Below are 57,027 nucleotides of genomic sequence, written 5' to 3'. Positions count from 1 at the left end.
TATTGGTTGGCGTGCCAGATAATACGCCAGTACTGCTATCAAAATTCAGCCAAGACGGCAGCGTTGGCGCAGATAAGATTAAAGCATCGGGGGCATCGTCATCACTTGCCGAAAATGTATAAGCATAAGCGGTATCTTCAGTCGCACTAGTGATTTCAGTTGAAGTAATGACTGGCGAATCATTAACGTTAAATACTGTTACAGTGAAACTTTGATCTACACTCAAAGCGCCATCCGATACAGATAAAACAACGGAATGGTCTCCAACTTCATTGTTAGTAGGGGTTCCTGAAAGAGTCGTACTTCCCGAATCAAAACTTAACCAGCTAGGTAAAGTTGATGCTGAATAAGTTAAACTATCACCATTCGAATCTGTCGCCGCGATAGTGTAAGAATAGCTTAAATCTTCAAATGCAGTGGTTTCTTCTAAAGTCGTTATAACAGGGTAAACATTAACTTCTATTGTAAAGCTTTGAGAAACATCATCCGTACCATCACTCACTTGTAAAGTAACACTATGACTACCGGCATGAGAAAAATCTGGCGTTCCAGACAAAACCCTTGTTGCACTGTCAAAACTCAACCAGATCGGTAATATAGGAGCAGAAAGCGTTAAGCTGTCAGCGACATCTATATCTGTTGCAGTAAAAGTATAAGAATATTCAACGCCTTCTGATGCAGTGGTTTCTTCTATACTCGTTATTTCTGGCTCTGTATTTTGAAAATCCACCACCAACTGGTTTATAACAGGTGTATATCGAGCACTTCTACTACTAAGCTTAGCTCGCCACTGTAAATCACCATCAATGCCATTAGGGAAATCAAATGCAACCCCACTTGTTACTGGATACCAATTCACCCCAGCATCGTTCGACAGTAAATATTCAACACCCGTATGATCCGATAAAGTTTCAGACGCCGTTAATATTGCTCTAGGTATATCTGTAATGCTTGAATTTAATGTAATAGATGAAATTTGAGATGATGCGGGAGAAAAACGATTAATTGTATTAATTCGATTCGTTTGAGCTGCGTTCAAAGTGACTAATTCTAAATAGCCATCTAAATTAACATCAGCAAATTCAATCGCCCAAGTATCATAAATCTCGCTAGATAAGTCACTACCAGTATCAAAGTTACCTTGACCGTCATTTAAGTGTAGTTTATTGGTTTGACCTACATTAGAAAAAACAATATCCAAATCACCATCTTTGTCTATGTCGAGTAAATCTAGATCACGAGTTTGGTCTAGATGAGCGCCTAAAGCTGTGCCTGAAGATGGAAAATTCCCAGTTCCATCATTTAAATATAAACGATTGGTTAAATCGCCAGAAAATCCATAGCCTATCACCATATCTGGATAGGTATCATTATTTAAATCAGCAAAACTAACGCTAGCAGCTGAGCTGTTTGATGCACCTATCACACTGCTTGACTGAAAACTGCCGTCACCATTGCCTAAGTATAAATAGGTTTGCGAGCCTGTAATTAATATATCTAATTTACCATCTTGGTTAACATCTACAATTGCAACGCCATCACCAAAAGTATCACTACTAATGTCTGTACCCGATACTGGATAACTGCCGTCACCATTATTTAAATATATTTTATTGGTCGAGCCCGAACCTGTCGAAACCACTATATCTAGATATCCGTCTTGGTTGAAATCAGCTAATCCTATTCCCCAAGTCACTTCTATTTCAGAGCCAATATCAACCGCAGTAAAACTCCCTGTTCCATCATTTAAATACATCTTGTTAACTTGATTATAATTGGCTGTGACTATATCCATGTCACCATCTAGGTCGAGATCACCAATTCGCATTTCTTGTGGTTTTTCAGTGCTAGCACCAATATCAACGCCTGTAGCAGATAAATTACCAAAACCATCATTAAAATAGATCAGCATGGCCTGTTCATCATTTGCAACAACTAAGTCCAACCAACCATCTCGATCAAAATCAGCGAATTGAGCATCCAAAGAATTATTAGTCGCTGAACTAATTTCAGCACTTTCTGATGAATAACCACCAATTGAGTTATTAAAATAGAGTTTGGAAATTGAAGATGAATTTGCCGCAATAATGTCAATACTGCCTGATAAATCAAAATCAGCATAAGCTAGCGCTGCAGTGTCGCTTGAATCTGTATCTAAACTAACTGAATCACTAAAAGTGGCATCGCCTTGATTGTAATAAATTAAGTTGCCTGTTGATTTAGCAACTATTACATCTAAATCACCGTCTGCGTCAAAATCAACTAATTTGATGTCTTCAGAAGTGTCGGCTTCACTCCCTAAACTGCCACCATTTGTTGAAAAATTACCAGAACCATCATTAAGGTAATACAAATCAGCGGCACTATCATTAGCGATCACTAAATCAAGATCGCCATCATTATCTATATCACCATAATCAACCGCGCGACCATTATATGCATCATTACTAAGCTGTGTGCCTGTCGAAGCAAAAACACCCTGTCCTGAATTAAAGTAAATTTTATCCAAGCCATTATTGATAACAACCAAATCTAACTCGCCATCCGAATCTACGTCGAATAAAATCGCCGCTTGGCTGTCATCGGCATCCGTTGAAAAGCTTTCACCTGTACTAGAGAAAACAGCGCCTCCGCTATTCCAATATATTTTTGTTGTATCGTTTGACTCAATGCTGATTACATCGACTAAGCCGTCAGCATTCAAATCCTTAACTAAGACAGCTTGGGTTGCGTCAGTTTCACTACCTATGTCTGTCCCTGTCGCTGAAAAATTACCAGTACCATCATTTAAATAATATTTGTTCGTCATAAGATTATTCGCAACAACCAAGTCATCAAAACCATCATGATTGACATCTGCAATAACAACATCTTGAGTGTCATCCGTTTCACTACCAATACTAGTGCCACTAGAAGAAAAACCACCTAAACCATCATTAAAATAAACTAAATTTGCTGTGCCTGACTTACCAATAATTAAATCAGGAATAAAATCACCATCGATATCCGCCACGGCAACAGAGGTACTGGTATTAGATTCGGTTCCAACATCTGTACCTGCTTTAACCCAACCACCCGCTGAATGGTTTCGATATAATCTATTACCATCACCGCTTGTATTAGCCGCAATAAAATCTAAATCACCATCTTTATCTATATCGACAGCAACCAATTCATGAGTCGCTAAACTTTCACTACCTAATTGCACCGCAGCTGAAAAGTTGCCTGTACCATCATTTAAGAAATATTGATTAGTCGCATTAGAGTTGCCAATGATTAAATCTAGATCACCATCCATATCTAGATCATGCAAACTTATAGATTGACTATAAACGGCATCTGAAGAAACAGATCCCAACAAAGTAAAATTAGCTGAGCCGTCATTTAAATAAATTTGATTTTCACCTATCGAAGCGCTTATTAGATCTAAATCACCATCAGCGTCAATATCGCCAACAGCAAAATCATAGGTATCTGTATCTGAACTGGATAAATTTATTGCAGATGAAAAAGTCGCATCTCCATTATTGAGATATATTCGATCGGCTGGCGCTGGCCAGTAATTGGCGACTGCCAGATCTAAATGCCCGTCGTTATCAAAATCTGCAGCTACTATACTCGATGAATTATCACTCTCTGAATCTATATCTGTATTGCTAGGAAAACTACCAGTACCATCGTTAAAAAAGATACGATTTACGGTACCATAATTGCCTGTAATACCATTATTTGCAGTTAATATATCTATGTAGCCATCTTTATTAACATCGGCTGCAATAATTTTTTCCGTTGGATTATCGCCCCAAATCCAACTGCCATTATGCTCACCAATCAGAGTTCCAGTCGCATCAAAATTGCCCGTGCCATCGTTGTAATAAAGCTTATTGGTTTCATCATAATTGCCTATAACCAAATCTAAATCTGTATCATTGTCCACATCAACCAAGACAGCTGAAGTACTACTAACACTATCGGTTGCAATAGATGTAGCACTAGTTGTAAAGGTATTCGAGCCGTCATTTAAATACAAATTGTTAGCTTGGCCACTATTAACAAAAATCAGATCAATATCACCATCTTTGTCAACATCCCCCCAAGCGACACCAGGGGTCCAATTTGTTTCAGTACCTATTGTCTCTGCAACTTCTGTCGGTAGGGTAATATTCGGTAGTATGGGATAACCTTGCGGCAATTGGCCAACGCCTGAAGCAGTTAGCCAGTCCGCCGATGAATTGCTAATATCTAACAAATTTTGATCTGAAAAATCTTCTGTGAAAGGCAAACCCGCATTCGCAGCGCCCAAAGTAAACGAGAAAAAGCTCAATAAAATAAGGGGATTAGCAAATAGTTTTAATGTTTTCTGCATGCTTTTCTCGTTATAACCGTTTTAGAATGGAGACTTGGTTCGGGGGATATCCTTGAACATCGGCATTTACAATATAGTTGACTGTGACGGGTATTGCTGGAAATTTTTGTTGAATAATTGTCTTAATTAATTCAGCTCGATTAGCGGTTAACTCAACAGAGCCTAAAAATGGAGTTTGATTTCCGCGTGTGGAAATTAAATGAATTCTCGGCTGAGAATGATTTGATGCATGTTTAGAGATTGCCTCTAGAATTAATTTTTTTGTACTAGAAGATAACCAATCAGAATAGGCTTTAAATGTCACAGTCTCTATGTTTACAGTTTTATTGCTCGCCTGCTGCAACTCAAGGCTAAATCCAGCTAACTCTTTATAATCAAAAGAAATATTCTCAATAAGAAGTCCTTGACGGATAAAATACTGAGTTAATTCATGGACTCGCCATTGTCGAGCTCTTTGCTGCAAAGATGATTTATCTAACGGAGAGATCCCTGCACGAATCAAAATATGAGCTTGTTCTTTATCTCTTATGTAGTGAGTCAGTCTTGCCAATGGTTCAAGATGATATTTCTGTAATTTATAAGTATCAGCTTTAAAATCTAAGTTCAATTTTCCTGTCTGTCTGAAGTCAAGATTAGTTTTATATTGAACTGTACTTTCAGCTTCAGATATATCCTGAACGAAAACTAAGTTTTCTTGATTCGATTTATTAAGACTCTTCTCTTTATCTATTTTCTGTGCTGATTTATCAGTGATGGTTTGATCAACTAAATTAATATTATCATCCAGATCATTTAGTTTAGTCGTTTCAATGTCGCTAAGCACAGGCTTAGTACCTAAGCTATCATTTTTCGCAAGGCTAACTTGACGAAGAGTTGGCTGTTCAGTATGAGTCGTCTGGTTGGGTGGATTAATCGCCTGAGTACTGGTTTTAGCTAACTTTATATCGGATGACGCATGATTAGCCCAAGTCGGCATACCAAAAAAGTAACGAATGCCTAACGCTGAATTCATTACCTTGTGGCGTTTCATATTTACTTGTTCAATGCGCGAATATAGCTGCAACCTATCTGTGAATTGATACTTAAGCTCTGCCCCATAAGACAAACTCCTGCCAGACTGCTCAACCTGTAAACTTTGGCCAACTTGATTGTTTAATGAGAATTTATTTTGCCAATTAAATACACCAATCATAGCTGTAGCTTTTAAATTAGAATAAACAGGCACAGTTAGGAGTAAATTTGTTGTTACCCCCTTACCAGTATCAACATAGGCGGGCGATACTTGCTGATGAAACGTATTTAAATCGGTTGTTAAACCTGAATAACTTATTTCTCTTTTACCAAGATCCAAATAACCAAGCTCAAACGAAAATATGTGATTAAGACCGTACCCAACTGAAACTTGATAAAAAGTAGATTGCTTAGATATATCTAAATAAGTTAAAGAAATATTTTGATAAGCCGTATCCAACTCTGCATGACTTATATCAGTTTGGCTTAGACCTGAATGTATTCCAAGGTACCAATTATTTTGATAAGTCGGCTCTGCTGATAAGGTTGTAGGTAATAATATAAGCGCAATAAAAAGTGTAAAAATACACTTATATTGTCTGCCGTCGCAAGCTAATGCCACTATGCACAATTCCAATTAGATAGTTCTCTGCAGGTTATATCGGCAAATATGAAAATAACTATAAGATTAAACAGAGTGGAATACTAATAAATATATTAACTTGGGTGGAAAACAGGTTTCTATTCAATAATAGATAAATGGTGCCGACTGCCGGAATCGAACTGGCGACCTACTGATTACAAGTCAGTTGCTCTACCAACTGAGCTAAGTCGGCACATAAAAAGTGCTCGCTATATTAGCGACTTTTGAGTTTGGTAAGTTCAAAAGTTAGGAATGATATAAGAAATAAAACAAAGGTTGTTTTAGCATTCTTGATTTTATAAAAATGGTGCCCAGAGGCGGAATCGAACCACCGACACGGGGATTTTCAATCCCCTGCTCTACCGACTGAGCTATCTGGGCATACCTATTTATAATTCAAAAACTATAAATCATTCAATTTTAAAAATGGTGCCGACTGCCGGAATCGAACTGGCGACCTACTGATTACAAGTCAGTTGCTCTACCAACTGAGCTAAGTCGGCACATTCTTAAAACACCTGAAATGGTGCCCAGAGGCGGAATCGAACCACCGACACGGGGATTTTCAATCCCCTGCTCTACCGACTGAGCTATCTGGGCATAAACAGGTAACAGCAAAGTGCATCTGCTGCGGGCGTGTATTAAACGGATTTTGAGGGTCTAAGTCAACCAGTTTATTATCTTTTTTTACGCTTTTTTATTTTTTTATTAAATCGTTTAAATTTAGAGCTATGTTTGATGGTTTTTTAAGTTGATTTACCAGTTAACACCAAAAGTTACCCCGTATTGTCTAGGGGCGCCTGGAGTGTTAACCAATACTAAGCTTCCTATCCCTGTTGGAGAAGCGTATTTATGAATAAAATATTTTTGATTAAATGCGTTCTCAACCCAAATTTTCATAAAGTAGTTAGTATCGCGACTCGACAGCTTGAAATTAAAATGAGTTAAATGATAGCTAGGAATGATTGATGACTCTAAATTTTCTGGATCTTGGTAGGTTTTTCCTTTATAGCTGTAAATAGTATCAAAGCTTAGTTGACCAAAACTAAGTCTTTCGTACCAAGCCATACGTATTGAATAGCTAGTTTTAGGCGCATTTCTTAGTTTATTTCCCTGATACCTTGGATCATCTGCATAGTTTTCATATTCAGTGTCCAAATAGGCGTAATTGCCACTTAATTCAAGCTTGGGTTGCATACTAGGTCTAAATGTCCAATCAAGCTCTGCTCCCTTTATATTTGCTTTGGCTGCATTTTCTACCACTAAGTACCCTAAAGCACCGACATCGACTTGTTTCTGAACCTGCAAATCTTGATACTGAGTGGTAAAAATAGATAAATTAGTGCGAAGTTGATTGCTAAACCAATCTAATTTCAATCCCATTTCATAATTAGTTGAGTATTCTGGGAGATAACCAGTCTCAGCCGCTAATTTAGTCGATGCCATCCCTTGAAAGCCGCCACTTTTAAAGCCTTCACTATATCGGAGATAACTGAATATGTTCTGTCGCCATTGGCTCGAAAAACTCACCTCATGCGTCCATTCTGAAAAACTATTACGCACAAATGTGTCGTATTGTTCAAATATAGTGAATTGGTCAACTTGGTTTGTGGCTAAATCTACTTTTTTAGCATCATAACTATAGCGGCTACCTAAATGTAACTTGTGTACGTCGTCCAAATTCCAACCGCCTGCAGCATATATAGCCGAACTGCGATTATCTGAATACTGAACTGAGTCTGCAGGTAAACTCAAAACTTGTTGAGTTGGATTTTGCGGAAAGGACGTCCCTAAATAAGTTATCAAGGACTCGACCCTGTTCGTCGTTGCATCCTGCATACTGGCTCCCAACATCCATTCAAAATGATTAAACGCTCCAGAAAGCCTAGCTTCAATACTCGTTTGTTCATGTTGCTCTTCGATAAAATTTGTCACATCAAGGAAGTTGTTCACCTGAATAGAGGAACCCGCAATAACTTCTGCAATTGAGACATCAGCCTTATTATGAGAAGCAATGACAATTAAATCAGCATTGTTAATTTTAGTTTGGTAATCCAGTTTAAAACCAGATGCTTCTCTTTCTTCATGACCTGAATGAGTTGCGAAGTTTTTATAAAAATGATTAAAAGCGGTCGGGTTTACTAGTCTATGGATATGACCAATCGCCCCACCATCGGCAATATGACCAGGGCTAGATGTAGAGTCATGAACATAAAAGGCTGCTAAGCCAAGGCGCTGGTCTGAATCAATTTCAGCTAAGTATTGTAACCTAGCATGCATATTATCCACTTGGTTAAAATTTAATTCAGGTTGAATAGCGCTTGTGACGTAACCGTCTCTAACTTTACGACTTAAACTAAGTCGTACGGCTTGATCATTGGTAACTAACTTATTTACCATTAAGTTGGCGGTACGAAAGTTTAAATTGCCTAAGCCTAATTGAAATTTAGCTGTGTTGTTGAATTCAGGCCTGTTATTAATTATATGAATGGCCCCACCTGCACCATTTTTGCCATACAAAGCACCCTGTGGACCTTTAAGCACCTCAATCCTTTGAATATCAAATGTATCAATTGCAATGCTAGACAATTTATTCATATATACATCATCCATGTATATAGCAATAGACGGATCGCCAGCCGCACCATCATCATTAGAGCCAATGCCTCGAATAAAAATTTGCGGTTGCGCAATATTAAATAAGCCAATAGACAAACCAGGAACTAGATGATCAATTCCATTTAAGCCATTAACTTGAGCATTTTCTAGCAAGGTATTTGATAAGGCGGATACAGAAACAGGTGCTACCTGTAAATTTTGAGTTTTTCTTAAAGCTGAAACTTCAATAACTTCTAATTCTTCAGCAACTAACGGGGACGCTAGCAACAATAAAGATAAAGAAAATTTACTTGTGGTCTTGGTAAGTAATTTCAGCATAGAGTTTACTTGAGTAAAAAGATACTTTTGAGTGTAATCTAAGGTTCTGAAATTTCCATCATTAGTAAAACAAAGCTAGCATAATATTTTGCGTATTATGCTAGCTCCTAGATTCTGGACTATTTTACTGCTTCACCAGCCGCTTGCTTGTCGGCATGGTAACTAGAGCGAACCATAGGGCCACATGCAGCATGCTCAAAGCCAAGTTCATTGGCGATATCATTCAACTCATCAAACTCTTTAGGGTGAACATAACGTTTCACAGGGAGATGATGACGCGATGGCTGAAGATATTGACCCAAAGTCAACATTTCAACATTGTGCTCACGTAAGTCTTTCAAAACCTCAACAATTTCTTCGTTGGTCTCACCCATTCCCATCATTAAACCAGATTTAGTTGGTACATTCGGGTTTGCAGCTTTGAATTTTTTCAACAAATCAAGAGACCACTGATAATTAGCGCCTGGTCTAGCCATTTTATATAGTCTAGGTGCCGTTTCTAGATTATGGTTGAAAACATCTGGAGGGCTTGTATTAAGGATCTCTAATGCAACATCCATGCGCCCTCTAAAATCAGGTACTAACACTTCAATTTTAATCTCAGGGCTATATTTTCTAATTGAATCAATACAATCAACAAAATGCTGTGCCCCACCATCTCTAAGGTCGTCTCGGTCAACCGAGGTAATAACAACATAGCTTAATCCCATTTCAGCAATGGTTTTACCTAGTTTTTCAGCTTCATCAGGGTCTGGTGCTAATGGGCGGCCATGCGCTACATCACAAAATGGGCAGCGACGAGTACAAATATCACCCAGAATCATAAAGGTCGCAGTGCCATGATTAAAACATTCAGATAAATTAGGGCATGACGCTTCTTCACAAACTGAATGCAATTTATTTTTGCGCATTGTTTGCTTAATATGGTCGATTTTTTCTGTGCTTGGAGGAAGTTTAATTTTAATCCATTCAGGCTTACGTAACATTTCAGATTTTTCTGACGGTATTACTTGCACTGGGATTAAACGCATTTTGTCTTCATCACGCATTTTAACGCCCGCTTGAGGACGCATAGGCTTATTCATAATCGAACCCTACTTTACTAATAGCCTGGACATAACCAAGCCTGGTAATTAATTCTGAAGTTAATAACTCGGCCGCTAATTCAGTATTATCTGGGCCACCTAAATCTTTACTTTGAACCATTTTAAGCCCTTGATATCCACACGGGTTAATTCTTAAAAATGGTGATAAATCCATATTAATATTCAGCGCTAAACCATGAAAAGAACAGCCCCTTCGAATTCGAAGTCCTAATGAAGCTATTTTGTGTTCGTTCACATAAACGCCTGGCGCATCTGCTTTTGGGTAAGCATCTACACCGTATTTTTGTAGAATTGAAACAATACTTTCTTCAAGAATGGTAACTAAGGCTCTAACCCCTATCCCTAAACGTTTAATATTGATTAGAGTGTAACCGACAATTTGACCGGGTCCGTGATAGGTTACTTGACCACCTCGATCAACTTTAACCACAGGGATATCGCCCGGTACTAAAACATGCTCAGCTTTACCTGCTTGCCCCTGAGTAAACACTGGGTCGTGTTCGACCCACCAGATTTCATCTAAGGCGTCTTGTTCTCGAGTTTGAGTAAAATCTTGCATCGCTTGCCATATAGGTAGGTATTCTCTCTGACCTAAATGGCGGATAATGACTTGTTGTTGATTGTCCAAAGGCAAAGTCGTCTTCTATAAAACCATTCTAACTGTGTCGATTTCTGCTAGCTCTTTGTAAAGCGTTTCTAATTGCTCTTTACTTGTAGCAGTAATGTCGATTGAAACAGACTGATAATTACCTTTACCACTCGGCTTAACCGTCGGGCTATAGTCTCCTGGTGCATGTTGTTGGACAACGGCAACCACTTTTTCAACTATCTGGGAATCAGTTTGAGCCAATACTTTAAATGGAAATTTACAAGGAAATTCCAAATATTCATCAAATTTAGTTTTCATTACTCGTTACTTCTAAGGATATTTTATTCAAATTTCATTTTAATAAAATCAACAGCTTTCGACATCAAACCACCTTCATCGACGCTTTCTAACGCAACTAATGGATAATTTGCAATATCTTCACCATCTAATTGTAAAAATAAGGTACCGACTTTAGTGCCTTTTTTCAGCGGGGCTTGTAGAACATTGTCTAGCTCAACATGCGTTTTTATCGCTTTGCGCTTACCACGCGGAATAGTGATTTTAGTATCTTGAACTATGCCTAAACGCACTTTTTCTTTATCACCCATCCAAATTTGTTGTTCTACAAATTTAGTACCTGCCTCGTAAGGTGTATAAGTTTCGAAAAAACGGAAGCCATAATTAAGTAGTTTTTTATTTTCGTCTTTACGCGCACGTTCTGAGTCGGTTCCCATCACGACCGAAATAAGACGCATATTATCTTTAGTTGCTGAAGTCACTAAACTATAACCAGCTTCTTCTGTATGGCCGGTTTTAATACCATCAACATTAAGACTTTTATCCCAGAGCAAGCTGTTTCTGTTGTATTGCTTTATGCCATTATAGGTAAAGGACTTTTCTTTGTAGATTGCATATTCATCAGGCACATCACGAATAATTGCTTTAGCCAAAGTTGCCATATCTCTTGGTGAAGTAAAATGGTTGGCAGAACTTAAACCATGGCTATTCTCAAAAAAAGAAGCTGACATACCTAGTTTTTCAGCATGTGCATTCATCAAAGAAGCGAATGCGCCTTCTGTACCAGCAATATGTTCGGCCATTGCGACACAAGCGTCATTACCCGACTGTACAATAATACCGCGATTTAAATCAGATACAGAGACTTGCTTGCCGACTTCAATGAACATTTTAGACGACTCAGGAAAATTCTTTGCCCAAGCCTTTTCGCTAATTGTAACCATATCGTCAGGGCCGATATTGCCACTCTTAATTTCTAAACCTATCACATAGCTAGTCATCATCTTAGTTAAAGACGCTGGCGCTAATTGCATATCAGCATTTTCAGAAGAGATAACATAGCCTGTATCATAATCTAATAAAATATGGCCCTTGGCATTTACTTGTGGTGCTTTAGGCGTAATTGCAGCTACGGAAAAGTGGAAAAAAGCTAGACCACATGAGATGAAAGCAAACGATTTTTTTAACAATGTCATAATCTTTTTTGTTCTTAGTTGCAAGGTTAGAAGAATATCTCAGCAATTATACCAAGTTAAATACTTAATCACAGGTATATCACTAAATTACTTAAATAAGCCAAATCAATGGCCTTAAACGAACTCGTTATTTTTCAGAAACAGGCATAATTTGATTATAAAAAAGCGCTTTAGTTCCTAGCTGAATTGATTATTTTGGCATTCTGATAGCCAGAATTGTGAAGGGTGGAAACTAATTTTTCTGCCTCGTCATGATTTGCGATTGGACCTGCTATCAATTGATAGTTCACATCCGCTTTTTTGACTTTAGTTGGCAATTGATAAAGCGCAGCAATCGCAGGTGATTTAGCATTTAATACTGCGGCATCTTGATGACTTTCTACTGCGATATAAATTCCAGCAGAAGAATGTAACGCCTCAATTTTGACATTAGCTGTGCCGCTAGCCGTTACGCCTAACTTATAGGCCGCGGCATAGCTTAAATCAATGATACGTCCAGGATGAAAAGGACCTCTGTCATTTACCCTAACTACAGCTTGTTTGCCGTTATCAAGATTAGTAACTTTAACATAAGTTGGTAACGGTAAATTTTTATGCGCTGCGCTCATGTCAAACATATTATAGGTTTCACCATTTGAGGTGAGATGGCCATGGAATTTTTTCCCATACCAAGACGCTATACCATGCTCAACAAAGCCTTCTATTGATTTTAATACTTTATAATCTTTACCCAAAACTCGATAATCTCGATTCCCCCCCCGACTAGGTGGTTCATATATAGGCGTTGGATCTATCATCTCTTGAGCAAGAGGCAATCGGTCAGGTGCTAAATCTTGTGCGATTTGATAGCGCCCTTCATTGCCTGTTTTAGTGCCAGCACAAGCAGTCAATAAACTGGCTAGAAATAAGATTATGATTTGCGCTTTATACCCGAACAAGCTAGTTATCCCTTAAGAAACGTCTATGAGTACTAATTGACATTAATATACCAAAACCTGCCATCAAGGTAACCATAGAAGTTCCCCCATAGCTAACTAAAGGAAGTGGTACGCCAACGACGGGTAAAATACCAGAGACCATACCTATATTAACGAAAACGTATACAAAAAATGTTAAAGTCAAACTGCCGGCTAGTAACTTAGTAAAAGCGTCTTGAGCCTGTATCGCTATCATCAATCCACGCGCAACAATAAACAAATATATAGCGAGTAAAATCAACACACCGGTAAAACCAAATTCTTCAGCAAATACTGAGAAAATAAAATCAGTGTGACGCTCAGGTAAAAATTCGAGCTGTGATTGTGTTCCCTTCAACCAACCTTTTCCTTCCATACCACCAGAGCCAATTGCAATCTTAGATTGAATAATATGGTATCCAGAACCCAAAGGATCTTTTTCAGGATCTAAAAAAGTGAGCACTCTTTGTTTCTGGTAATCTCGCATATAGAAAATCCAAATTACCGGAGCAGAAGCAGAAACAATGGCAATGAAGGCTGTGATTAAACGCCAGCTCAACCCAGCCATAAAAATGACAAACAAACCAGAACTAGCAATTAGCAAGGATGTCCCTAAATCAGGTTGTTTAGCAATTAGCATTGTTGGGATACCAATTAACAGCAGTCCCAGCAAAGAATAGCCAATAGTGGGCGCAAGTGGCTTTCTGGCAATAAACCATGCCAGCATGATAGGCACAGCTAACTTCATCATCTCCGATGGTTGGATTCGGGTAATGCCAACATCCAGCCAGCGTTGTGCACCTTTACTACTGACACCAAAGAGCAAAACGGCAACTAACAAGCCACAGCCTATGATAAATAAAGGTGCAGCCCAACGTAAATAAAAACTAGGTGGTACTTGTGCAACCAAAACCATAACGACAAGTGCAACCCCTAAACGTGTGACTTGTCGTGTAATTAACGCCATGTCTTGACCTGAAGCACTATAAATAACAAATAGGCCGACTGACATTAAAGTCAATAATCCCATCAGCAATGGTCTATCAATATGAACTTTACGCCAAAAATCGACTTTATTACCAACTGAATCTGTCATTGCTTTGTTTCATCTTTTAGTTGATAGTTTTGAAAGTAATAATCCATCATTTGTCTTGCAACTGGCGCAGCATTTTTGCCGCCACCACCAACGTTTTCCATTACAACCACGACTACGATTTCTGGCTTATCTAACGGAGCATAGCCGACATATAAAGCATTATCCCTGTGTTCTTTCGCCAAATTTTCTGCTTCATACTCTTCATCTTGAGCGATGCCAATCAACTGAGATGTACCCGTTTTACCGGCCGCTTTATATTCAGCGTCTAAAAATGCTTTATAGCCAGAACCAGTAGGTTTAGCGACTACGCCTCGCATTGCTTGTTTAATAGTTTTTAAATTTTCTGGATTTTTAAATTGAACGCTTGGCTTATCAATAACAGGCAATTCAATCTCTTCATTTTTGGTACGCGTCGCTTTAACTAATTTAGGTTCAAAAAACTCACCATTATTTGCCAAAATACTGGTTGCCACCGCGAGTTGCAATGGCGTAGTTTCCCAATAGCCTTGGCCAATACCAACATTAACTGTATCACCGGCGTACCAAGGTTGCCTAAATCTAGCCCGCTTCCATCCGCGAGAAGGTAAGACGGCACTTTTTTCTTCGTGGATATCAATCCCTGTTAATTCACCAAAACCAAACTGATGCATAAATTCGGATATTTTATCCATGCCTAAGCGAACGGCTAAATCGTAATAATAAACATCACAAGATTCTTCAATAGCTTTAAAGATATCAACCCAGCCATGGCCCCATTTTTTCCAATCTCTGAATTTATGTTCGAGATCCCTAATTTGATAGTAACCGGGATCCCAAATGCGGGTTTTAGTTGTGATTAAATTTTCCTCTAGACCGAGTAAACCAACATGAGGTTTGACTGTTGAAGCAGGGCGGTATAGCCCTGTGGTCGCTCGATTCACCAATGGACGGCGGCGATTAAGTAGGGCATTGTATTTTTTATGGCTAATGCCATGAACAAAGTCATTTGGATCATAACTTGGGTTACTGTACATAGTCATCACACCATTGGTTTTACCATCGAGTACAATAACGGCTCCCTTATTTTCACCTAATGCCTGTTGTGCGACTTTCTGCATTTCAATGTCAAGGTTTAGGATTAAATCTTGACCTGGTTCTGGAGGTAGCTCAGATAGAGTTCGGATTGGACGCCCACGACTATTTACCTCAACCTCTTGGTGTCCTACAATCCCATGTAATTGGCTTTCATAAAATTTCTCTAGGCCTAATTTACCTATATCAAAGGTGCCTTGATAATTAGCACTGTTCCCTTCTGCTTCGATCCTGTCGGCATCCCTTTGATTCATCTTTTGCACGTAACCAATCGCATGAGTTGCTAAATCTTTATAAGGATAAGAACGCTTCAATCTCGCTTCAACGTAAGCGCCAACTAATTTATGTTGGTTAACAGATAAAATAGCAGCTTGCTCTTCTGTCAGACGAGAGATTAAAGTCACGGCTTTAAATTTACGCCTTTGCTGACGAATTTGTTTACTAAATTCTTCAACTTGCTCGTCATCAATTTCGATTAAACTTTTTAACCGTGTTAAGAGTTTATCAAGATCGGTTACTTCTTCTGGAATGATTTCAAGACTAAATACTGAGACATTTTCAGCTAAAATTCGCCCATGACGGTCGTAAATTAACCCTCTATTAGGTGATACAGGTAAAATTTTAATTCGATTACCATCTGCGCGGGTTTGATAATCTTTAAATTTATTAACTTGGATACTATATAAGTTACTCAGTAAAATAAAACTGAGGATTAAAACAATCACAAGAGCAACAACGACTCGTCGAGCAAAAAGGTTGGCTTCTGCTAAATGATCCCGAATAGCAACTCGGCGACGCCAGTTAAGCATGCCTACTCTCTGTGATAAGGATGGTTGTTATTGATGCTCCAGCCTCGATAAAGGCTTTCGGCAACAATCACTCTAACAAGTGGGTGCGGAAGTGTCAGTGCAGATAAAGACCATTTTTGTTCTGAAGCTGCAATACAGGCAGGCGCTAGACCTTCTGGCCCACCAACAAGTAAACTCACATCCCTGCCATCATCTTGCCACTTCAACATATTTTTCGCGAGCTGGGGAGTTGTCCATGGCTTGCCAGTAACTTCAAGCGTAACAATGCGGCTACCTTTAGTCACAGCAGCTAACATGAGCTCGCCTTCTTTATCTAAAATACGCTTAATATCAGCATTTTTACCGCGTTTTCCAGCGGGTATTTCAGTTAGTTCCAGCGCATAATCACGAGGAAATCGCCTTTGATATTCAGCAAAACCTTGCTCAACCCAAGCGGGCATTTTTTGCCCTACAGCGATTAAACGAATTTTCATTACTGCCAGAGTTTCTCAATTTGATAGTGATCTCTTTGCTCGTCTGTCATCACATGTAAAATAACATCGCCAAAATCAACTAGTACCCACTCGCCAGTATCTTCGCCTTCAATGCCAACCATCTCAAGTTCAGAGCGCTTAGCTTCTAATGCCACGTGTTTTGCAATAGAACGAACGTGTTGCTTAGAATTACCCGAACAAATTAACATACACTGTGTGAAACTAGATTTCTGAGAAACGTCTAATTCTAGTACGTCTCTTGCTTTTAATTCGTCAATTTTTTCATTAATAAATGATTTTATTTCTTCAACTTGCAATGAAGTCTACTCCTATTAAATTTGGTTAAACTCTTAATTTTGGTAGAGTTGGTTTGTCATTATATATTTATTTACCGATTCTGGCAGTAAACATCGGTTATTTAGTGCTAACTTGTAACGACTTCTGATAAAGCTAGACGATATTTGTAACGCACTAGATTGGGAAAGATAAATAAGTCCAGATTTTTTTTGCTTCAAATTCATGATATTAGTAGCAAGTTTATCTTCAATCCAAGCAGATATATGAGGCTTCAGGTCAATTGGACAGCCGCCTCGCTGCAGTACAATTAAATGCGCGTATTGAGTTAATTCAGTCCAATCTAACCAAGTATCTATGGTATTTAAAGAGTCCATACCGATAACAAATACTAATGAAGCTTCAGGCTTTTCAGCCCTCAATGCTTTCAGGGTGTTAATCGTGTATTCGGGCTCTTTTGCGTTAAGCTCTCTATCATCTACCGCTAAACGAGGATCAACTTGAGTTGCTAACTGACACATATTATATCTGTCTTTATCTGCAACATCAGGCTTAGCTCTATGAGGCGGATGGCCATTAGGCAAAAGGTAAATTTTTTCGGCTGCTAAGGGTTCCGCTATCTCTAACAGAGGCTGAAGATGGCCAAAATGTATCGGGCTAAAGGTGCCACCAAAATACAATTCTAAAGCCAAGTTTTTATTCTGTTCAATCAAGGTAGTCACTCACTAACATAGCTTGATTAAAACTAAACAAACTTGGATCACCCGAAAAAAGCGCACAAATATGAGCTAATCGAGTATAGGCAAATGTCAGCCCTGTGGTTTTGTATTCCCGATCAAATAGCTCAATAGCTTGTAAAATACTATTAATTTGTTCAATGCTAAGCCGATTTAGTGCAGCATTATAACCTGCTTTTCTGTTATCCCAGATTCTCAGTTTTTTGCATTCAGCATCAAATTGTCGATTTTGTTGTGCTACTTTTAATTGAGCCAGATTTTCCGCTTCTCTATGCAAGAGCCAACTGACAATAACAGGTTCCAACTCTTCACCTGCTAGACGTTGTAGTATTTGAACTATCTTGTTTCTATTGTTATTTAATAACAAATCTTCGCCTAGTTGAAATACGGTAAATCTTGAATTATCAGAAACTGCTTCTCGAATTTTTTCAATATCAATTTGACTGTGAGGGTAAACCAGAGATAGTCGGCTAATTTCTTGCGCAGCCCCTAGCAGATTGCCTTCAAATAAATCACATAACAAAGCTTGTGCATCTGGGGTTAATTGCAATTGATGTGTTTGAACTTGCTGACTTACCCACTCAGGCATTTGTTGTCGGCTAATTTCATAGATAGGAAAAAACCAACTATCAGCATCTAACGACTTAAACCATTTAGTTTTGGTTTGAGCCGCCTCCAATTTACCGCCCCAGAGCAATAAGATATTTTCATTATCAGTTAGCTCCAGCCAAGTTTTAAAAAAAGCGGCACCTTCTTTACCTGGTTTTGCATTGGGCATTTCAACTTCAATGAGCTTCCTAGTCGCAAATAACGACAAAGCTTGTGCTTCATCTAACACTAGCTGCCAGTTAAATTTGTCATCTGCAGTAAAACGCACTCTCTCGTCAAACCCAGTTTCTAAACAGTGAGCTCTTAATTGATCTAAAATTTGCTGTTGCTGAAAAGGCTCTTCACCAAACACCATTAAAATTTTAGGCAGAGGTTGCTTCAATTGCCGTTGTAGTTGATTTGCATAAACTCGCATTAACGGTTTTCCAATGACGCTAGCTGAAGTAAAATTTGTTCCGCTGCATGCCGTCTTAACTCAGCTTGAAGTAATTTATTTTCTTTAGATTTTGCCAATACAGCTTCTGGATTGTCTTGGTAATCTCGTGAAGCTTCAGCATTGAATGTTCTCGGCTCTTGATTTGGAAAAGTAACGGTATAACTCACTTTATAAATCAATTCATATTCCGCAACTTGAGCATTTGGGAACAGGGATAAAACAGGTCGCTCAATTTTATCTCGGTTTAACACCAAGCTAACACAACTCGCTTTATCCTTGATTATTTTGACCTTACTACGCAATAGTCTTTTAGTTAATTCTTTTCCCAAAGCCGGACTAGCCGATTGTTCTAAGCAAATAAATTGCATACTTGCAGGTACAGCATAACTACCACGCAATTTAAAACCGCAGGCAGTTAATCCCAGTGTAACGAATAATAAAACCATCGTTTTCACTGGGCTAAGACCACTAATAAGAGGCGTCATTTTAGCCATTAATTAGCGACTATATTAAGTAATTTACCTGGTACAAAAATCACTTTTCGCACCGTTTTACCTTCGGTGAACTTAGTCACTTGAGGATCTTCGAAGGCTAACGCTTCAACATCGGCTTGAACCGCTGTTGCACTGACAGATAATTTAGCTCTCAACTTACCATTTACTTGAACAATAATCAGTTTTTCATCTTCAACTAAAGCGGACTCATCAACTTGTGGCCAAGGTGCAGTTTCAATTTTAGATTCATTACCCAGCGCTGCCCATAATTCATCACAAACGTGTGGGATAATAGGTGAAAGCAATAACACCAGGTTAGATAATGCATCGTCAACTAAAGCTCTATCTTGAGCTGTTTTCACTTCAAACTTAACCAACTTATTCATGAATTCCATGATAGCAGCAATTGCCGTGTTGAAAGTGTTACGGCGACCAATATCGTCTGATACTTTCTGAATCGTTTTATGCAATTCACGACGAAGTGTTTTTTGCGCTGCGTTTAGACTAGCAAGATCCAATGTTTCGGTTTTGCCTGCTTCAAGATGTTCAAACGCAAAACGCCATAAACGACGAATAAATCGATTAGCACCATCAACACCTGAATCAACCCATTCTAACGTTTGTTCTGGCGGTGCCGTAAACATCATGAATAAACGAACTGTATCCGCACCGTAAGTGTTGATAACCGTTTGTGGGTCTATACCGTTATTCTTCGACTTAGACATTTTACCCATGCCTGCCGACTGAACTTCTATGCCATCGTTTCGGTTGATTGCTTTAACAACTCGACCTTTTTCATCATATTCTGCATCGATATCAGCTGGTGAGAACCAATCTTTTTTACCCTTTTCGTCTTCACGATAATAGGTTTCCGCTAACACCATACCTTGGCAAAGTAGCTTTTTAAATGGCTCGTCAGATTTTACTAATCCAACGTCGCGTAATAATTTATGGAAGAAACGCGCATACAATAAATGCAATATAGCATGTTCAATACCGCCAATATATTGATCAACTGGTAGCCAATAGTTAGCTTCTGTAGGATCCAACATTCCGTCTGCTTTCGGGCTACAATAACGAGCATAGTACCAGCTAGATTCCATGAAAGTATCGAATGTATCTGTTTCTCTGAATGCTGGCTGGCCATTATATTCAGTTTTTGCCCATTCTGGATCGGCTTTAATTGGTGAAGTAACACCATTCATAACCACGTCTTCTGGTAATACCACGGGCAGTTGTTCTTCAGGTACTGGTACTGATTCTCCATTTTCCAAATTCAACATTGGAATTGGTGCGCCCCAATAACGCTGACGAGATACACCCCAGTCACGTAATCTAAAGTTAACTTTAACTTGGCCTTTACCTATTTCGGTTAATTTAGCGGCAATGGCTTTAAATGCGCCATCAAAATCTAAACCATCAAATTCGCCAGAATTAATTAATACACCTTTTTCAGTGAAAGCGGCCTGAGTAATATCGGCAACCTCTTCAGAGCCTTCAGCAGGTGTAATAACTTGCTTTATAGATAATCCATAAGCTTGAGCAAATTCAAAATCACGCTGATCATGTGCTGGTACCGACATAACAGCACCTGTTCCGTAATGCATTAGCACGAAGTTTGCTGCCCATACAGGCACTTCTTCACCCGTTAATGGATGGATTGCACGAATACCAGTATCTATCCCTTTTTTCTCTAAGGTCGCCATTTCAGCTTCTGATACTTTAGTATTTTTACAAGATTCAATAAATTCAGCTAGCTCAGGGTTATTTTCTGCCGCAGCTAAACAAAGTGGATGCTGCGCAGCAAGTGCGACATAAGTCACCCCCATCACAGTATCAGGACGAGTCGTGTAAACAGTGAAAGTTTCATCTGTTGCAGGTATATTGAAATCTATCTCAACACCTTCAGAACGACCAATCCAGTTACGCTGCATGGTTTTAACCTGCTCAGGCCAACCTTCAAGTTCATCTAAATCGTCTAATAACTCTTGTGCATAATCGGTAATTTTAACAAACCACTGAGGTATTTCTTTTTGTTCAACTAAAGCACCTGAACGCCAACCTCTACCATCTATTACTTGTTCATTTGCCAATACGGTTTGGTCAATTGGATCCCAGTTCACCGTCGACATTTTTTTATAAACTAAACCTTTTTCATACAGCTTAGTGAACAACCATTGTTCCCATTTATAATACTCAGGCGTACATGTAGCGATTTCTCGAGACCAGTCATAGCCAAAACCAAGCTGCTTAAGCTGAGTTTTCATATAATCTATGTTCGCGTAAGTCCACTTTGCAGGGGCAGTATTGTTATTAATTGCCGCATTTTCAGCAGGTAAACCGAAAGAATCCCAACCCATAGGCTGCATTACATTTTTACCCTGCATCCTTTGGTAACGGCTGACAACATCGCCAATCGTATAGTTACGCACATGTCCCATATGTAATTTGCCACTTGGATACGGGAACATAGACAAGCAATAGAACTTTTCTTTTTCTTCGTCCGGTTGTACTTCAAAGACTTTTGCGTCTTGCCAATATTGTTGAACTCTTTGTTCTATTTCTTGCGGGTTATATTGTTCTTGCATTAAATTGGTTCCAAAAATGCGTAGTCAAAACTAAGTAACAAGGAGGTACTTACTCTAACTCTAAATTAATATATAAATAATCCGTATAGGATAACTTACCGTACTGGCTACGCCAATATTGAAAACACGATCTATACTCATATTGTCGAAAAAATTTAATTTAAACTGAATATTTGAGTTTTTAACGCATCATTTTAGCCAAAAGGTTTAACTGTATGAATAAAGCGCCACATTACCAAAGCGTATTAGATAAATTAAATCAGTGGTTACGCCAAAGCAGCGAAGCAGAAACTCGCACTTTAGTTTCTGGGGTCAACTTTCTAAATGAATGGATTGAGGCTGGACTTGAAGTTCACCGTGATGAGCTCAAACACAGTGCTCAATTTTTACTCCGAGATCTTCAACATTTCTACCATGACTATCAAAGAGATACTAATGAATCGGCTTACTATTTAAGCTTAAAGGATAATATTTGGCATTATTTAACCGAAATGACAGATAGAACACAGTTGGAGTGGCGCGAATTTAACTCCGATTTGTCGCACGAGGGCTACTATAAAGCGGGTGAAGAAATTGGCTTTGGTGTTCTAGTGTGTAAGCAATGTAGCACCAAAAAAGAAATTTATCATCCGGAGATAATTTCAGCTTGCTTGGAGTGCCAACATGATACTTTCTCTCGAGAACTAGCTAAACCTTAGACGGGATTGGCTAGCCTTCCGATTTTGAGGCTGAAATTGCTTCATCAACTGCCAATACACTCTCACCAATAACAGCTATACATTTTAACATTTGGAATAAAGCAAAGACGAAAACACCATGGTGAGCGCCTATATTTGCTTCTTCAAACGACTCATACACTTCGTAGCCTGAAGTAATAACTAAAGCGAGAGCAACAAACAAATTTAGATACAAATTCCTTGTAATTAACTTGAGCATTATTCTTTATTACCTTTGTTCTGGAGGGGTGTAACCTGGGATATTATTCACGTCAACCTCATCAATTTGAGATTCATCTAAAAATTCAGCCGCAAAGACTTCATAAACTTTATGATCGACGAAAATATCAAATAAATCAGGATCAATATGCTTATCTAATTTCATAAAGCCGAGGATTTTTAAGCATTGAGTTAATGTTTTAGGTGGCTTATAAGGTCTATCATTAGCAGTTAAGGCTTCAAATATGTCAGCTATTGCCATCATACGAGCTGGCACAGACATTTCATCCCGAGTTAAGCCTCTAGGATATCCGCTACCATCCATTTTCTCATGATGTCCACAAGCATATTCAGGTACATTTCTTAAGTGTTTAGGGAAAGGAAGTGCTTCTAACATATCGATTGTAATTGAGATATGCTTATTAATTATCAGCCTTTCTTCATCATTTAAAGTACCCTTCTGTATTTGTAAATTCAATACCTCATCATCTGAAAGCAGAGGTTGCGTTCGATTTGCCATCACAAGCTGATACTGATTCGCAATTTCGGCAACACGTTGTTGTGCATCTTTGGGCATAAATTCACCACCGACATTCGCATTCGCTAAAAATTCAAAATCAGTTTCTAGTTTTGCAATTTCAGCATCTCTTTCTGCTTCATACTCAGCTATCAGTTCGAATTGATTATTTTTAATTGCAGCATTAATTTTGTTTGCACACTCAATTTGAAAATCACGTTTTTTAATTTCAAATTTTGCCTCAACTAATTCAATTCTATCTATGATAGTTTCGAGCTTAGTGGCTTTATCCATTACATATTCGGGAGTTCCGACTTTACCGCAGTCATGTAACCAAGCCGCTATATTCAGCTCATACATATCAGCTTCAGATAAATTAAAATCGGCTAAAGGGCCTTGCTCATTTTTATTTAAAGCGTTCGCCAACAACATGGTAATTTCAGGTACTCGGCGGCAGTGCCCACCCGTATAAGGTGATTTTTCATCAATTGATTTAGCAATTACTTTGGTAAAAGATTGAAATAGCCTTTGCATATCATCAATCAACTGTCGATTCGTCAAAGCAACCGCAGCTTGTGAAGCTAGCGAGCTAACTAAACGCTGAATTTCAGCTGAAAATGGAATAATATTTTTCGAATCGTCTTTTGTTGACTCTTGGGCATTGATCAACTGGATTACACCATTAAGTTCACCTTCATGGTTTTTCATCGGTATAGTCAGCACAGACTGAGTTCTATAGCCAATTTTTTTATCCATTTCCCTTGCCGCTGTCATATCAAAACCATCAAAAGGCTGATAAGCATCTGGAATGTTTACGACAATGTCTTTATTCGCAGCAAATGCAACTAACGCATTTAAATTGGGGGCTGAATCAATTTTCAGTGGGATTGAAGGAAAAGGAATTGGCTTACCACTAGTGCCGCCCATATACATGTCTAAAGTGCCGTTAATTAAAGTTTCAAACTTTAATTCAGCATTATCCGTAACTGAGTATATAGTCCCACCATCGGCATGAGTTAAGTCTCTTGCCGCAAATAAAATTTGCTCTAACAGCTTAGTGGTATCTTTTTCTGATGACAAAGCAACGCCAACATTGATCAAGCGATCTATCTGCTCGTGTAAATCTTGATTTATTGCATCCCGCATCGCTTCGTTCATCTTACTTACGCCTTATACTTCTTTCGCTTAAGCTAATTATTTATTTTGGATGATAACACGCAAATATTTTATTTGCTCGTATGAGTATAGCTACCATCCCAAAATTCAATATAACCCAATGCCTCTAACTCTTTAATTCTGTCTAAGTATAACTGATAGAGTAGTTTATCAGAGGATAAATTTAGTAGTTTAGTAAACACTTGACTTGCCTCGTCCCACCTTTGCTCTAGATATAATGCATAGGCTTGATTGTGTAAGTCGAGTTGCTCTTTCTCATCAGCTGTTAAATCAGCCAAGCGTTTAATCGGCTCAAAAATAGCAACAGCTTCGTTCTTACCTTTCACTTTAACTTTATCGATTGCTCGGTAAGCATACCCAGGCGCTTGATCTTTAGTCGATTCACTAACCAAAAACTCTAAACCGTAAAATTTAGTTAGCCCTTCTAATCGACTGCCTAAATTAACTGCATCGCCCAAAACTGTGTAGGCACGTCTAAATTCAGAACCCATGTCGCCAACATTCATTTCACCTGTATTAATCCCAATACCTACATGTATCTCAGGCCAGCCTTGAGCAACAAATTCCTCTCTAAGCTTAGCTGTTATTGCGAGCATATCAAATGCCGCTGCAATTGAGTTTGTAGCATGGTCTGCATCATCAAGAGGGGCTCCCCAAAAGGCCATAACCATGTCACCGACATACTTATCTATTGTTCCTTTATTTTCTAATATGGTTTCGGTAATAGGTGAAAAATATTGATTTAATAACTGTTTTAATTCACTCGCTGTTAAACTTTCTGAAATTGTGGTGAAGCTACGTATATCCGAGAAAAGTACAGACATGACTTTCCTCTCGCCATCAAAAGTCACAGAATCTGGTTCACTCAACATTTTATCTATATGCGCAGGTGGCACATATTGATCGAAAAATCCTTTAATTTTCCGTTTTTGACTACGCTCAGTGATAAATCCAATTGAAACGTTAGCTGTGGTAATTAAAAAGATCAGCAACAAAGGCGTTGTTAAAGGTAAGGCAATTTTCCAGAGCACTAATACAAGTAAATTAAATAGCACAGTGATAAAAATCAAACTTGTGCCAGTGATTGCCATATTAATTGGTCCCAGTCTGGGGAAAATCCAGCTAGCTAATACACCAAACACAAATAGATATAACACCATTAATTCGTAGGTAATATCTGGGGTGTAATTCAAAACTTCTGGATGCAAAATACCTTCGGCAACGTTTGCATGTACTTCAACCCCCGGATATTGAATACCCACAGGTGTTTCTCGTAAGTCAGCCAAACCAACTGCAGATGTCCCAACAAAAACGATTGAATCAGCTAAAACAGCTTCATCTACTCGGCCTTCAATGACATCCGTTGCAGATATATACTGGAAACTTCTTTTACCACCTCTGTATGGCACTAAGACACTGCCATTAATATCAGTTGGGATGAAAGACTCTTCTAATTGCACTCCGACTATATTGTGATAACCACCTTGGGTTGCGGTGAGGACAGTAGCCTGTTCAGCTAATAGATAGGCTCTTACGGCTTCAAATGCCAATGAGCCATAAAGCTGATCTTTATGCTTAATAATTAATGCTGCTCTTCTAATAGAGCCATCAGCATCTGGTGTTGAATTCATAAAAGCTTGGTTAATTGCGGCGTCTTCTGCTTGTGCAGCTTGATATAATTCATCAATCACACCGATAAAAGCAGGCTTACTGACAGCTGTCAGCTTAGACATATCAATTTCTTTATCAGTACGGATAACCGTATCTGGTAAATGCCCCGACATAGCAACTAATTGATCTTCAAATAAAACCCCTAAAATCACATCACCTTGGGTCAGGCTTTGGGCTAGATGTTTATCAGCGTTAACACTATCTTTTAGTGGATTGAGCACTCCTTGTAATTCTAGTTTATCTGGGTGTCTCTGATAAATTAGTTCAATAGGATTTTGCTCTTGTTCAGAAAACATGACATCGAATGCTATGACGATGACACCAGCCTCGAACAGTCGGTCGACTAGCTCAGCGGTTTTAAAACGACTCCATGGAAATCGACCTTGCTCTCGCATGGTTTTTTCATCAATGTCGATAATTAAAATTTTGGTATCGTTAAAGTTTTCTCGGTATTGTAAGGTCGCCTTCAACCTTAAATCATAGAAGATGCCATCAAATTTATTTAATTGTTCGTAACCAAAAGTGCCATGAGGAGAAAGTTGAAATGCGATAACTAGGGCTGTTAGGGTAAGCCCTATCAAAATAGATGTCAGTCTGGCGCTGAACCTGAATAAAGACATTAAAATTTAATAACTTGACCTTCAAACGCAGAAAATATTTTACAATTAACTTTTTGCTGAATCATAAAATCTTGAATTTCCTGCTGGCTCAAGTCTATATCTTGATCTGTCCGAGTATAATCATGGCTATACAAAGCACATTGCTTTACTTTTGCTTCACAAGCTAATTTAACGGCTTGGTCAATCAAACTATGTCCCCAGCCATGTTTAACCGGCATATCCTTATCGACATATTGAGCATCATGAATCAGCAAATCTACCCCATCTAAAAATTCTATCCATTCCTCATAGCTAGTAGCTGTCGGGTAAGGAGGAAATAATTCATTATCGGTAACATATGCAACTCTAGCACCTTGGTCTTCGATTAAGTATGCACTGCCGCCACCAGGGTGATTAATTTTTTTACGTGAAATAGTTGCGCAACCTATTTTCCAGGTTTCAGTTTCCGACGGTAAAGTCCTAATCTGGACATCAGCCATCAGTTCTTTGTAATTAATTGGAAACCATGAGCCAGACATTTGTTTCAACACTGCGTCGACTTCTCTTGGCTCAGTTTGACCAGGGGTGATAAAAATTTTTCTTTTCTTCTGATAAGCAGGTGTAAAAAAAGGGAAACCTTGAATGTGGTCCCAATGATTGTGGGTCAGCAGTAAATGGATAGGCGTAGTTTTAGAGAAAAGTTCATCCCCTAATTTAACGATACCGGTTCCGGAATCAAGAATAATGTCAGTACCATCAGAAAGTTCAATAGCAACGCAGGCAGTATTTCCACCATATTTAACAAACTCTGGGCCAGATGCCGGCATAGATCCCCGAACACCATAAAACTTTACCTGCATTAAAATACCTTTTCTATTGCGGAGCGTTTACAAATCGAGCTATAAACGTTCTTTTCAAAGCTAAGTGTAAACCTGATTAAAGTAAAAAACACTTAAATGATCCATTTATTTCAGTGATTTGTTCTTTGATAAAGGCTCTATATCTATTTATTTTGAACAAAAAACATGCATTCTAATATACCAGAAGCAAAACTAGATAACCGCATCCACGACTACCCAGAAAGAATAAAATTTATAAGCTTGAACTAGCACACATAATTCAAACTTCGGCGTTACTGCTCAAGCGATTCGCCGAGCCTGTATTGCGCTGAAATAGTTTCTATCTCGCCAGCAGTTTCTGTTTCTATCTGACTTAATTCTATTTGTCCTAAGACACTCACGGCACTATCAAACTGCCCAGATATTCCGCCTTCAGCTTCAATATCATTATAGGAAGCAAAATTAACGCCTATATCTAAACTCGCCTCTTTAATTGTGCCATTAAAGGCCGCATGCCATTCTCCACCTTCATCTTTAATAACTAACTCACCATTATCGACAGTATTGTTATCAAAGTTAATGTCCATCACCATACTAGACTCTAGGATATTATCAGTAGAACTGCTAATAGAAAGCTGGTCAAACACAGCCGTACCAACTCTATCCGCTATTGGATTAACTGCTTCTGTGATAATTTCTATTGCCGCGACTTTTTCCGGTAACTCAGCTAACTCAATCTCAGCAACACTGGCTAGGTTATCATCAGCCTCTTCGTTACTCGTACTAGCAACTTGAGGTTGAGCTAGGTTATTTGATTCTAGGCTCTCTGTTTGTTCTACTTCAACCTCTGCATTTTCTTGTTCTGTATTTTCAGTTCCTACGGCAGCTGGAGATTGTTTCCGATTAACACTATTTGAATGGCCATCTTCAAAAACTTGAGGAGGGCTAACTAAACCTTCAACATCGCCACTGGTGTCAATTCTGGCAAAACTAAACCCTTCATTATCGCCCAATGAAAATACACTTGTTTCTATCCCGGTATCGGTTGTGATGTCTATAGCACCGTCCCAAACGGCTAAAAATACGTCACCCTCCACAATTTCCACTTCAAAATGCGTACCCCGAATACCAATACTGCCAACAGGCGTATTTAGTTTATAACTACCGTTTTTATTTTTAATTTTTCCACTAACAGTTCTTATACCACCTGAAATAAGCTCCATAACAGCTGAGCCTTCATCCGTCTCTGGGTCGTATTTATAGGTTGCTATTTTTAGTTGAGTATTGGCTTGTAAAGCTAATAAGCCGCCATCCATCATTTTAAATTGAGCTCGACTGTTTTCACCTGTCATCACTGTATCAATCTTATAAACTGGCGAACGTCGCTTAAGCTTTCTCTCACTATCGATTGAAGAAGAAGCGACAACTGTGCCTTTAGCAATAATCGTTTTGCCCGCTGTATCTTGTGCAAAAGAATTAAAAGATGAAAATAAGATAGCTGAAAGTGTACATAGGCTAGCTAGATTACATTTTAAACGCTTCATAACACTATCCTAATTGAAGTTATATTTGACACTAGTCGTAAATTGGTTGCGATCATAACTATAGAAGAAATGATTACTGTCTTTAGTGACAAGCTTGAGTTGAGTTTGCCATTGCCAGCTCTTATTAAGAGTATAGTCAAAATTAACTTTTATATTGTCTGTATCGTCTTCTCTAATTTGACTAAATAACAACGCGGATAAACTAGCTGGATTACGTGTTGTCACATCTAAATAATCATGATTCGCTTTTTGCTTCTGATAGCTGGCTGACACCCGCCCCCAATCGCTAATAAGCATTAACCAGCTTAATTGAAAAGCATTCATTTTTCTTTGGTACTTTTGTGATGCATTGGTCAGAGTGTCGACTTTGTCTTGCGCATGAGTTAGTCCAACAGAAAATAAGTGTTGGTCAAGTCTATATTTATAGCTCAAACCTAATGAAAAATTATTAATATCTTGGTCATTATTTTGCTTATTATCAATTTGGGCATAACTCGAATTTAGCGTATAAGTCTGCTGATTGTCCTGTTTCCAGTCTAGACTAGCGATTAAAGCTAAAACATCATGGTATGAATCACCACCAAACCAAAATTTTTGATAAAAACCATTTAGTTTATAATTTAGCTGTTCCACTTGATGTTGGTAGCCTATAACCAAATCAAGATTTGACTTATTTAAATCACTCAAATCTTGATACCGAGTTGTGCCATACCCAGCACTTAGCGAATAACTTGATAGTTTAGTTAAAGGTTTTTGATAAATTAAATTGGCATTTAATTTTTGACCTAAATCGGATTCAACAACAAAAGAGTCCGCTGCCGAAAATAAACTCGGAATTAAAGCGTTTTCAACGCCAGATGTGACATTAGAATCATACATTAAACCATATTTAATACTGGCTAATAGGCGGGTTTGAGTCGATTTTATCTTGCCATCCATATAATCCAGATATTGTTCAACTTTTTGAACAACTGACTTAGAAGGGTTTAATGCAAGGATTTGCTTAAGCTCTGATTTTGCAGCCGCAAAGTTATCTAGCTCGAAATAAGCAATCGCTAAGCCAAAGCGAAATTTAACATTATTAGGTTGCGCAAGTATTGCCCGTTCAAATGCGAAAATAGCATGTTGGTGTTTTCCGACCTTACGGGCAGAAATTGCATACATATAATCAAATTCAGCTTCGCCTGCATACTCGTCAAACAAACGCTCTGCTAATTCGAAACTGGCTTGAGTATCATTATTTTCAATTAATACTTTGAGTTTTTCCAGCTCACTTGGCATTTCGCTTGCGAAACCCTTACCGTTAATCAAGAGGCAAGTACTTAAAACAGCTAAGCATTTTAATTTTTTTAACAATCGACCGCTCATTTTATCTCCCAAAATTCAGCTTGCCGCTTACTTAACCACAGATTCAATCTTTGCAACGTACTTAGTTGCTTCATCATAGTTAAATTCGTCTAATGCATTATTTAGTTGTTCAACCAGTTTTTTAACATCAGGTTCAATAACTTGGCCTAATTTAATTCTTTGGCTGTCTTCAATAAATTCATTATTTATCACAGCATTTTTAATTATGTTTAATTGTTTATGAAGAGAGACAGAGTTGCAAGCCTTATCAGAACTAGATTCCACCTTATTTGACTTACTCACGCTATTTTCTTGATAAGCCATGGATGAAAACTCTTTCAAATCAACCGGCATGACTTGGCCAATCACTAATTTGAGTAGGTCCAGCAACTCGAAATGAATAATAGGGCAAGAAACAATTTGAAAGTCCGCTATGGCAAAATGAGACAAGAGATATTCATGTTCATCTTGATAGGCAAACCAGAAGTTTGGAATAGCTAAACTTGCAGCATCGAAGTCCTGCTGAAGTAGGCTAGGATCAAATATAAATAAGGCATCATAGCCAGCTAAGTTTTCCGGCAAGTAATCTAAAACTTTATACCGAACCTCTTTCGACGTTAAAAACTGAAAAATAGAACCTTCTGCCGAAGCGTTAATAATCAACACATGTATAGCTTCAAAGTTTATATTCTCTTCAGCCAGATACTCTGAATTAAATTGTATTTCGACCTGAAAGTTAAATTCGCTACCTTTTCTTAATTCACTTTTAGCATTTAAGCTGCCATTCATCATATTGCATAGCTTATTGGTAATGGCTAACCCTAAACCAGAAACATTTGAAGCCCGAGTTGAAGTAATTAAATGCTCATCAAAGATTTGTTTTAATTCTTCGGTGGCTATGCCCTTACCTGTATCTTTCACTTGGCCAATAAGTAGAGCCTCTCCTTGCTCTGAAAACTCTACAGATAAGCTGAATATAACCTGACCTTTAGTGGTAAATTTAATCGCATTGCTTAATAAATTTATACATATCTGCTTTATTCGGATTAAATCCCCCGTCACAAATCTAGGTATGTAAGGAGATATATTAAATTCTAAGGGCAAAAATTTATCCCTGGCGAGTGGCGTAAACATTTGAGATAAATCAGCTAACAGCTGCTGCAAATCAAAAGTTTCAAATGTCAGCGTTAACTCCCCACTTTCTATTTTAGAATAATCTAAAACATCATTTACCAGTAGTAGCAAAGACTGGGCAGAGTGGTTGATCGACTGAATTACCTCTGCAGGTTCAACATTTGTCGCAATTAGATTGGTTTGCGTCAGACCTATTACTGAATTTAATGTAGTTCTAATTTCATTATTTATCGTGCTGATGAATTCATTTCTTTTTGCACTGGCCACTTCAGCTTGCTTTTTTTCTTCTCTTAATATGCGCTCTTGATGTTTGCGCTCGGAAACATCATGCATGGTAAAAAGTAACGTTTCATTTCCATGAATTGAGATAACACTTAAACTCACCTCAATAGTTTTAGGCTCTGAATCGTGTAGACACCAATCAAACTTATGCTGGCCCCTTAGCTTAGCTAAATTGTGCATTAACTTATATTTAGCTTCTGAAGCTTGTCCATCTGGTTGCTTAACAGGTGAAAAATCAAGTAAGGTTTTTCCTTGTAAGGCCTCTTTCCGATTCGTATTAAAAATATTTAAAGCAGCAGAATTACAATTGACTATGCCATTATCGTTACTCATGATTAATGCACTAGAAGCACTATCATGTAATAATTTATATACTTCTTCATGTTGCTTGGCTTCTGTAACATCACGCGAAACGGCTAAAATACCAACTGCTTTACCTGATTTATCGTAAAATGCAGATAAATGGGTAACAAGTAAAGCTTTGCGCCCATTGAGTAGCTCTACCCAATGAGTCATATTGGCTTGCTCACCTGTAGCAATCACTTCCGTATCAATTTGTTGCAACTGATTTGCGACAGCTTGCGTGTAAATTTCAAAATCTGTTTGCCCCGTGATTTGGCTACTAATATTTAACCAAGATAAAAATGCTTTATTTACGTTTAGATATGAACCCAGTTTCTGCTCATAGTCTTTAAAATAAATCATATCTGGGGAGTTATCTAAAATCGCGTTTAACCTTTCTCGCTCAATTTTTAACTCTTCACTCCTATTTTTCAGTAAAAATTCGCTTCGCTTTAAATGCGTGATATCGGTTAATTGCATCGCTATTGGCCGCGAGATTTGATTCACATCTGTTACAGCATTAGCCGTTAAGTAATACCATTGCTCCGTACCTTTATCTGAAATAAGACTAACTTGCATAGATGCATAGTCTTGCATACCCGTTCGGATATTGGTGAAAGTTTTACTTATACTTTCGTGCTCAATAAATAGTTCGTTAGTTAAAATTGAATCTTGACCAAAGTCACCTAGAGTTAACTTCCATGCGGCATTACTGACTCGTGGAAAGCCATCATCGTCAAGCAAAGCAATTGGGTTAGGCGAGTATTCAACCGCATTAAGTAAACTATTGCGTCGTTGGGATGTTTTCTTGGGTAAAAGTTGGTTAACAAATTCTGATAGTTCTGAAAATAGTATTTCAAGCAGCGTAAATTTGGCTTGATTGACTTTTTTAATTTCACTCACAATGCGAAGAACTTGCTCATCTTCTAATTGTATATTGTAGTACCAGACCCCTTTGCTTAATAAACAAAACGAATCCAGTGCTTCTGATTTAACCCTGTCTAGCTTATCCAAGCTGATTTCTATCATTTCTACGCTAAGCCAATCGCCGACAAGACAAGCGAGCTCGTCATTAAACGCGGCGAGTTTAACTTGTTTTTTAAGTACTTTTCTTATGTACTGTAACTGAGCAATTTCTGGCTGTGATATCCTGTCTGGCAAAATTTGTCCCAACGATTAAACTTAGCTTGTGTTTAATCAGTATTTGATAAGATCTAAGATCTGTAAACTGAGAATTGAAAATAGTGCTAAAAAAATCACATTTGCATCTAATTCTGTTATTAGTTGCCCTGCCTTTCGCTTCAAACGCGAAGCAGTTACAGTTTGAAATGACAAAACAAAAAGGCTATAGCCAATTTTTTTATAACTGGTTAGATCACCAAGAAAAGCAGCAAACATTGAACTTTAATGTTGAGCATGAATACCTGTTCGAATTATTTAGAACAATGAAAACCTATCGGCCTAAGGTTGCAAAACGAAACGTATATATAGCTTTAAAGCGAACAGCCGCTAAATTAAAAACAAGACAAACAAAGATTATCGTCAACAAAAATACCGCAAATGTGAGCTTCCAGGTACTAAGTGATAATAATGAAGAAAGACAAACTGCGATTAATGAATTGCTCAAACAACAAGCTTTAGCTCAAGAAAAATATTTAACTGATAATTACTACAACCATTACACAGACAGCACAGGTGTATTATTTGTAAAACCCGACCATGTCAGAATCGCATCCGAATCTACACCTATAGTTCAAAGCTTAATAAAAAATGCGCAAAAAAACTTTGGCAGCTTAGCAACCCGAGATGTCGTCAACTACTTTTTAGGCTGGATTCAGACCATTCCTTATTCAACATTAGAAAACCGTTTAACCTCACAAGGCAGTGGTTTTGTTCCCCCAAATAAACTAATTCTTGAGAATCAAGGCGACTGCGATAGTAAAAGCACTTTATTTGCCAGTGTCATGCGCGCACTTTACCCGCATATGGGGATTATTATTATCTATTTACCGGAACATGCTTTAGTAGGCCTACAAATCCCCTACACTCAAGCGGATAAATACCTAGAAATAGAAGGTAACTTTTACGTTTTAATGGAACCGACAGGCCCAGCAGTACTGCAAGCAGCTAGTATTGCGGCAGAAAATGAACGATTTATCGAAGATAAAAACTATAAAGTTGAATATGTACCTTTAGCTCAAGCAGAGCAATAAATTAAACAAGCTACTCAAGCAAGAATACAAATTAATCGAGACTTTCTAAGCTTAACCAAGGTTGAGAAAACCAGTAATAATAATTAGGTTTTCCTTTTACAGGCAAAGTGCAGTTATATCTTGAGCGACCTAGATTTAACGGTTTTTGTGCTTGAATCTTAACCCTTTTAACTTCAGCTAGAATCTCAGCTTTCCCCTGCCCTGAAACGTAACATGCGAACCGAGTATCAACAGCAAAACTTTCATTTAACCAGGATAGATGTAACTGAGGAGGGTTTTCAGTCATAGCCAAAGGGCTAGGTAATTTTTGATAGTCTATAGGCAAAGCAAAGGTGTTTAACTTTTGCTTTAACGTCGATATATCAGCATACACGCCAGAAGCAGGGTATCTAGGTAAAGCAGAAAAGTCAGAATAACTAGCAACCACCCCGCTTTGTTGACCAAAGCTGATAAACTGATTATCGATTAACCAAGACTGCAGCCAAGTGTCATATTCTCCATATGGGTAAGCCACCAATTTATGACTCACACCAATTTGTTGTTTAATACTCTTTTCAGTCTCTAAGATTGAGGTCTTAATTTTTTGCTGCCATTCTTTAGCACTATAGCCAGCCTCTCTTCTAATCCAATAATCATGCTGCCAACCATGATTAGCGATTGTCATCCCCTGTAAAGACCAATGCTTTAATTCGTCCCAACTTAAATAATGACTTGAATGCTTTTCAAGCAAACCAGGATTAATAAATATAGTTGCAGGCCATTTCCTTTTTTGTAATTCAGGTAAAGCAAACCTAGCTAAGTTTTTATAGCCATCATCAAAGGTGATAGCGACTGATTTATCAGCTAACGCAATTCCGCGTTTAATTTTATCTATGGCCTGTTCTAACCGAACAATTTGGTAGCCATTTGTAGCAAGGTGCTCCATATGAATTAAAAATTGTTGCGGCGAAATACTGGTACTATCAGGCGTTTTGGGATCTACATGATGATATTGCAAAATCACTAGCTGGTTAGCCGAAGAATCAAAAGATTCAGCCGCTAAATTTAACGGGCCCATAGTGATAAGAGAAATAAAGTAGGTGAACCAAGTTGTGATGCGTTTTAGAAATGAATAATTTTTAGCGTTTGTCATAAAACATCAACTCAATCTTTACTGAACGTTTTATTATATTTTTCACTTTGTTCTATTAATCGGCCAAAACGATTAGAGAATATGCCTATATATCCATAAACAGCGTAGAGAAAACTAGGGATAAGCAGAATAATGCTCAAATAAAACCAGAACACCTGATAATCGACAGAAAACCAAGTCAGTCCAGCTGCAATCCAAAATGCAACTAGACCGATAAAAAATCGACGCCAACTTTTATCTGGTTCACTACCTAAGCGAATAATCCAAAGTTGCCACCTTTTATACATATTTAACTAATTTTATTAAGAATAGTAAGAGTGATCACCAGCTTGGTGTTCAGTTGCATCTTTAACCCCAGTTAACTCACCTGGGAACTGTTCTAATAATTGCTTTTCAATTCCCTCTTTTAGAGTAACATCAACCATAGAGCAACCATTACAACCACCACCAAATTGAAGGATAGCAACACCATCTTCAGTAATTTCAGTTAATGTTACTTTACCGCCATGACTCGCGAGTTGTGGGTTAACTTGACTAACAATTGCATATTCAACTCGTTCAATTAAATCTGCATCATCACTTACTTTGCGCATTTTCGCGTTTGGCGCTTTTAAAGTTAATTGAGAACCCATTTGATCAGTTACAAAATCAATGACCGCCTCTTCTAAAAAAGGTGCACTATCTTGATCAACGACCGCATCAAAACCATTAAATGGGATCTTAATATCTTTTTCTTCTACTGCATCTGGTGGACAATATGAAACACCACACTCTGCATTAGGTGTGCCTGGATTAACAACAAAAACGCGGATTTGTGTACCTTCTGCTTGCCCTTCTAATAATTTGGCAAAATGCGACTGGGCTGTTTCAGAAATGGTGACGATAGGTTGAGATTCACTCATAATTTAATTACCTGACTAAAATACTCGGTTATGTCTATATAATAACTCGATATAGCCATAGGCAAAAGCCTTGATTCAAATTTACTTCAGCATAAAGAGCTTTTTTTGTATCTAACTGGTATAGTTAATCCGATTTTTCAATTAGTCCTTGTTTAAATTTATCTTAATTTTATGCCCTTAAATATTCTAGCCGCATTTATTTTTTTACCGCTATTACTTGTTACATTTAAGGTAATCGCTCAGCCTACTTCAACAGAAAGTTTTTTTGGTCATAAAACCGGGGAAAAGCACCTAAGATATGACCAAGTCACTCAATATTTAAAATACTTAGAACAACAGAGTGAGCAAGTAAAAGTGATGCCTTATGGCCAAACCTACCAAGGCAGGACGCTAAATTTGGTCGCCGTTTCATCCGCTCAAAATTTAAAAAATCTCGACCTCATCCGAATTAAACATGAACAGCTGAATAACCCGTTTGCAACCAAAGTTGAAACTCAGCAACAAGCTGTCATTATTTGGTTAAGCTATTCTGCGCATGGTGATGAGCCAAGTGGCGCGCATGCGGCGATAGAATTAATTCATACGCTTAGTCAAAATACCAATACAGAACACAATTCATGGCTAGATAAAGCGATTATTTTAATCGATGTGGTTGCCAACCCCGATGGCTTTGATCGCTACTCAAATTGGTTGGGAACTTATGCCAGCTTGCATTCAACACCAGACAAACAACATATAGAACACAATGAATCTTGGCCAAATAGCCGGGGGAATCATTATTGGTTTGATTTAAATAGAGATTGGCTACCTCTAACCCAAACTGAATCACAGCAACGCATCTCTATGTACCATAAATGGAAGCCTAATTTACTAGCTGATTTCCATGAAATGCAATCTGATAGAGGTTACTTTTTTCAACCTGGGATCAGCAGCAGAACTAACCCATTAACCCCAAAAGAAAATCAATCAATAACCAAACAACTCACCCAATATGTCGCAGATAGCTTCGATAAACTAGGTTTATTATATTTTAGTGAAGAGAGATTTGACGATTTTTACATAGGTAAAGCCTCTACGTATCCAGATCTACAAGGTGGGATTGGAATTTTATTAGAGCAAGCGGAGAGCAAAGGAAAAGTAATAGAGACTGATTCAGGCCCACTAAGCTTTGGTCAAACAATCCAAAATCACTACACAGCTTCCTTGGCGATAATCAAAGCCGCAGTTGAACAAGCTAATCTACTACTAGATTACCAACAGGATTTTTTCAGAACAGCCATTCAACAAGCTAAATCAGATAAACATTCTGGTTACCTAGTTACCGCTCACAACCAAACTAGGCTTAAACGTTTCTTAGAAACACTTAATCAGCATCAGATAAAGGCTTATGCCTTAACTCAGGCCTTTAAAGCTGAAGATAATGAATACCCCGCGGAAAAAAGCTACTGGATACCTTTAGTGCAAGGCCAGTACACTATGATTAAAAGTATATTTAGCGAGCAAACCGAATTTGCAGACAATACTTTTTATGACGTAAGTAATTGGAATTTAGCGTTAGCTCATGGCATTAAATACCAAGCCGTAACAAGTCGATTTTTTGGTGTTAAAGCTCAACCACAAGCTGGATATATAGAAGCTGAACAAACTCAATCCAAATTAGATGAAACAGCCTATGCTTGGGCATTTGAATTAGATTCGCCAGATAGTTATCCATTTTTATCTGAATTACTAAAACATAAAATAAGCACTAGAGTTACTGAAAAATTAATTAAGATAACAACACAAAAGCAGGCTTTAGTATTGGCTCCGGGTACACTCATAGTTATCGCAGGTGAAAACTCTGCCGATAGCCATGCCTTATTATCCACTTTAATGGATAAATACAACTTATCCTATCATTCACTGCATTCAGGTTTAACTAGCTATGGTCCTGATTTAGGAAGCTCTAACGTTACAAAATTGCAACAGCCTAGGGTTGCTGTCGTTATTGGCAATCAGATTAAATCGACAGAAATCGGCGAGGTGTGGTTTCAACTCGATCAAAAGTTAAAGCTTCCACTTTCTATGCTTTCTATCGATAAACTACTTGAGTTTGATTTGAACCGCTATAGCCACTTAATATTAGTTGATGGTGACTATGGAAAAGAAATAGATGAAATTACTTCAAGCATTAAACCTTGGTTGAATAAAGGTGGTACCTTAATTACATTTAAACAAGCCTCACTCTGGGCTAGTCGAAATAAATTAATACACAATGATTTTTTAACCAGCCGTGATTTAGAAGCGCCTTTCAAGTATCAAAACTACCAATATAAAGATAAAGAGTCCTACTTTGCTCAACGTAGAATTGCTGGCAGTGTTTTCAGTACAAACCTAGATTTAAGCCACCCGATTTCTTTTGGTATTAAACAAGCTAAGCTCAATATATTTAAAAATGATCAAAGCTTATTGTTAGAATCTAGCATGCCATTTAGCAGTCATGGTTTTTATCTAGAATCACCGTTAGTCGCGGGATACGCTAGTCCAGAGAATATCAGCTTGGTCGCTAATACAGTATCGACTGCCATTACCAAAGTGCAAAAAGGTCAAGTCATCGCTTTTAGTTATAACCCTTTATTTAGAGGATATTGGCACACCAGCAGCCGGGTATTTAATAACAGCCTTTACTTTTCGCCTTTGATAAATTTAAACCCGTAAATTAAGATTTAGTCTAGTTTTGCCCAAGTTAAGCTTAAGCCGCTAACACTGCTAGCCTTATTTTTCATCAGTAGCTTAGCGATTTGATTCAAGGTTGCGCCTGTTGTCACGACATCATCGACTAATAAAATATTTAACCCCTTTAACTGGGTTGGTTTTAAACTAAAGCTATTTTGCAATTGGCTTCTCCTTACGTTTGCGTTGGCGCTCATTTGCTGATGCGTATACTTACACTTTTTCACTATTGGTGCATATTCTAGCTTTAGTTTTTCAGCCACTATGCGAGCAATCCACTCAGCCTGATTAAACCCCCTAAGCCAAAACCGAGTCCAATGAATTGGCGTTGGTACCACTAAATCGAACTCAACTAAATTAAATTCAGAATTAAGCGCCAAACGAGATAAGACATGCTGATATAAAGCCTCTCTTGCAAGCAAATTCCCCTGATATTTAAATTTGGCTATCCAGTTAGCAAAAGGATACTCATGCGTATTAAAGCTATAAAGTTTAGATAAATACTGATTTTGAATACTATGCCTAGCATCCGCTCTTAATAATATGTCTTGCCACTCCAAATTGGATTGACAGCAATCAGTTTGACATAGGCTACAAACAAGACTTTCGTGCTTTAATTGTGTTTCACATAAAATACATAAGCTAACAGTATCAAGCCTTTTTTGTGATAAAATCTGCATCAAACCACCTAATTCATTAATAATATGAAACCCAATTTATATTTAATTCATGGCTGGGGAATGAACCAGGCCGTTTGGCAAATTATTGAACAAGAACTGCAACAAGACTTCAATCTATTCCCTATAGATATCCCTGGCTACGGAAATCACACCGAATGCTTTCCTGATAACTATAGTTTAGAAAATATTAGTGACCAAATTTGCCAAAACATAGAACAGCCGGGGATCATACTAGGTTGGTCTCTTGGCGGGTTAATTGCACAGTATATTGCGATTAACTATCCATCAAAATGTCTCGCTCTAGTCACAGTTGCCAGTACAAGTCATTTCCAGCAAGCTGAAGAGTGGCCTGGAATCAAGCCTCAAGTTTTAAGTACATTCCAACAACAGCTCAGCCAAGATTACAGTAAAACGTTGGATCGTTTTTTGGCGATTCAAATGATGGGGAGTGAAACCGCAAAACAAGATATTAAAACCTTAAAGCAATTACTCAGCCGCTACCCAATGCCTTCCACTCATGTTTTGAGTCAGGGATTAAAATTACTAGAAACCGTGAATTTAAATGCACAAATATCAAAAATTCAACAGCCTAGCTTGCGTCTATACGGCAGACTAGACAGCCTAGTGCCGATAAAAGCAGTGACAAAAATAGAGAAATTAGCGCCAAAAAGTCAGAGCTATATTTTTGCAAAAGCGTCGCATGCGCCCTTTATTTCACATTCAAAAGAATTTATTGAACAATTAGTGTTATTTAAAGCTGCCATTTTTAACGATTTACATAGCACAGAAGTGAGTTAATGCTTTAAAAAAAGTGAATTTTGGTTAATAATTGCCCATATTTTCATTTTTGCGTGAGTATTAAATTTTGAATATTCAAAACGCCTTTAATACCAGCTTGCAAGGTTTACAAAGAGCCCAGCATGAAGTCAGCCAAACTTCAGTAGATATAGCTCGACCAACACAAGAGGTTCAAGCAGAAGTAGCCGACACTAAGCTCGCGGCAAAAATTGATATAACAACAAATTTAACCGATTTACTCAATAGTAAAAATTTAGCCAGTGCTAATTTAAAAAGCTTCGAAACGGCTAATGAAATGTTGGGTAATTTAATAGACACAAAAGCATAAAACATCATAAAGAATACAGGTAACCAAAACCCAAATGAACATAGTGACTCAGTTTCCAATTAATTTGAATCTGAATATTGCGAACCCGCAAACTGAAGCGGCTCGCAAGGATGCTTTGTCACGTGATGCAATTACCCAAGCAACAGCTGCAGAACAACAAGCAGCTGAAACTGGTGTGGGTTCCGATAGAGAAAGAGCGCTAAAACAATCGCAACAACCTGTTACTTATGAATTCAATAAGCAAGAACTTGCCAAAGCTCAACAAGAAGCTAAATCGGATCTAGATTCATCTGAATCAGAAAGAGATGCCACTGAAGATCAAGAAAATCGCGGTAAGCAATTCTCCGAGAACCAAGAAAACAATCAAGCTGAGCAACAAGAACAAGCTCAAATTGAACAGCTCAAAGAGCGGGACAAAGAAGTAAAGGCACATGAACAAGCCCACGCCAACATAGGCGGCCAATACGCTGGAACCCCATCTTATGAATATCAAAGAGGTCCTGACGGGCAAAGTTATGCTGTTGGTGGCGAAGTAAAAATTGATGTTTCAACGGTCGCGGGCGATCCTGAAGCAACGATTAGAAAAATGGAACAGGTTCAGCGAGCGGCGCTAGCACCAGCAGAGCCATCGAACGCGGATAGAAGTGTAGCAGCGGAAGCCGCCACAAAAGCTCAAGAAGCTAGAGTGGATTTACAGCAAGAAAAACAAGCTGATTTACAAGCAGCAAAGCATGCCGTAAACGAAACGCAAGCTAAAGCAGAGGTATTTAACTCAGAAATAAGCCCGACACAAGCTAACGAAAAATCGTCAAGCTCTGAAGTTGAAGCTGTAAAGCAAACAATTCAACAAGAGTATCAATACGAAGCGCCTAAAACATTATCAGCGCAAGCGAGCTTAAAATCGGATACCGCAAAAGTAGATGAGTTTACTCAGTCAATTGCGGAGCGAGATCAAGTAATCAATGCTAGAGCGTTAAAAATACAACGTTTCTATCACACTAATAGTACGCCTCATCAAACTGAATTTACGCGCTACGCCTAAGTCTCTCTAACTATAGTCAAAAACTATATAACGAGCCAAGATCAAAAAAACCAGCTTCAAAGCTGGTTTTTTGATCTTAATATTGCTACTTGCTACGCAATGCCATATTCCGCTCGGTAAGCTTGGACTTTAGCTAGGTCTTCGACTCTGTCACCCTGCTGCTCTAAATAATCAATCAAATCACTTAATTGCACAATAGAAATCACCTGTGTACCAAAATCTCTTTCAACTTCTTGTATTGCTGATAATTCCGCTTTACCTTTTTCTTGACGATCGAGCGCAATTAAAACACCAGACAAACTCGCATTGTTCACTGCGATAATTTCCATAGACTCACGAATCGCTGTGCCAGCTGTAATTACATCATCAACTAACATGACATTACCTTTTAGTTCAGCACCAACTAAGCTGCCGCCCTCGCCATGATCTTTTTTCTCTTTACGATTAAAACAGTATGGCTTATCGATATTATGTTTATCAGCTAAAGCAACCGCTGTCGTTGTGGCAATCGGAATGCCTTTATAAGCAGGGCCAAATAATAAATCAAACTCAACATTCGCATCAATCAAAGCAGCAGCATAAAATTGACCTAGCTTAGCTAAATCACCACCAGTATTGAATAAACCAGCATTAAAAAAGTAAGGACTTGTTCTGCCCGATTTTAATGTAAATTCACCAAACTTGAGTACACCTCGAGACAAGGCAAATTCAATAAATTGTTTTTTATAATCTTGCATTTTGTCTCCTTAGGCTAGAGCTGCTTTTTGAATATCAATAATTTCACGTAAGCCATGCTTAGCGAGTTCTAACATTTCGCTCATTTCTTCAAAACTAAAAGGTTCACCTTCAGCTGTACCTTGTACTTCAATTAGCTTACCAGTTTCAGTCATTACAACATTCATATCGGTTTCGGCTGCTGAATCTTCAATATATTCAAGATCAGAAATAGCTTCACCTTTGTAAATCCCAACAGATACTGCAGCTATCATATGCTTAAGCGGATTAGCTTTTAGAATGCCTTTACTGCGCATGTAAGTAAGCGCATCTACCAATGCAACACAAGCACCTGTAATAGAAGCCGTTCGAGTACCGCCATCCGCTTGAATAACATCACAATCTAGCGTGATTGTATTTTCACCTAAGATTTTTAAATCTACCGCTGCACGTAACGAGCGACCGATTAAGCGCTGAATTTCTAAACTGCGTCCACCTTGTTTGCCACGGGCAGCTTCACGATCACATCGTGTATGCGTCGAACGAGGTAACATGCCATACTCAGCAGTAATCCAACCTTCGCCTTTTCCTTTCATGAATCTAGGTACGCCCTCTGTAACAGAAGCAGTACAAATAACTTTAGTATCACCAAATTCAACTAAAACAGAACCTTCTGCATGAGCAGTAAAATTACGAGTAATTGAAACAGGACGGATTTGGCTTGCGGTACGACCACTTGGACGCATGGAATTCTCCTTAAGAACAGTTTGCGCGTATTATACCCAAACCGTCTGGAGATGCGAGTTTAGTCACCCTGCAAAAAGCAAAAAACTACAGGGTTGAACGTCAATTACTTTGGTTAAGAAGTCTCAAGTAAATTCAATAACCGCCGTTTCTCTATTTCAGAAGCAGATGATAAATATTGAATGAGTAGTCGGATTAAAGCCGATTTACTCATATTTAGTTTATCCGCATGCAAAGCAAGCTCATTAACCGACAGTTCGGTTAATGAGAAAGTTGCATTTTTACGAATCGACTTGCTACCTAAAGCCTTTACGGCTTCTTTTTGCTCAGCAAGACTTGGTAAACCCAATGCGTAATTATCTGCGTCATTAATAAATTGATTAACATCAACTGGCTTTATTTTATCCGACTTGTAACAAGTTCGCTTCAGGTCTGCCATGCCCATAATCATCAACCTCTGCTTTTAAATTCATTACTTCGCATACTATCTGTTTGATTTCATCAGAGGCCTTCCCCTCTGGTTCTTGCTCTAGCACAGAAGACCCCATTTCTTCGCTGTCATCATAAACATTTCGAGCATAGGTAACAGCATTCAAAACAGGTAAGCCATAGCTTTTACAAACGTCTTTAGCATCTAAAATACGTGTTGCTTGGCTTGGTAATGAAGGACATTGCGTCATTACTACAGCTTCACACATTTTAGGGTTGATCATTTTACAAGTAGAGATGAGCTCTTCAACATGATCTAGCGTTTTTAAATCTCGACGCTTGGGTCGCATTGGGATTAATACATGGGTCGCCACTGACAAGGCTGATCGTAATGTGGTACTATCTTTACCACCGCAATCGATAATAACGTAATCGTAATTTCGTTCAAATCCGAGTAGTTCATATCGGACTTTACCAAATAACTGAACACAACTAATCCATTCTAATTCGGGTAAGTTATGTCTGGATTGAATCCAATCTGAAGAAGTTTTTTGAGGGTCACAATCCACTAACATCACATTAGCTTTTTGTTCTTTAGCAAAATAAACCGCAATATTTTGAGCCAGGCAGCTTTTGCCGCTACCACCTTTCTCTCCGCCAACTAGCAAAATCATAACAACTATCCTCTTGGTACAGCGGTTATTTGTTATTGCATTAGGCAATAACCCAGATAACCACCAATCAAATATATGAGCAATAAATAATTTATTGCCATATAAGTGTAGAAGTGGAATTGTGTTTTGTTAGTTTAAAATGGCATAAAAATGAGAACTCTTACTCATTTTCATTATATCTCCGACTAAAAAGGGTCACGATGTAGGTATGTCAGTATTTATTCTTGCCATTTTTGCGCTTGCTCTGTGTCAGATTGTTTAGCTTCAACCCAATGTTCACTGTCTGTGGTTTGTTCTTTCTTCCAAAAAGGAGCTGTTGTTTTTAAAGTATCCATAATAAACTCCGCGGCTTCAAATGCAGATTTTCGATGCATACTCGTCACACCGACAAAAACAATTTGCTCACCAAGCTCTAACCGGCCAAATCTATGAACAATTGATACTCGACCCAGCTGCCATTTTTGCTTAGCTTGTACCTCTAATTGAGCTAAAGACTTTTCTGTCATTGCCGGGTAATGCTCTAAAGTAAGCGAGGTTATCTTACTATTCTGGTTAAAATCTCTGACCATACCGACAAAAAAAACCACAGCGCCATCTTGTTGATTATCTTTAATTAATTTGTTGTATTCATCTGCAACAATAAAATCTTCTGCTTGTACCTTGATCATTCAACACCTCTAAGTTCGAATTGAAAAACTAACATACCTATAATCAAGCGCAAATTATAATTTAGCTTTAAATGACTTTAATCAAAAGAATTTACATTTAAGCCTTAAAAATTGATAATAAAGCTAACTATTCCCACCATGCGATGTACCCATGGACGATTTAAAAATACTTATCCTAGATAGCGATACAAGCTATCGAAATAATCTAAAGTCTGTTTTAGATGATGAATTTAATGTTGAGACCTCTGGTTGTTCTGAAAGCGCAATAAATTTAGTCAGTGCAACCTCGTATCACATAATTCTGCTAGATATTAGCTTAGCGAATAAATCAGATTTTAAATTAGTTTCTCAATTAAAATTGCAATCTCAGGACTTGTTGCCAATTTTATTCATGACATCAACCGAATATGATGCAGAAAGCGTCATTTCTTGCTTTGAAGCTGGCGCGAGTAGCTATATAAAAAAAACATGCGACACAACTGAACTAAAGTATAAATTACGTTCGATTAAGTCATATATTACTGAGATTAATGCGACTAAAGCTCAATCAGATGAATTAGAGTCGATAGTGTCAATTACAATGCATCAAGCCAATTCTTATGGCTGGGCATTAGATTTAATAACGTCTGTTATCCAATGCCGAGATTTTGAAACCTTAGCAAAAAAAATAGCGGCTTCATTTCAAAGTATTGGCATTCAAACTTGCATTGAAATCTCTACACCAAACGATTCACTGTTTTATGATTCAAGCACTAAAATTGCAAGTCCAATTATAATTGAAATGTTTGAGTTACTTAGAAATAAAGGCAGAATTTACAGTTTTAATCAAAGGACTATTTTTAACGATAAGTATATTTCTATCTTAGTAAAAAATATGCCGAATGACGAAACCTTAAGCTCTATATATATAGACTCTTTTGCTAAACTGATACCAGCCTTAACATCGCGAATACAAAATATGCTAGATAAGCATAAAATTGTCGAAACTCGCACTCAATTAGTTGATATCTTAACTCAACTAGAACCCGCAATTATCCAAGTTCAACAAGAAAAACAGCAACTGCTAGACAAAATGATTGCTGAAGTTGGCGTCAGTTTTCACACATTAGATTTTAATGACGCTCAAGAGGCTTTTATCGCTCATATACTCCAAGAGCAATTATTAAAACAAGGCCAAATAGATATGACTATTCACTCTATCATTTCTAAGATAGAAAAAGTAATGAATGGTTTACCGAATATAAGCATAGAAAATGAAGAAACGGCTCAAACTGTTGAAGTAGATAACAGTGTAGAGCTCTTCTAATCTCAGTTAAAAAGTTAATATCTGTGTCACTAATTAGATCGCTTAGTCTAGTAATTTAAAGATTTGTAAATTTGAGGTAAATCAGGCTAGAGTTGTGAGTTCTTAACAATTAAATAGGTAAAATGCGCTCATTCAGCTCAACTTAAGGACGGTGAATGTTCAACAACAACCTTATTGTGTTGCTGCTTACCTGCTTATTTTACAGCCAAAGCCAATATGTCACAAGCGGATGCAGCATATGATACACAAAACTACACAGCGGCAATAAAGGAGTACACTAAATCAGCCATTGTGGGTGTGCCTAGAGCTATGCATACTTTAGGCTTCATCTACTATCAAGGACAGGGCGTTACAGTCGACAAAGTAGAATCCGCAATCTGGTTTTTATTGGCAGCTCAATACAAATACGAAAATTCCACCTCAATTGCCCGTTCAATTTTAGCTTCGCTAAATGATGCTGATACTGGTGAACTTACGGAACGACTTGAGCATTATGGATTAATATATGGAAAGGAGTTAATCCAAGAACGCTACTATCCAGTCGTTCAATCTGAGCTGCTTGAAACCCGAATAGAGATGTCAACTGCGGGCGCTAACCTACTTGGTTTAGAAGATGACGATGGTTTAACCGAAGGCTTATTTTCAGCGGGCATAAATGAAGAGATTTATGCCGAAGAAGATGAAAATGGTAACCAGGTCGAGAACTTAAGTTCAGCTCAATTTAGCTCTAATTCAAATACCCGCCTAGATAACATGTTAAAACAGCCTTACTTTGCAGTTGTAGAGTATGTTATTGCGCCAGACGGTACAGTTAGAGACATAGAAATTCTTCAATCCTTTGGCCGAATTAACCTAGCCTTGCGTAAATTTAGAGAAGTGAAATACCCTCAACCCAAATTTAATGGTCAAGCTGTTGCTGTGACTAAACGCATTAATTTAGGCTTAGCGCGACAAAACTTGAGCAAAATGACATTAGCGCAAGACTATCACCATATTTATCGCGGCATAAAACATATCTTAAGTGATGAAAAAACTATCAGCTCCAATGCATATGACCAATACATGTATGCAATTACTTTAATGAATTTTGAAGGTTTGTGGCGTGAAGAAGGGCAAATCGATCATTTACTCGAGCGTTCAGCAAATCAAGGTTTAGTTGAAGCTCAATATGTATTAGGCAATAAATTATACCGAGAGCAAAAAGATTTAGACAAAGCGATAAGCTGGTTACTCACTTCAGCAAAACAAGGCTTGGCCAATGCGGAATATCGGCTAGGCGATTTGTTCATCACGAGCCCTTGGATAGAAAAAGATGAACACAAGGCAGTATTTTGGTTAGACAGAGCTGCTAACCAAGGTCATGTATTCGCTTTACGTAAAGCAGCTGAGATTAAACTCATGGCTGAAGACAAAACACTACATGATGCAAAAACAGCATTGTCTTATTTAAAGCGACTGGAAGAAGTGGAAAGGTTAAACCCAGAAGTACAATTTTTAACCGCTATCGCCTGGGAAAAGCAAGATGTTAGAAAACGAGCAGAAGCGGTAAAAATGATACAGCAAGCAATCTTCCGAGGCGAGCAACAAGGCTGGGATACCAGCGCTTGGTATGATGTTCTGATGCGCTGGACAACAGGTGGACGCGTAACAATTTCAAACGAAAATCATTAAATAGTTCAATAATTAGCCTTAGTTTTATTGAAAACTAGGGCTAATTCACTTTAAGCAACAAAATATATTTATATCTTCATCTAGAAAGTTTACCATCCCCGCAATAATGACAAAATAAAGAGTAAGCAGCTAAAGCTGACTTGCTAATCTATTGCTAGGCTAATTTAAGGAACTAAAAGCAATGAAAAAGTTAACAAGCTTAACCGCCATCTTATTATCTGGCATGACTTTCCAAGCATCAGCAAGTAACCTAATGCTAGACATAGGTAATGACTCGATCAATGCCGAACTAAATTCAAATAAATTAAGCAATAATGCTAGCTTCTCAGTTGGCGCTTTAATAAACGAAAATGACGATAAACTATTTAGCATCAAAGCATTAGTTTCGGGTAATATTCAAAAGCAACAAAACATAACTGCTGGTATAGGCGCAAAATTATATTTTGCTGATGTAGGTGAAGAAAATGTGCAAGGTTTAGGTTTAGGTGGTGAATTTGCTTACCAATTACCAGATGTACCTGAAATAGAGCTTACACTGCATGCTTACTATGCCCCTAGTATCGCGTTAAGCGACGACTTAGATTACCAAATTGATACAGCTGCACGCCTAAGTTATAAATTAATTGAAAATGGTGCAGTTTATTTAAGCTATCGTCATGTTAAAGCAACTCACGAATCAAAAACCAATTTCACAATTGATAATGGTTTAAACTTTGGCTTCCAGTTTTTCTTTTAAGAAAAAATAAAATGTGAGTAATAAAAAAAGGTGCTTTCTCAGCACCTTTTTTGTTTTTGCTTGTAGGCTTAAATTAAGCTGCTATACCTGAATGCCTCAATAAAGCATCAACCTCAGGCTCACGTCCTCTAAAGGCTTTAAACAACTCCATTGGCTCTTTCGATCCGCCCATTTCTAAAATGTTGTGTAGAAATGACAAGCCTGTTTCGCTATCGAAAATACCTTTTTCTTCAAATAGTGAAAAAGCATCAGCAGACAATACTTCCGCCCACTTGTAACTATAATAACCTGCAGCATAACCGCCGGCAAAAATATGGCTAAAACTATGCTGAAAGCGATTAAATTCCGGCGGTCTAATAACCGAAACCTTATCTCTCACTTTATCGATAACAGCCTGTACATCAGCCTTCTGACCCGCTTGGTAATTTAAATGCAGTTCAAAATCAAATAATGAAAACTCTAGCTGTCTAGCCATCATCATGGCTGATTGGAAGTTCTTAGCTGCAAGTAACTTATCCAACAAATCTTGAGGTAAAGCTTCACCCGTTTCGTAATGTCCTGAAATATCAGCTAAAGCTTCAGGCTGAAAACACCAGTTTTCCATAAATTGACTCGGCAATTCGACTGCATCCCATGCTACGCCATTAATACCAGCAACAGCACTGACATCAATCTTAGTCAGCATATGATGTAAACCATGGCCAAATTCGTGGAATAAGGTTTGTACTTCATCATGGGTAAATAAAGCAGGTTTATCTCCAACTGGTTTATTAAAATTACACGTCAAATAGGCAACTGGGGTTTGTAACTCGCCATCTTGTTTAATTCTGCGACCAGCACAGTCATCCATCCATGCGCCGCCTCGCTTATGCTCTCTAGCATAAAGATCGAAGTAAAAACTACCTTTCAATTCACCCGTTAAGTCAAAAATATCAAAGAATCGCACCGAATCATGCCAAACTTGAACCCCTTCCCTTGGCTTGATCTCTATACCAAATAATCTTTCTGCCGTTTTAAATAAGCCAGAGATTACTTTTGCTTCGGGAAAATATGGTCTTAATGTTTCGTCAGATATCGCATATTTTTGCTGTTTAAGCTTTTCAGCATAGTAACTTAAATCCCATGACTCTAACTTTTCAACGCCATGTTCATCTTTTGCAAAGCTAGTTAGCTCTGCCAATTCAGCTAAAGCTTGTGGCTTACTTTTATCACTTAAGTCATTTAAAAAATTCAAAACTTGGGCTGGTGATTCTGCCATTTTCGTGGCCAGAGACTTCTCAGCAAAGTTATCAAAATCTAACAATTGAGCTAATTCATGACGCAAAGCTAAAATTTCTTGAATATATTCTGAGTTATCCCATTGACCGGCATTTGGTCCTTGATCAGATGCACGAGTAGCAAACGCCTGATACATTTCAGCTCTTAACTCTCGGTTATCTGCATAAGTCATTACAGGTAAGTAACTCGGAAACTCCAGAGTAAACAACCAACCCTCTTGCTCTTTAGACTTAGCAGTTTCAGCTGCAGCTTGTTTTGCCATATCAGGTAAGCCTGATAACTGGGCCTCATCTGTAATTAACTTTGTCCACCCTTGAGTGGCATCTAGGACGTTATTACCAAACTTACTGGTTATTTCCGATAATCTTTGTCTGATTTCGGCATATCTTTGCTTTTTATCTTCTGCGAGTGACACACCAGATAATTTAAAATCTCTTAATGCATTTGAAATAGACTTTTGCTGGGCTGTGGTTAGGGTTTCAAATTCATCACTATCGGCAAGGTTTTGATAAGCTTGGTATAAAACTTGGTTCTGACCGACAAAAGTACTGTACTCTGATAATAATGGCAAACAGGCTTGGTAAGCTTCTCTTAAAGCCTCGCTATCAGCAACCGAGTGTAGGTGAGAAACAGGAGACCACACTTTAGAGAGCTTATCATCAGCTTCATCTAAAGGTACAACTAACGACTGCCAAGTGAAATTTGGACCTGTAGTCAAAACACGCTCAATTGTTTCTTTCGCTTTAGCAATGACAGATTCAACAGCTGGTTGTACATGTTCAGCTTTTATTTCAGAAAACAAAGGTAAAGTAGCGTTGGATAACAGAGGGTTACTCATAAAATATTCTCATTATTGGATTAAGGTCAAACTCAGCCTAAAAGACAAATAGCAATAAGCATTTGTAATTGCTTAAGACAAGTTAAAACAATCGATATTTGCTCTAACTTAAGTTAATTCTAGTTAATCTATTTAAAGGTGAAACAAAAAGTCGAAACTTTACGTTTATAACAAACCATAAACTATAGGTGGGGTACTGAAATAAAAATACAAGGCTGTTATTTAAGATTATTTAATAATCACTCGTCATCAGTTTGATTAAAACAAGATAGAGAGCACCATATGATAAATCCGAGGGCAACTAAAGTAAGAGGAATAAAAATATATGAGAGTATCGCTAAATCCATTCGGCTAATTCTTCCTTGAAATTAAAGTGAGAGTTCATATTCGAACTCTCACTGAGTATAGCTAAATTATTTTAAACTGTTAACTTCTAATTTGGCCATCACCAAGCACAACAAATTTTTCTGTTGTTAAGCTTTCAAGTCCCATTGGGCCGTATGCGTGTAGTTTAGAAGTCGAAATACCAATTTCAGCACCTAAGCCTAATTGACCACCATCAGAAAATCTTGAAGATGCATTAACCATAACGACAGCACTGTTGATTCGTCTAACAAATTCATTTGCTAGACGATAATCTTGAGTACAAATCACTTCAGTGTGTCCTGAGCTATAAGTTTCTATGTGGCCAATCGCAGCTTCAAAATCATCGACAATACGCACCGCAATTTCAAGCGCTAAATATTCAGCATCCCAATCGGCTTCCGTCGCGACTTCTGCGTTTTCAAAATACCCTATACTTTGCTCACAAGCATGCACTTTAACGCCTTTTTCACTAAACATTTTAGCAACAAGTGGCATATATTCTTCAGCTTTAGATTTATGAACAAGTAAAGTTTCTAGTGAATTACATACGCCTGTTCTTTGGGTTTTACCATTGGTTAATAGATCTAATGCCATCTCATTTTCAGCATATTGATCTATGTATAAGTGGCATACCCCTTTAAAATGTTGAATAACAGGAATTCGACTATTTTCAGTCACAAATCGAATTAAACCTTCACCACCGCGAGGGATGATTAAATCTATATCATCCGATAATGTCATTAGTTCATTCATAACATTACGATCCGGATCAGGTACAACGCCAATAGCATTTGCATCTATACCTTGCTCTTCTAATGCTTCATGTAAACATTTCGCTATGACTAAATTCGAATGTAATGCTTCTTTACCGCCTCTTAAGATAACTGCATTACCCGATTTTAAGCAAAGTGCCGCAGCTTCAGCTGTCACATTTGGCCTTGCTTCGTAAATCATAGCAATCACACCCAGTGGGATTCTCATTTTACCGACTCGGATGCCATTAGGTCGAGTTGTCATGTTAGACATAGTGCCCACAGGATCCGTTAATTGTGTCACTTCAATTAGTGCATTCGATAAATCTTTAACTCTTTCAGGGGTTAATCTTAGTCTGTCTATCATAGCTTCTGATAGACCATTTTCTCTGCCTGCAGTTAAGTCTTTTTCATTTTCAGACAAAATCAAATCGGTTCTCTCAACCAATTTATTAGCCATAGCCGTTAATGCGGCATCTTTTTGTACTGTACTTAAGTTGGCAACTGAAAAAGATGCTTTGCGTGCATCTTTTGCCATTTTAGCAATTGAAAAACTCATATTTTAACCTTTTAAATGATAACTAGGTCGTCACGATGAATGACAACATTGCTTGGACAATAGCCAAGCTCTTCAGTTATTTTTGAACTGTTTAAGCCTCGAATTTTATTTAACTCTGGTGCCGAATACTGGCAGATACCTTTAGCAATAGTTTCAGATTTTTGATTCAAAACCAACACAGCGTCTCCTTTGTGAAAGTTACCCTCAACTTGCTTTATACCAATACTCAACAAAGAAGCACCTTGGTTAATTAATGCAGCCTGCGCTCCGTCATCAACAACAACATGGCCTTGAGTTTTCAAAGTATGTTGTAACCAATTTTTTCGCGCCTTATTCGGACTCGCTTGATGTTTAAACCAAGTACCCGTTAATTCATTGTGTAATAACCGATCGAACACTTGACCATTTCGACCATTCACAATTAAACAATGTACTCCGTTTATGGTTGCTTTTTCTGCGGCTTCAATCTTTGTCCGCATACCACCCGTTGCTAACTTATTGCTGGTACCACCCGCTAATGCGTATATCTCTGAATTAATCTTTTCAACAACCGGTATTAATTCGGCATTAGGGTTGGTTCTCGGGTCTGCTGTATATAACCCATCTATATCACTGCAGATCATTAGCATTTGTGCATCAGAGACCTGAGAAACTAATGCTGCTAAATTATCATTGTCGCCAACTTTAAGTTCAGCAGTTGCAACCGAATCGTTTTCATTCACAATTGGTAAGATACCATTGTTCAACAATTCTCGGATGGTGTTCTTTATATTAACATATCGGCGGCGATCTGCTAAATCCTCGTGTGTCAGCAAAATTTGAGCACACGGAAAATCAAAAAAGCGACTCCAATTAGCCATCATTTGCATCTGCCCAACCGCAGCCATAGCCTGCTTTTCTGCAATAGAAGGAGCTTCACCATGGCTAATTAAGTTACGCCCTGCAGCAACACTACCACTAGAGACTAACACAATTTCTTTTCCTGCCAGACGGCATTCAGAAATATATCTAGCAATGGGTAATAAAAACTGCCCGCTACACCCTTTGCCTTCGGGTGAAATTAACGCGCTTCCAACTTTAATAACAGCTCTTTGCCAAGCAAACAAATTCATAAATAATAGCTAACGATTGTTGTAATGTTCGGATTATATACTCATAACCTTTACTGATCGATTAGCAGTTTATAATTTATTTTCATCCAGCTTTAGCTGAAATTGAATTTATGTATTAAACTCAATTTCATGAAAAATCCTGCACAATTAACTCCTTGGCTAACAGGTAAGCATGTAAATCGCCAATCCCAAAGCGGCCCATCAATTCTATTTATTAGTGGAGGCTCAGCTTTAACCTCTTTTTGTCACACTCTAACTAAGTCAACCCAAAATAGTGTCCACTTAATTACAACATTTGATTCTGGTGGCAGTACGGCTGAATTAAGGAAACATTTTAACATTCCCGCGATAGGGGATATTCGCAGTCGTTTAATTACTTTGGCAAATGATAGCCTACCTGAAATAAGGCACTTAGCTAATTTACTCAATTACCGCTTCCCACATCAAGCTAAGCCTCAAAATTTAAAAATAGAGTTAGAGCATATACTCACAGGGGAACATATACTTACCCAAAAACTGCCACTGGGTTTACTAAACTTTATTCAGCACACTCTACAAAGTTTTTTTGAGCGAAAACCTGCTAATTTTAAACTCAATGGAGCAAGCATAGGGAATTTATGTCTAGTTGGCTGCTATTTTAGTCATGATAAAAACCTAGATTCCTGCATTGAGGTTTTTTCTGAGTTACTCGATATAAAGGGTAAGATATTACCCGTGCTGGATGATGATTATCACTTAGTCGCTGAACTAGAATCTGGCAGCAAAATTTGTGGCCAGCATTTAATAACAGGCAAAGAAGTTAACCCAATTGCATCTCCAGTTAAAAATTTATTTTTAACTCAAGATCTACTGTTCCATACTCCGCAACAACCTAAAACAAGCCAGAAAGTAATAGACCAAATTATGCAAGCTGATTTAATTTGCTACCCCCCTGGAAGCTTTTATACCAGTGTCATTGCAAATTTACTGGTATCTGGGGTTGCTGAAGCAATCCATGAAAACCCTTGTCCAAAAGTATTCCTGCCCAACACAACAGCCGATCCTGAACAGCTTGGCATGAATTTAACTGATATGCTAAGCCAGTTAAATCAACTCGGAAAATGCACTAAATTAAAGATATTGCTCGATGAAAAAGACAGCAGTTACCCATTTTCGACACAGGTAGACTCATTAAATTGTGGATCAGAAATAATCAAGTTAGATTTAATCAGCCCTCATTCACAACCTTTCTACGACACCAAAAAAGTGGTGGATGCTTTATTAAATTTGATACCAGACATTAAAGCTAAATAACAGCCAAAGCTAGGGTTAGCTAACTCGATAGACTCTTCTCTCCAATCAAATAGAAAGAAGACCTAGCACAGGGAAAATACAGCTAACTATAAAGATTTCTTCAAGAAGTTAGGCAATCTCATAGCAGCTTGATGGACAACAGGGCTGTAATACTCGCAATTATTAGACATTTCGGCTGCGTCTTTATGCCTAAACTCACCAAAATCGCCCTGTTTTTTTGCTAAAGTGCAAGACCATAGCCCACTCGGGTAGATAGGTTGAGGAAAAATGATGGTTTGTAAATTAGAAAAACCAACCTCGAGCATAGCTTCTCTCATTTCTTTTATTAACTTTTGATGCAAGATAGGTGATTCACTTTGCTGGACTAAAATACCATCTGGTTTTAAGGCATTTAAACAAGATTGATAAAAAGCATAGTCATATAGTCCCTCACTTGGCCCAACGGGATCGGTTGAATCCACAATAATAATATCAAGTGACTCTGGTAAAGCATCATGCATAAACTTGATTCCATCACCAAAAATAATCTGAGCTCTAGGATCTTGGTTACTTTCGCATAGCTCAGGGAAATAACGTTTGGCCATGTCGGTGACTAACTCATCAATATCGATTTGAGTCGCAGCTTCGACACTGGTGTGTTTAAGCACCTCTTTCAAAGTGCCACAATCACCTCCCCCTATCACAACAACATTTTGCGGTTTAGGATGAGTAAATAAAGCAGGATGAGACATCATTTCATGATAAAAAAAGTTCTCACGAGAACTTACCATAGTGCAACCATCCAATACCATCAGATAACCAAAATCTGTCGTTTGGTATATTTCTATTTTTTGAAATTGAGATTGCTTCTCAACAATTTTGTTTTTAACTCTTAAAGAAAAAGCGGAGCCAGTCTTATCACACTGCTCGGTGAACCAATATGGTGATGCAAAATCGGACATAAAACCCTCAATTAGCTAAAAATAAATCCAAATTTGGCAAAAATCTGCCCGTCAACGGTAACTCAAGCAATATTTCTCATTAAATAATAGCTGATGATAAATATTAAGATTAAACTAAGCGAAGTTTTTTCGTTTTAGCACAAAAATATGACAGATAATTTTTCATCTCAAGCAAAAGCTGTATATAACATTTCAGAATGGAGCGACGGCTACTTTGATATTTCCGATTCTGGGAAGCTTTGCGTCCACCCGTCAACAACGTCGTTACAGAAAGTACCTGTAAACGACATAGTTAATGAGCTTATAGAATCAGGCTTAAGATTACCAATCTTATTGCGCTTTACTGATGTGTTACAGGATAAAGTAAAATGCTTAAACAAAGCCTTTGATGATGCTATCAAGCAATTTGAATATGGTGCCGAATACACATCCGTTTACCCGATTAAAGTAAACCAACAGCAAAGTGTTGTACGTAAGCTAGTGCAATCGTCACCACAAATTGGCTTAGAAGCGGGTAGCAAACCTGAATTACTCGCTATTTTAGGCATAGCACCTAAGCCAATCAAAATAATATGTAACGGCTATAAAGACGCAGAGTTTTTACAATTGGCTATTATTGCTCAGCAACTAGGTCATCAAGTTTTTGTAGTCGTTGAAAAATTATCAGAACTAAAATTGTTACTCAGTGAAAGCGAAAAAATGGGGGCAATACCGAATATAGGTATCCGGATTCGTTTAAATTCGGTTGGTAAAGGAAAATGGCAAAATTCTGGCGGAGAAAAAGGTAAATTTGGTTTAACGTCTAGTCAGTTATTAGAAGCGATCAACATATTAAACCAAGCCAATAAACTAGAGCACTTTAAGCTGGTTCATTTTCATCTTGGTTCACAAATTGCCAATATCCGAGACATACAACTAGCGATTAAAGAATGCGCTCGCTACTACTGCGAACTCACTCAGTTAGACATTCCTCTTCATACAATAGATGTCGGTGGTGGTTTGGGTGTTGATTATGAAGGCAGTGCAAGCAGAAGTAGCTGCTCAA

General features: G+C 38.0%; 47 protein-coding genes and 4 tRNA genes (1 of these 51 cut by a window edge). 11 read left to right on the top strand and 40 right to left on the bottom strand.

All coding sequences use genetic code 11. The annotated features are described in order from the left end of the window. From XM47_RS05385 to leuS, 20 genes are all read right to left on the bottom strand, one after another. Positions 1-4,366, bottom strand: a 4,366-nt coding sequence (locus XM47_RS05385; protein WP_048690508.1) for an FG-GAP-like repeat-containing protein, incomplete at its 3' end; no start/stop codon positions are given. Positions 4,367-4,376: 10 nt separating this feature from the next. Next, positions 4,377-5,999 (bottom strand): outer membrane beta-barrel protein, encoded by a 1,623-nt coding sequence (locus tag XM47_RS05380; RefSeq protein ID WP_048690506.1) that lies wholly within the window; start codon positions 5,997-5,999, stop codon positions 4,377-4,379. Between the two features lie 138 nt (positions 6,000-6,137). Beyond that, positions 6,138-6,213: transfer RNA gene (locus tag XM47_RS05375), tRNA-Thr, on the bottom strand. A 112-nt stretch (positions 6,214-6,325) separates the two neighbouring features. Next, positions 6,326-6,401 (bottom strand) — tRNA-Phe (locus XM47_RS05370). Between the two features lie 46 nt (positions 6,402-6,447). After that, a tRNA-Thr gene (locus XM47_RS05365) sits at positions 6,448-6,523 on the bottom strand. Between the two features lie 21 nt (positions 6,524-6,544). Then, positions 6,545-6,620: transfer RNA gene (locus XM47_RS05360), tRNA-Phe, on the bottom strand. 156 nt (positions 6,621-6,776) lie between these two features. After that, positions 6,777-8,957, bottom strand: coding sequence for a TonB-dependent receptor (locus XM47_RS05355; protein WP_048690504.1), 2,181 nt, complete (start codon positions 8,955-8,957; stop codon positions 6,777-6,779). Positions 8,958-9,076: 119 nt separating this feature from the next. Then, positions 9,077-10,042, bottom strand: a complete 966-nt coding sequence (lipA, locus tag XM47_RS05350; protein WP_048690502.1) for a lipoyl synthase — start codon at positions 10,040-10,042, stop codon at positions 9,077-9,079. After that, positions 10,035-10,691 (bottom strand): lipoyl(octanoyl) transferase LipB, encoded by a 657-nt coding sequence (gene lipB, locus XM47_RS05345; protein ID WP_048690552.1) that lies wholly within the window; start codon positions 10,689-10,691, stop codon positions 10,035-10,037. Before lipB ends, lipA begins: the two co-directional genes overlap by 8 nt. Before the next feature lie 15 nt (positions 10,692-10,706). After that, positions 10,707-10,970, bottom strand: coding sequence for a DUF493 family protein YbeD (gene ybeD / locus XM47_RS05340; RefSeq protein WP_048690500.1), 264 nt, complete (start codon positions 10,968-10,970; stop codon positions 10,707-10,709). A gap of 23 nt (positions 10,971-10,993) precedes the next feature. Further along, positions 10,994-12,145 (bottom strand): serine hydrolase, encoded by a 1,152-nt coding sequence (locus tag XM47_RS05335; protein WP_048690498.1) that lies wholly within the window; start codon positions 12,143-12,145, stop codon positions 10,994-10,996. Between the two features lie 170 nt (positions 12,146-12,315). Next, on the bottom strand, positions 12,316-13,083 hold the full coding sequence (locus tag XM47_RS05330) for a septal ring lytic transglycosylase RlpA family protein (RefSeq protein WP_077066484.1): 768 nt from the start codon (positions 13,081-13,083) through the stop codon (positions 12,316-12,318). 1 nt (position 13,084) lies between these two features. Then, complete coding sequence (gene rodA / locus XM47_RS05325; protein WP_048690496.1) at positions 13,085-14,197, bottom strand: rod shape-determining protein RodA; 1,113 nt, start codon at positions 14,195-14,197, stop codon at positions 13,085-13,087. After that, positions 14,194-16,077: a penicillin-binding protein 2 gene (mrdA, locus tag XM47_RS05320; RefSeq protein WP_048690494.1), complete on the bottom strand. Its 1,884-nt coding sequence runs from the start codon at positions 16,075-16,077 to the stop codon at positions 14,194-14,196. The genes rodA and mrdA overlap by 4 nt, the downstream gene beginning before the upstream one ends. A 2-nt stretch (positions 16,078-16,079) precedes the next feature. Beyond that, the gene (rlmH, locus tag XM47_RS05315; protein ID WP_048690492.1) at positions 16,080-16,550 is read right to left on the bottom strand and encodes a 23S rRNA (pseudouridine(1915)-N(3))-methyltransferase RlmH; all 471 of its coding nucleotides are present in this window, start codon (positions 16,548-16,550) and stop codon (positions 16,080-16,082) included. After that, complete coding sequence (gene rsfS / locus XM47_RS05310; protein WP_048690491.1) at positions 16,550-16,867, bottom strand: ribosome silencing factor; 318 nt, start codon at positions 16,865-16,867, stop codon at positions 16,550-16,552. Before rsfS ends, rlmH begins: the two co-directional genes overlap by 1 nt. Before the next feature lie 33 nt (positions 16,868-16,900). Then, a complete protein-coding gene (gene nadD, locus XM47_RS05305; protein ID WP_216595973.1) occupies positions 16,901-17,536 on the bottom strand; it encodes a nicotinate-nucleotide adenylyltransferase in 636 nt (211 codons plus the stop codon). Positions 17,537-17,549: 13 nt separating this feature from the next. Then, positions 17,550-18,605 (bottom strand): DNA polymerase III subunit delta, encoded by a 1,056-nt coding sequence (gene holA, locus XM47_RS05300; RefSeq protein WP_048690489.1) that lies wholly within the window; start codon positions 18,603-18,605, stop codon positions 17,550-17,552. Then, on the bottom strand, positions 18,605-19,072 hold the full coding sequence (locus XM47_RS05295) for an LPS-assembly lipoprotein LptE (protein WP_149865460.1): 468 nt from the start codon (positions 19,070-19,072) through the stop codon (positions 18,605-18,607). The genes holA and XM47_RS05295 overlap by 1 nt, the downstream gene beginning before the upstream one ends. 47 nt (positions 19,073-19,119) lie before the next feature. Continuing rightward, complete coding sequence (gene leuS, locus XM47_RS05290; RefSeq protein ID WP_048690488.1) at positions 19,120-21,708, bottom strand: leucine--tRNA ligase; 2,589 nt, start codon at positions 21,706-21,708, stop codon at positions 19,120-19,122. Positions 21,709-21,923: 215 nt separating this feature from the next. Here leuS and XM47_RS05285 point away from each other — a divergent pair, with 215 nt between their 5' ends. After that, complete coding sequence (locus XM47_RS05285) at positions 21,924-22,406, top strand: zinc ribbon-containing protein (protein WP_048690486.1); 483 nt, start codon at positions 21,924-21,926, stop codon at positions 22,404-22,406. A gap of 10 nt (positions 22,407-22,416) precedes the next feature. Here the strand turns inward: XM47_RS05285 and XM47_RS05280 are convergent, their stop codons facing one another. The 7 genes from XM47_RS05280 to XM47_RS05250 all read right to left on the bottom strand — a co-directional run bounded on the left by XM47_RS05280 (position 22,417) and on the right by XM47_RS05250 (position 33,255). After that, positions 22,417-22,608, bottom strand: a complete 192-nt coding sequence (locus XM47_RS05280) for a hypothetical protein (protein WP_216595972.1) — start codon at positions 22,606-22,608, stop codon at positions 22,417-22,419. Positions 22,609-22,653: 45 nt separating this feature from the next. Beyond that, on the bottom strand, positions 22,654-24,318 hold the full coding sequence (locus tag XM47_RS05275) for an HD family phosphohydrolase (RefSeq protein WP_048690482.1): 1,665 nt from the start codon (positions 24,316-24,318) through the stop codon (positions 22,654-22,656). Between the two features lie 68 nt (positions 24,319-24,386). Beyond that, on the bottom strand, positions 24,387-26,627 hold the full coding sequence (locus tag XM47_RS05270) for a CHASE2 domain-containing protein (protein WP_048690480.1): 2,241 nt from the start codon (positions 26,625-26,627) through the stop codon (positions 24,387-24,389). Beyond that, complete coding sequence (locus tag XM47_RS05265) at positions 26,627-27,466, bottom strand: MBL fold metallo-hydrolase (protein WP_048690478.1); 840 nt, start codon at positions 27,464-27,466, stop codon at positions 26,627-26,629. Before XM47_RS05265 ends, XM47_RS05270 begins: the two co-directional genes overlap by 1 nt. 272 nt (positions 27,467-27,738) lie before the next feature. Beyond that, entirely contained in the window at positions 27,739-28,989 is a 1,251-nt protein-coding gene (locus XM47_RS05260) for a FecR family protein (RefSeq protein ID WP_048690476.1), read from the bottom strand. A 9-nt stretch (positions 28,990-28,998) separates the two neighbouring features. Continuing rightward, positions 28,999-30,357, bottom strand: coding sequence for a porin family protein (locus XM47_RS05255; RefSeq protein WP_048690474.1), 1,359 nt, complete (start codon positions 30,355-30,357; stop codon positions 28,999-29,001). 27 nt (positions 30,358-30,384) lie between these two features. Next, complete coding sequence (locus XM47_RS05250) at positions 30,385-33,255, bottom strand: ATP-binding protein (RefSeq protein WP_149865456.1); 2,871 nt, start codon at positions 33,253-33,255, stop codon at positions 30,385-30,387. 167 nt (positions 33,256-33,422) lie between these two features. Here XM47_RS05250 and XM47_RS05245 point away from each other — a divergent pair, with 167 nt between their 5' ends. After that, positions 33,423-34,307 carry a hypothetical protein gene (locus XM47_RS05245; protein WP_149865455.1) on the top strand — a complete coding sequence of 295 codons (885 nt, stop codon included), beginning with the start codon at positions 33,423-33,425 and terminating at the stop codon, positions 34,305-34,307. Between the two features lie 31 nt (positions 34,308-34,338). On the opposite strand, the gene XM47_RS05240 is transcribed toward XM47_RS05245, so the two are convergent. From XM47_RS05240 to nfuA, 3 genes are read right to left on the bottom strand one after another with little or no spacing between them, the layout of a single operon-like run. Beyond that, entirely contained in the window at positions 34,339-35,439 is a 1,101-nt protein-coding gene (locus tag XM47_RS05240; RefSeq protein WP_048690468.1) for a polysaccharide deacetylase family protein, read from the bottom strand. Positions 35,440-35,450: 11 nt separating this feature from the next. After that, a complete protein-coding gene (locus XM47_RS05235) occupies positions 35,451-35,726 on the bottom strand; it encodes a hypothetical protein (RefSeq protein ID WP_048690466.1) in 276 nt (91 codons plus the stop codon). 15 nt (positions 35,727-35,741) lie between these two features. After that, positions 35,742-36,323 (bottom strand): Fe-S biogenesis protein NfuA, encoded by a 582-nt coding sequence (nfuA, locus tag XM47_RS05230; RefSeq protein ID WP_048690548.1) that lies wholly within the window; start codon positions 36,321-36,323, stop codon positions 35,742-35,744. Between the two features lie 189 nt (positions 36,324-36,512). On the opposite strand from nfuA, the gene XM47_RS05225 reads away from it, so the two are divergent. Further along, complete coding sequence (locus XM47_RS05225; RefSeq protein WP_048690464.1) at positions 36,513-39,038, top strand: M14 family zinc carboxypeptidase; 2,526 nt, start codon at positions 36,513-36,515, stop codon at positions 39,036-39,038. Positions 39,039-39,046: 8 nt separating this feature from the next. On the opposite strand, the gene XM47_RS05220 is transcribed toward XM47_RS05225, so the two are convergent. After that, positions 39,047-39,733: a ComF family protein gene (locus XM47_RS05220; RefSeq protein WP_048690463.1), complete on the bottom strand. Its 687-nt coding sequence runs from the start codon at positions 39,731-39,733 to the stop codon at positions 39,047-39,049. Between the two features lie 24 nt (positions 39,734-39,757). Between XM47_RS05220 and bioH the strand changes: the two genes are divergently transcribed. The 3 genes from bioH (at position 39,758) to XM47_RS05205 (ending at position 41,901) form a co-directional block, all read left to right on the top strand. After that, positions 39,758-40,531 (top strand): pimeloyl-ACP methyl ester esterase BioH, encoded by a 774-nt coding sequence (gene bioH, locus XM47_RS05215; RefSeq protein WP_048690462.1) that lies wholly within the window; start codon positions 39,758-39,760, stop codon positions 40,529-40,531. A gap of 67 nt (positions 40,532-40,598) precedes the next feature. Then, positions 40,599-40,859 carry a hypothetical protein gene (locus XM47_RS05210; RefSeq protein ID WP_048690461.1) on the top strand — a complete coding sequence of 87 codons (261 nt, stop codon included), beginning with the start codon at positions 40,599-40,601 and terminating at the stop codon, positions 40,857-40,859. 34 nt (positions 40,860-40,893) lie between these two features. Further along, a complete protein-coding gene (locus XM47_RS05205) occupies positions 40,894-41,901 on the top strand; it encodes a putative metalloprotease CJM1_0395 family protein (protein ID WP_053084515.1) in 1,008 nt (335 codons plus the stop codon). A gap of 92 nt (positions 41,902-41,993) precedes the next feature. Here XM47_RS05205 and pyrE read toward each other — a convergent pair whose 3' ends face one another. The 5 genes from pyrE to moaE all read right to left on the bottom strand — a co-directional run bounded on the left by pyrE (position 41,994) and on the right by moaE (position 45,130). Then, positions 41,994-42,638, bottom strand: a complete 645-nt coding sequence (gene pyrE / locus XM47_RS05200) for an orotate phosphoribosyltransferase (RefSeq protein ID WP_048690460.1) — start codon at positions 42,636-42,638, stop codon at positions 41,994-41,996. 9 nt (positions 42,639-42,647) lie between these two features. Next, a complete protein-coding gene (gene rph, locus XM47_RS05195; protein WP_048690458.1) occupies positions 42,648-43,361 on the bottom strand; it encodes a ribonuclease PH in 714 nt (237 codons plus the stop codon). A gap of 113 nt (positions 43,362-43,474) precedes the next feature. Next, entirely contained in the window at positions 43,475-43,798 is a 324-nt protein-coding gene (locus tag XM47_RS05190; RefSeq protein ID WP_149865454.1) for a replication protein RepA, read from the bottom strand. Beyond that, the gene (locus XM47_RS05185) at positions 43,761-44,462 is read right to left on the bottom strand and encodes an AAA family ATPase (protein ID WP_048690451.1); all 702 of its coding nucleotides are present in this window, start codon (positions 44,460-44,462) and stop codon (positions 43,761-43,763) included. The genes XM47_RS05190 and XM47_RS05185 overlap by 38 nt, the downstream gene beginning before the upstream one ends. 218 nt (positions 44,463-44,680) lie before the next feature. Then, positions 44,681-45,130 carry a molybdopterin synthase catalytic subunit MoaE gene (gene moaE / locus XM47_RS05180; RefSeq protein ID WP_048690449.1) on the bottom strand — a complete coding sequence of 150 codons (450 nt, stop codon included), beginning with the start codon at positions 45,128-45,130 and terminating at the stop codon, positions 44,681-44,683. A gap of 151 nt (positions 45,131-45,281) precedes the next feature. On the opposite strand from moaE, the gene XM47_RS05175 reads away from it, so the two are divergent. The 3 genes from XM47_RS05175 to XM47_RS05165 all read left to right on the top strand — a co-directional run bounded on the left by XM47_RS05175 (position 45,282) and on the right by XM47_RS05165 (position 48,843). Beyond that, positions 45,282-46,436, top strand: a complete 1,155-nt coding sequence (locus tag XM47_RS05175; protein ID WP_048690447.1) for a response regulator transcription factor — start codon at positions 45,282-45,284, stop codon at positions 46,434-46,436. A gap of 216 nt (positions 46,437-46,652) precedes the next feature. Beyond that, positions 46,653-48,107: an SEL1-like repeat protein gene (locus XM47_RS05170; RefSeq protein WP_048690446.1), complete on the top strand. Its 1,455-nt coding sequence runs from the start codon at positions 46,653-46,655 to the stop codon at positions 48,105-48,107. A gap of 181 nt (positions 48,108-48,288) precedes the next feature. Beyond that, positions 48,289-48,843, top strand: a complete 555-nt coding sequence (locus tag XM47_RS05165) for a YfaZ family outer membrane protein (protein WP_048690445.1) — start codon at positions 48,289-48,291, stop codon at positions 48,841-48,843. Positions 48,844-48,916: 73 nt separating this feature from the next. On the opposite strand, the gene prlC is transcribed toward XM47_RS05165, so the two are convergent. From prlC to proB, 3 genes are all read right to left on the bottom strand, one after another. Next, on the bottom strand, positions 48,917-50,959 hold the full coding sequence (gene prlC, locus XM47_RS05160) for an oligopeptidase A (protein ID WP_048690444.1): 2,043 nt from the start codon (positions 50,957-50,959) through the stop codon (positions 48,917-48,919). A gap of 426 nt (positions 50,960-51,385) precedes the next feature. Further along, positions 51,386-52,636 (bottom strand): glutamate-5-semialdehyde dehydrogenase, encoded by a 1,251-nt coding sequence (locus XM47_RS05155; protein WP_048690442.1) that lies wholly within the window; start codon positions 52,634-52,636, stop codon positions 51,386-51,388. 11 nt (positions 52,637-52,647) lie between these two features. Further along, the gene (proB, locus tag XM47_RS05150; protein ID WP_048690441.1) at positions 52,648-53,748 is read right to left on the bottom strand and encodes a glutamate 5-kinase; all 1,101 of its coding nucleotides are present in this window, start codon (positions 53,746-53,748) and stop codon (positions 52,648-52,650) included. A gap of 129 nt (positions 53,749-53,877) precedes the next feature. Here proB and XM47_RS05145 point away from each other — a divergent pair, with 129 nt between their 5' ends. Continuing rightward, complete coding sequence (locus XM47_RS05145) at positions 53,878-55,041, top strand: GAK system CofD-like protein (RefSeq protein WP_048690439.1); 1,164 nt, start codon at positions 53,878-53,880, stop codon at positions 55,039-55,041. An 86-nt stretch (positions 55,042-55,127) separates the two neighbouring features. Here the strand turns inward: XM47_RS05145 and speE are convergent, their stop codons facing one another. Beyond that, positions 55,128-55,982 carry a polyamine aminopropyltransferase gene (gene speE / locus XM47_RS05140; protein WP_048690438.1) on the bottom strand — a complete coding sequence of 285 codons (855 nt, stop codon included), beginning with the start codon at positions 55,980-55,982 and terminating at the stop codon, positions 55,128-55,130. Positions 55,983-56,129: 147 nt separating this feature from the next. On the opposite strand from speE, the gene speA reads away from it, so the two are divergent. After that, on the top strand, positions 56,130-57,027 hold the beginning of the coding sequence (gene speA / locus XM47_RS05135; protein WP_048690436.1) for a biosynthetic arginine decarboxylase. Its footprint extends 983 nt past the window's final position; only the first 898 of its 1,881 coding nucleotides appear in the window; the start codon lies at positions 56,130-56,132; its stop codon lies off the right edge, out of view.

Source organism: Catenovulum maritimum (genome assembly GCF_001050375.1).
Lineage (GTDB): Bacteria > Pseudomonadota > Gammaproteobacteria > Enterobacterales > Alteromonadaceae > Catenovulum > Catenovulum maritimum.
Note: the sequence above shows the minus strand (reverse complement) of the source record. Positions and strands in the feature narration are given on the sequence as shown.

Bases quoted from the DNA above. Each gene is read 5' to 3' on its own strand.
- XM47_RS05240 (WP_048690468.1), bottom strand. From the start codon at position 35,439: ATGACAAACGCTAAAAATTATTCATTTCTAAAACGCATCACAACTTGG.
- XM47_RS05255 (WP_048690474.1), bottom strand. From the start codon at position 30,357: ATGAGCGGTCGATTGTTAAAAAAATTAAAATGCTTAGCTGTTTTAAGT.
- XM47_RS05295 (WP_149865460.1), bottom strand. From the start codon at position 19,072: ATGGTTTTATTATTCGTTACACTGGGATTAACTGCCTGCGGTTTTAAA.
- speE (WP_048690438.1), bottom strand. From the start codon at position 55,982: ATGTCCGATTTTGCATCACCATATTGGTTCACCGAGCAGTGTGATAAG.
- XM47_RS05265 (WP_048690478.1), bottom strand. From the start codon at position 27,466: ATGCAGGTAAAGTTTTATGGTGTTCGGGGATCTATGCCGGCATCTGGC.
- XM47_RS05175 (WP_048690447.1), top strand. From the start codon at position 45,282: ATGGACGATTTAAAAATACTTATCCTAGATAGCGATACAAGCTATCGA.
- XM47_RS05225 (WP_048690464.1), top strand. From the start codon at position 36,513: ATGCCCTTAAATATTCTAGCCGCATTTATTTTTTTACCGCTATTACTT.
- XM47_RS05155 (WP_048690442.1), bottom strand. From the start codon at position 52,636: ATGAGTTTTTCAATTGCTAAAATGGCAAAAGATGCACGCAAAGCATCT.
- XM47_RS05245 (WP_149865455.1), top strand. From the start codon at position 33,423: ATGACAAAACAAAAAGGCTATAGCCAATTTTTTTATAACTGGTTAGAT.
- XM47_RS05190 (WP_149865454.1), bottom strand. From the start codon at position 43,798: ATGGCAGACCTGAAGCGAACTTGTTACAAGTCGGATAAAATAAAGCCA.
- leuS (WP_048690488.1), bottom strand. From the start codon at position 21,708: ATGCAAGAACAATATAACCCGCAAGAAATAGAACAAAGAGTTCAACAA.
- XM47_RS05235 (WP_048690466.1), bottom strand. From the start codon at position 35,726: ATGTATAAAAGGTGGCAACTTTGGATTATTCGCTTAGGTAGTGAACCA.
- proB (WP_048690441.1), bottom strand. From the start codon at position 53,748: ATGAATTTGTTTGCTTGGCAAAGAGCTGTTATTAAAGTTGGAAGCGCG.
- holA (WP_048690489.1), bottom strand. From the start codon at position 18,605: ATGCGAGTTTATGCAAATCAACTACAACGGCAATTGAAGCAACCTCTG.
- bioH (WP_048690462.1), top strand. From the start codon at position 39,758: ATGAAACCCAATTTATATTTAATTCATGGCTGGGGAATGAACCAGGCC.
- XM47_RS05285 (WP_048690486.1), top strand. From the start codon at position 21,924: ATGAATAAAGCGCCACATTACCAAAGCGTATTAGATAAATTAAATCAG.
- XM47_RS05260 (WP_048690476.1), bottom strand. From the start codon at position 28,989: ATGAAGCGTTTAAAATGTAATCTAGCTAGCCTATGTACACTTTCAGCT.
- moaE (WP_048690449.1), bottom strand. From the start codon at position 45,130: ATGATCAAGGTACAAGCAGAAGATTTTATTGTTGCAGATGAATACAAC.
- XM47_RS05220 (WP_048690463.1), bottom strand. From the start codon at position 39,733: ATGCAGATTTTATCACAAAAAAGGCTTGATACTGTTAGCTTATGTATT.
- rlmH (WP_048690492.1), bottom strand. From the start codon at position 16,550: ATGAAAATTCGTTTAATCGCTGTAGGGCAAAAAATGCCCGCTTGGGTT.
- lipA (WP_048690502.1), bottom strand. From the start codon at position 10,042: ATGAATAAGCCTATGCGTCCTCAAGCGGGCGTTAAAATGCGTGATGAA.
- ybeD (WP_048690500.1), bottom strand. From the start codon at position 10,970: ATGAAAACTAAATTTGATGAATATTTGGAATTTCCTTGTAAATTTCCA.
- XM47_RS05205 (WP_053084515.1), top strand. From the start codon at position 40,894: ATGAACATAGTGACTCAGTTTCCAATTAATTTGAATCTGAATATTGCG.
- XM47_RS05185 (WP_048690451.1), bottom strand. From the start codon at position 44,462: ATGATTTTGCTAGTTGGCGGAGAGAAAGGTGGTAGCGGCAAAAGCTGC.
- prlC (WP_048690444.1), bottom strand. From the start codon at position 50,959: ATGAGTAACCCTCTGTTATCCAACGCTACTTTACCTTTGTTTTCTGAA.
- XM47_RS05165 (WP_048690445.1), top strand. From the start codon at position 48,289: ATGAAAAAGTTAACAAGCTTAACCGCCATCTTATTATCTGGCATGACT.
- XM47_RS05145 (WP_048690439.1), top strand. From the start codon at position 53,878: ATGAAAAATCCTGCACAATTAACTCCTTGGCTAACAGGTAAGCATGTA.
- XM47_RS05275 (WP_048690482.1), bottom strand. From the start codon at position 24,318: ATGAACGAAGCGATGCGGGATGCAATAAATCAAGATTTACACGAGCAG.
- XM47_RS05355 (WP_048690504.1), bottom strand. From the start codon at position 8,957: ATGCTGAAATTACTTACCAAGACCACAAGTAAATTTTCTTTATCTTTA.
- XM47_RS05270 (WP_048690480.1), bottom strand. From the start codon at position 26,627: ATGTCTTTATTCAGGTTCAGCGCCAGACTGACATCTATTTTGATAGGG.
- XM47_RS05170 (WP_048690446.1), top strand. From the start codon at position 46,653: ATGTCACAAGCGGATGCAGCATATGATACACAAAACTACACAGCGGCA.
- XM47_RS05335 (WP_048690498.1), bottom strand. From the start codon at position 12,145: ATGACATTGTTAAAAAAATCGTTTGCTTTCATCTCATGTGGTCTAGCT.
- rph (WP_048690458.1), bottom strand. From the start codon at position 43,361: ATGCGTCCAAGTGGTCGTACCGCAAGCCAAATCCGTCCTGTTTCAATT.
- pyrE (WP_048690460.1), bottom strand. From the start codon at position 42,638: ATGCAAGATTATAAAAAACAATTTATTGAATTTGCCTTGTCTCGAGGT.
- rodA (WP_048690496.1), bottom strand. From the start codon at position 14,197: ATGACAGATTCAGTTGGTAATAAAGTCGATTTTTGGCGTAAAGTTCAT.
- mrdA (WP_048690494.1), bottom strand. From the start codon at position 16,077: ATGCTTAACTGGCGTCGCCGAGTTGCTATTCGGGATCATTTAGCAGAA.